The organism is Herbidospora galbida, from assembly GCF_005233835.1.
In the GTDB taxonomy this organism is placed as follows: domain Bacteria; phylum Actinomycetota; class Actinomycetes; order Streptosporangiales; family Streptosporangiaceae; genus Herbidospora; species Herbidospora galbida.
Genome location: NZ_SZQA01000001.1, coordinates 505,208 through 561,678, shown reverse-complemented (window position 1 = coordinate 561,678; position 56,471 = coordinate 505,208). Strand labels below are relative to the sequence as shown.

The following is a 56,471-nucleotide window of genomic DNA, read 5'->3' as shown; positions in this document are numbered from 1 at the left end:
CTGCTGGAGTCGGGCCGCACCCTCCCGGTCCTGCTGGCCACCCCGACCGAGCCCACCGGGCACGTCGCTGCTGCGACGCTGGTCGACCGTGTGGCGCGGCTGGGCGACGCCGAGCCGTTGCCGCTCGACTTCTGCCAGGCGCTGCTCCGGCTCCCCAGAACCGCCGACCCCGAAGTCGTGGCCCGCGCCGAGCGCCTGACCTCGCCGGCCGGCCGGCGGCTGGCCGCCTGGCTGCGCGACGGCGGCCTGGCCGACCCCGAGGTGACCTGCACCGTCGAGACCACGCTCGACCCCGACTCCTTCGAAGACCGGGAGATGTCGGCCGTCCACGCCCTCATCCGGCCGCCCGCGCCCGACCTGCCCGAACCGATCGCCGCGCTCTGCACGCTGGAGCCGGGCGACTGGAGCGCGCACTCCGACGAGATCCAGTGGTGGCCGGCGGTCCTGCCGTCGCACCGCGAGGTGGTCGCCGCCCGCGTGCTCGAATGCTTCGTCGTGGGCGTCCGGGCCAACCGCGCCAGGGTGTCGACGCTGCGCGCGCTCGTCCAGGGAAGCGGCCCCGTGGGACGCGCCACGGCGAGCGCGATCACGATGGCGCTCGGCCACAAGAACGCCGCCGATCGCGACGTCGCCGTCGAGGCGATGAAGATCCTGGCCGTCCGCGGCGAGTTCGCCGCCGCCGACTTCGGCTGGGCCTTCGGCCGGCTGGCCGGGTCGGGCGCGGTGACCCTGAAGCGGGCGACGCCCGCCCTGGAGGAACTCGCGCTGTCGGGAGCCCATCGGGAGACGTGGGCGCTCCTGGCCGAGGCGCTGCCCCTGCTGCTGCGCCGCCCCGGGCGTCCCGTCCACGGGCTGGCCGACCTGCTCGACGTGGCGGTCAAGGCGGCCGGGCTCGCGGGCGCGCGGGGCGAGGTGCCGGGCCTGGCCGAGGCGGCGGCCCGGAAGGGAACCAGCCGGGTCACCGATGTGGCCCGCCTGCTCCTCGACACGATCGGCCGCCCGGAATAGGCGAGGAGATTGAGAGTTTCAGGGGCGACCTGCGCTTCTTCGGCCGGCGGTGCGGTTCGCTGGTCTGTCGCCCAGTGGGGGCGGAGCATCCTGACATGAGACTGCGCATGGCCCTGATCGCCGGAGCTCTCCTCGCGATCATCACCCCGCTCCCGGCCCTCGCGGCCGATACGACGCCGCCGTCCCGTCCCGGCGGTCTGATGTCCTGCCCGCCGCCGAGTTCGCAGGGAGGCATGGTCGGCATCTGCTGGACGCCGTCGACCGACGACAGCGGCTCGGTGGCCGGCTACGACGTGTACCGGCTCACCTCGACGGGGTTCGTGAAGACCTCGTCGCCCACGAGCAGCCCCACCATCGTCGGCGGCCTGGTGCTCGGACGCTCCTACTCCTTCTACCTCGTCGCCCGCGACCTGTCGGGCAACGTGAGCGCGCCCTCGTCGTTCATCACGCTGACGGCCACCACCGGCATGCAACAGCCCTCGCCGTCGCCCGAGCCCGGCGACACCCAGCCGCCGACCCAGCCGCAGAACGTGCGGGACGGCTGCCTGTGGGACTTCCCCGGCACGGCGTTCTGCTGGGACGCCTCCACCGACAACGTGGGCGTGGTCGGCTACGACATCTACCGGGAGACGGTCGGCGGCTGGATCAAGGTCGGGAGCGTCGGCACGCAGTACCGGATGTTCAACGAGGGCGGCCTGGTCACCGGCCAGTACTACACCTACGCCGTGGTGGCCAGAGACGCCGCGGGCAACGTCAGCCCGCCGTCGACCCCGACCCCCGTCCTGGCCCGGCAGGGTCTCCCCACTCCGAGCCCGAGCCCCAGCCCGACGACCGGCTCGTGTGAGGTCGGGTACGACAGCGTGATGTGGTCGACCGGCATGGCCGTGTGGATGACGCTGAAGAACACGGGCACCTCACCCGTCAGCGTCTGGAGCCTGGAGTTCGACTTCCCCGACGCCGGTCAGCGGTGGGTCTCCGGGCACAACGCGTCGTGGTCGCAGTCGGGGCGGCACGTGACCGCGCGCAACGTCGCCTGGAACAGCCAGATCGCGCCCGGCGCGACGGTCAACCTCGGCTTCAACGGCGCCCACACGGGCCTGAACCCGGAGCCGACGGCCTTCACGCTCAACGGCACGAACTGCAGCGTCAGGGCGTGACCGGCCGGGCGCCGGTGTCCGTCGCCACCCACGGACATCGGCGCCCCCGCCCTCACGCGGTGTGACGCCGGCGGAGCCGCCGGACCACGACGACCAGGTCGGCGACCGCGATCAGCGCCAAGACGGCCATGATGACGGCCAGGACCGCGAGGCCGATCAGGAAGGCCACCACCGCCAGGGCGCCGCAGACGACCAGGCCGAAGATCGCCAGCACCATCCGCAGGCCGAGTGCGCTGCGCGGGCGCTCGGACGTCGGCGAGAAGGTCTCCCAGAACCTGTCGCCGACCTTCCTCGGACGTTCCCGGTCGATGCGGCCCCTCCCTCCGGCGCTCCTCGTGACCACGTTAACGAGGCGCGTGGGGGCCGTCGCCAAGGTGGGGTAACACCTTGCCCTCACCTGCGCAAATGCGACTTCGGCGCATAAAGTGGCTGGTGAGAGGCCACGATCACGACGGGGGGCGGTCGCCCATGGCCAGGTTGCTCTTCATGATGCCCGCGGCGTCGTACTGGACGCTCAAGGACGGGACCCGGCACGCCACGGGGTACTGGGCCGAGGAGTTCGCGGCCCCCTACCGGGCGCTCACGGAGGCGGGGCACACGATCGTGGTCGCTACGCCGCGCGGGGTGATCCCGACCGTCGACATGATGAGCCTGCGGCCCGAGATGGCGGGCGGCGCGCAGGCGGCCCTCGACCTGGAGGCGACGATCCGCTTCGCGGAGGAGCTGCGGCGGCCGATCCAGCTGTCGGCCGCGAGGCTGGAGGACTACGACGCCGTCTACGCTCCGGGCGGGCACGGCCCGATGGAGGACCTGTGCGCCGACCCCGACGCGGGGCGGCTGCTGACGGCGGCGCTGGCCTCCGGCAAGCCGCTCGCCATCGTCTGCCACGGGCCCGCCGCGATGCTGGCGACCCGGTTCCGGGGCGAGTCGCCGTTCGCCGGATACCAGGTCACCGCGTTCTCCAACGAGGAGGAGGACGGCGTCGGGCTGGCCTCCCGGGCCCGGTGGCTGCTGGAGGACGAGCTCGTCAAGCTCGGCGTCGACTACAGCAAGGGCGAGCCGTGGAAGCCGTACACGGTCGTCGACCACAACCTGCTGACGGGGCAGAACCCCGCGTCGGCGCAGGTGCTGGGCGAGCAGCTGCTCAAGGTGCTCAACTAGCCGGCGCGTCGTCGTGCGCGATGTGCATGAGCTGCCGCCACAGCACGACCAGGAACACCGCCGAACCGGCGAACGCGAACCAGAACGGGGCCGCGACCCCGAAGTGGGTGGCCAGCACGCCGCCGATCAGTGAGCCGACGACGAGGCCGGCGTACACGCAGACGGTGTTGACGCTGCCCACGCGGCCCTGCAGTTCGGCCGGGACCGCGCGCTGGCGGACGGTGACCGAGGTGGTGCCCCAGATGAACGCGTGCGCGCCGAACACCAGGAAGATGCCGCCGGCGACCCACGGCGAGTAGGTCAGCGCCAGGCCGAGATGCGTGAGGGTCTCGATGACGAGCCCGATCCGCATCAGCGCGCCGAGGCTCACCCTGCGGGTGATGGCCCCGTAGAGGCCGGTGCCGATCAGGCCGCCGATGCCGCCGATGGTGGTCATCAGGCCGAAGCCCAGGGCGCCGAGGCCGAGCTGCTCCTGGGTGTAGAGGACCAGCACCGACCAAGCCGCGCCGAACGTGAAGTTGAAGATCAGGATCGTGAGGGCCAGCGTGCGGACGGCCGCGTGGCGCGCGGTCCAGCCGAAGCCTTCGACCAGCTCGCGCACGGCGTTCGGCTTGGCGCCGTCGGCCTGGCGGGAGTGCGGGGGCAGGCTGATCCGCGAGACCAGCACGATCGCCGCCACGACCAGGAGCAGCTGACCGGCGAACGGCCAGGCCAGGCCGAGGCCGAACAGCGCCGCGCCGACCGGCGGACCGGCGAGCTGGTTGAGCGTGATGAACCCGGTGCCCAGGCGGGCGTTGGCGACGACGAGGTCGTCACGGCCGACCATCATCGGCGTGAGCGTGGCGGTCGCGTTGTCGGCGAAGACCTCCGCGACGGCCCGCAGCGCGAGCAGCGCCAGCGCCGCCTCCACCGTCACCCGGCCGGTCGCCATCAGCACGACGAGCAGGACCAGCACCAGCGCCCGCGCCGCGTTCGCGGCCAGCACGATGCGGCGCCGGTCGTGGCGGTCGGACAGCACGCCCGCGTACAGGCCGAACAGCAGCGGCGGCGCCCAGCTCACCAGGGCCGACAGCGAGATCATCAGCGGGTCGCTCGTCAGCGACGCGACCAGCAGCGGTCCGGCCGCGGCGGCGATCCCGTCACCCAGATTCGTCAGCCAGCTCGACGCCAGCAACCACCGGAATCCCCGCCCCAGGCGCGCGGGCAGCACACGCTCCACAACTGTGACCACGGGCGCAAGACCATACGTTCGTGCACTGACCGGCGGCAACGGGTTTTTCCGGACGACACGAAGATCAAAAATGGCCACTCCGAGCGATTCCATGATCACGAGGAGTAGTGTCCGGGCCGAGTTGATCTATCAGAACGGAGCTTCGTGTTGTTGTCACACGCCCTTTCGGCCGCTCTACTCACTTTGATGACCGCGTCGGCGCTGCCCGGGACCGCCGAGGCGGCCCCCGACACGCGGAAGAACGTGACTCCCTGTGTACGACCCGGCCAGGCGAACTATCCCGTGAACTACTACTGGAAGAACGTCATCGGCATGCAGCTCGGCAGCGGCAACGTGGCCGTGGACACCACGCCCTCGTTGTGGGGCGGCCAGATCGCGCCCGGCTCGACCTTCACCCTCCGCCTGGCCCACCGCACCGCCCAGTGGCCGTTCCTGGTCCGCAGCTACACCACCTCGTGGGACATCTCCTCGCTGCTCGCCAACGCCGACGTCGTCGGCCAGTCGGGGACGGGCGCCATCTCCGGCACCACCCTGACGATCCCGTCGCCCGGCACCAAGACCGACCCCGCGCCCAAGGCCATCACCTTCCGCGTCAAGCAGGGCACGGTCGGGCGGAGCATGACCATCCGCCCGAGCGGCATCAGCAGCGTCATCGCCTTCCCGGGCCAGCTCGGCAACAACACCCCGGCGCCGCCGATCCAGATCGTGGACGGCCAGAGCATCTCGCCGACCAGGGCCGTCAACGACACGGTCACCACCCGCCAGGACACGGCGGTCACCATCCCGGTGCTGGCCAACGACGTCGGCTCCGGCTCGACCATCACCTCCGTCGGCCGGCCCGCGAACGGCACGGCGACGATCTCGGGCGGCAACGTCGTCTACACGCCGCCGAAGGGCCTCAGCGGCACCGACACCTTCACCTACACGATCAGCACGCCCTGCGGCACCAGCACCGCGACCGTCACCGTGGTGGTCACCTGCGTCACCAACCCGATCGGCCTGGCGAACAGCAGTTTCGAGGCCCCGTACGTCGCCTCGGCCCGGTGGGACATCCCCGACGCCTCCACCGACCCCTCCGTCGGATGGCGCACCACCGCCTCCGACCGGATGCTGGAGATCTGGCGGTCGGGCTCCGGCGGGGTCCCCTCCGCCGACGGTCAGCAGTTCGCCGAGCTCAACGCCTCCGAGCCCTCGGCGCTCTACCAGGACGTGCCGACCGTGCCCGGCACCGTGATGTCGTGGTCGTTGTGGCATCGCGGCCGTCTCGGCACCGACGTCATGCGGGTGATGATCGGCGCTCCCGGCGCGACCGTGGCGCAGATCCCGGCCGGGGCGACCTCGGCCGACATCGCGACCGGCAACACCGCCTGGCGGCAGTACACGGGCACCTACGTGGTCCCGGCCGGCCAGACCGTGACGAGGTTCTCCTTCGAGTCGGTGTCGGCCGCCGGGGGAGCCGCGTTCGGCAACTTCCTCGACGGGGTGGTGTTCCAGACCCCGCCCTGCCAGCCGATGAAGTAAGGCGTCGCGGCGCGGGCTCAGGCCGGCGGTCGGGGCCGGGTGGGCGGAGCCGTAACGGAGCCGTAGCGGGTGGCGAGCGCGGCGGCGCGATCGCGCAGGGCGGTGCGCAACCACTGCGGCGCGAGGGCCTCCGCGCCCGCGCCCAGCCGCCACAGCGCCCACACGGCGTGGCGGGAATCCTGGAAGGCGACCTCCAGCCGCAGCCGGCCGTCTGATTCGGTCTCCTCGCTGACGACGGCCAGCGCGGTGCCGGCCAGCTCCTCCCGCCGCGCCGCGTCGAGCAGGACCAGTACGGTGACCTGGTCGCCGCCCGCCCGGAAGCGGGTGCTGCGCTCCTGCCAGGCCCGGTCGAGGTCGACGCGATCGGGCCGCTCCGCCGGTTCGGCGAGCTCCTCGACGGCCGCGATCCTCGACAGCCGGTAGGTGCGGTCGGCGCCCGACCGCGTGGCCAGCAGATACCCCCGGTCGCGCACGGTCACCAGGCCGATCGGGTCGACCGTGCGCCATTCCGGCCCCTGGTCGGCGGCGGCGTAGTGGATCCGCAGCTTGCGCCCCGCGAGCACCGCGCGCAGCACCCCCGCCACGACGGCGTCGGGCGCCTCCTCGTAGACCAGCCGCCGCGAGAGCAGGTCGCTTTCTGGGTCGATGAGCAGCCGCTCGGCCGCCCCGGCGGCGGTGTCGCGATAGCTGTCGGGCAGCGCGTCGACCACCTTGAGCATCGCCGACGCGAGCGCCGACCCGAGCCCGAACGCCTGCGCGCCCCGCCGCGATCCCGCGATCAGCAGCGCGAGGGCCTCGTCTGGGGTCAGCCCGGTGAGCTCGGTACGGAACCCCGGCAGCAGCGCGAACCCGCCGTGCCTGCCCCGCTCGGCGTAGACCGGCACCCCCGCCGCCGACAGCGCCTCGATGTCGCGCAGGACGGTACGGGTCGACACCTCCAGCTCCCGCGCCAGCGCCGACGCCGACAGCCGCCCGTGCCGCCGGAGCAGCAGCACCAGGGAGACCAGCCGGTCGGCACGCATACGGAAACCTTAGGAGGAATACACGACAGAGGATGTCGTGATTCGGCGGGAGGCTCGGTTCGGTACAGGCGAAGCGAACGGAGCTCTCTCATGACGATGCGGCGAACGGCCGTCAACCCGGTGACGTGGTCGGTGGAACTGGGCTTCAACCAGGGCGAACTGGTTTCGGGGGAGACCCGGACCCTCTACCTCTCGGGGCAGACCGCGATGAGCGCCGACGGCAGGCCGGAGCATGCCGACGACATGGCCGGGCAGCTGGCGCTGAGCCTCGACAACGTGGAGGCGGTGCTGGCGGAGGCGGGCATGTCACTGGGGAACCTGGTGCGGCTCAACGTGTACACGACCGACGTCGACCTGCTGTTCCGGCACTACGGCGTGCTGGCGTCACGGCTGGGCGCCGCCGGGGTCGCGCCGGCCACGACGATGCTGGGGGTGACGCGGCTGGCGATCCCCGGGCAGCTGGTCGAACTCGAGGGAACCGCCGTGGCGTGAGGCAGAGCGATACGACGTCACGATCGAGCACCTCCTGCCACGACCTGAAGGAGGCGGCGCACAACCGGCATGACCGCGTTGTGAGATCGGGGAATCATCCCGATGAGGTGGCCGTTGACCCCGATGCGGCCCGCCAAGGGGATCCGCCCGGACGAGACGCGCCGTACCCGGACTGCCAAGACGACGCTCCGAAAGGAGCCGTCATGGCCTGGATCCTTCTCATCGCCGCCGGTCTGTTCGAGATCGCGATGGCCTACTCGCTCAAGCTGAGCGACGGGTTCTCCGTCCCGGTCCCCGCCGCCGCCTTCGTCGGCTTCGCGGTTCTCAGTTTCGGTCTGCTGGCCGTGGCGCTGAAGAGTCTCGACGTCGGCACCGCCTACGCCGTCTGGACCGGCATCGGCGCGGTCGGCACCGCCACCCTCGGCATGGTCCTGCTGGGCGACGACGTGAGCCCCCTCAAGATCGCCTCGATCGTCCTCATCCTCGTGGGGGTGGTGGGCCTCAACCTGGCGGGCGCCGCTCACTGAGCGCGCGAACGGTCTCCGCGAAGCGCCGCGCCTCGTGCGCGTCCACGGCGTGGTCGAGGCGTCTGCCCCTGCGCCACGTCGTGAGCGGCTCGGCCGGTGGGCGGTCGACGAGGGCGGCGATCGGCGGGATCGCCCTGGCCACCGGCTGGGCGAACAGCGCCGACGCCGCCCGCACGAGGCCGCGCAGCGGCTGCCTGAACGGTTCGTGCAGGCCCGTCGCCACGAACACCGGGTTGTACAGGACGTATCTCACGTGCTCGGAGGCGTAGGCCGCCCCGAGCAGTTCGGCGGCCCTGGCTCCCTGCAGGGTCGCCGTCAACGGCCGGTACCCGTTCTTCAGCTGCAGGTCGTCCCAGTGGATCCGGCCGCCCCGGCCGGCGCCGCACAGGTTGACGATCACCGGGGCCGCCGCCCGTTGCAGCGGGCCGCGCAGCCCTTCGGCCATGAGATGGCGGTTGAGCACGTAGAGGGCGAAGGTGTGCTCGAAGCCCTCCTCGGTCTCCACCCGGACCGGGTTGAACCGGAACGCCCCGAGGATCAGGGCGTCGATCACGGGGTGCTCGGCGGCGAGCCGGGCCACCAGGTCGTGGGTCTGGCGCAGGGAGCTGAGATCGGACCTGACGAACCGGATGTTCGGCGCGTCCTCGTGCGGGCGGCTGCCGCTGCCCACGGCCACGACCTGGTCGCCGCGTTCGGCGTGGTGGCGGGCCAGCGCCCGGCCGATGCCGTGCGTGCCGCCGGTGATCACGATCGTCCGGGTCATAACTTGAGATCTCCCTCAACTTGAGACAGCCCTCAAGTTAGCTAGGGTGGCGGCCATGCGCAAGGACGCCGTACAGAACCGCGAGCGCCTGCTCCGCGCGGCGCGGCGGCTGTTCGCCGACCGGGGGCTCGACGTGCCGCTCGACGAGATCGCGCGGGTGGCGGGGGTGAGCATCGGGACGCTCTACAACCGGTTCCCCACCCGCGACGCTCTGGTGGAGGCGGTCTTCGCCGACCGGAGAGCGACCGTGGCCGACCTGGCCGAGCAGGCCCTGGCCACGGACGACGCCTGGGAGGGGTTCGCCGCCTTCCTGACCGCTGTGTGCGAGCTCCAGGCGGCCGACCTCGGCTACAACGACCTGGCCGCGCGGACCGCGCCGGTGGACGGCGACCGTGGATACGGGCTGATGCTCGAGATCGTCGAACGCGCCCAGAGCGCCGGGGACCTGCGGGCCGACGTCACGCTCGCCGACCTGGCCTTCGTGATCTGGGGAGTGTCGGCGACCGTCGCCGCCACCCGCCAGACGTCCCCGGCAGCCTGGCGTCGCCACCTCGCGCTGATGCTCGACGGCCTGCGCGCCGCCGGGGCCCGGCCGCTGCCGGGGCCGCCTCTGCCGGCCGCGCGCGACTGCTGAGAGCGGCGGGGGCGGATCGCCCCCGCCGCCGCTTTCTTACTGCGTGGAGGTGTACGACACGAACGACGCGCGGTCGACGCGCGTCACCCCCGTCCAGCACTGCACGTTGCGCACCGTGGCGACCGCGCCGCTGGTGTTCCACAACGTCTGCAGGTTGCAGTGGTCAGGGTTGTTCCCGTACGCCGTCACCTGCACGTGGTCGATCGCGTAGCCCACTCTGGGGAACGTGACCATGCGCAGGCCCGTGCCGGACGTCCGTACGGTGTTGGTGCTGCTCTGCGAGTTGTAGTTGATCCCGGCGGGGGCCGGCGCGTAGGGCCCCGGGTTGGCGGGCGTGTGATCGAAGGTGTACGCGAACGCCTTCGGCGGCACCCAGCGCCCGTTGATGTTGCGCTCCCGCTGGTAGGTCAGGCTCCAGCCGGAGTGCATCGGGGTGTTCACCGCGTTGAAGCACCGTACTTCGATCTGTTGGACCGCCGCGCCCGGGATCCAGTTGACGACCTTGCATCTGGCCTGGGTCAGGTCGTTCTGCGCCGTCACCTGGATGTTGCCGGCCGGGGCCGCGGAGCCGAGACCGTTCAGGTCGACCTTGTACCAGCCCACGCCCAGCACACTGACGAGGTTGGCGCCGAACGCGGAGTTGTAGGAGGCGATGGTCCCGCCGTTGTAGTGCACGTACCCGAAGCCCTGCCCGGCAGGGCCGACCATGGGGGGCGTGCTCTCCGACCAGGTGACCGTGAACGGCGTGGTGACGGGCGCGCCGCCGAACTGGTGACACCTGACCACGACGATCTGGTCGGTGCCGACCGGCACCCACTTGGCGACCTGGCAGATGTAGGGCGCGTTGGCCACCGCCGTGGCGTGGGCGACGCCGCCGGGGCCCGCGATCTGCGGGAACCGGACGATCGTCTCGCCGGGCACGCCCGGGGTCACGCTGACGTTGAAGCCGCCCGGCCAGCTTCCAGCCTGGTGGGCAAGGCTGGGGATTCCGGCGGGGACGTCGACGTAGGCGTAGCCCCAGCGGTTGGGGACGGTGGCCTGCGCGGGGCTCGTGGCGACCTGCACGAGCCCGAGGGCGATCGCAACCGCCATCAAGAGCCTTGATAATCGCGTCACGGGTTTCCTTCCGGTGTGAGAAGTTGTCACGCCGTTCATAATCCGGAAACGCGTTTGTGAGAAGCGGGGGACCGCTAAGTGAGACGGTTCACCTATTCGTGGTTTCGGCCGACAAGAATGGCATTTGGGCCGATGACGGAAAGCAGCCGGAGTTTCTCGTGGCTTTCGCTGCCCGGGACGGCCGTGTAAACCAGGAGCGAGTGCCCTTGTTCGGGGTCGAGAAGCGCCTGACAGGCCAGTTCGAGGACGCCGAGCTCGGGGTGGACGAGCCGTTTGACGTCGGCGTACCGGACGCCGACCTCGTGTTCCCGCCACACGGCGCGGAATTCCTCGCTGCGGTCGAGCAGGAGACGCTGGAGATGCGCGGCCCTCGACTCGGGGCCGCGAAGAGTCACCACCCGGCGAAGACCGGCGGCGAAGACGCGGGAATGCAGCGCGTGCTCGTCGGGATGGTAAAGCGCGCGGGTCGCCGGGTCGGTGAACCACCGATAACCGATGCTGCGGGCCGGGCCCGTGTAATTGGTCAGGTCGCCGGTGAGCGCGACCGCGAGAGGCGTCTGCCGCAGCGTTTCGCCGAGTTCGGTGACGATTTCGGCGGGGGTGTCGGTGAGCCGGTCGAAGATGCGCAGCATGCCGGGCCCGATGTGCGCGCTCGTGGCGCCCCGCGCGGGCGGGTTGTGCCCGGCGAGGCGGAACAGGTGGTCGCGTTCGTCGAGGGACAGGTGCAGCCCCTGCGCGATCGAGGCGACCATCTGCTCCGACGGGTGCGGCCCGCGTTCGCGCTCCAACCGGCTGTAGTAGTCGGCGGAGATGTGGCAGAGCGCCGCGACCTCCTCGCGGCGGAGACCGGCGGTCCGGCGCCGGTGCCCGCGAGGGAGGCCGACGTCCTCCGGCTGGAGCGACTCGCGCCGCCGGCGCAGGAACTCGGCGAGCCCGGTTCGATCGATCACACCGTTCGTTCTACCACCGGCCGGGAGCGCTCAGCCTGGGATCGGCAGGCCGTGGATAGGGCCGCCGATCAGGTGAAACCTGGGATCGGCCCGATTTCCCCGTACCGAGGAGCAGCACCATGGCACGCACGCAGCCGGACATCACGGTCCCCAGGCTCGCCGGGAGGCTCGCCGTCGTGACGGGCGCCAGCGACGGCGTCGGACTGGTCGTGGCGGCCCGGCTCGCCGCCGCCGGGGCAGAGGTCGTCATGCCCGTCCGCGACCGGCGGAAGGGCGAGGCGGCGGTCGCGAAGATCAGGGGGCGGCACCCGGACGCCGCCGTGTCCCTGCGGGACCTCGACCTGTCGTCGCTGGACTCGGTCGCCGCGCTGGGCGCCACGCTGCGCGGCGAGAACCGGCCGATCCACCTCCTCGTCAACAACGCCGGCGTCATGACCCCGCCTGACCGGCGCACCACCGCCGACGGGTTCGAGCTGCAGTTCGGCTGTAACCACCTGGGCCACTTCGCCCTCGTCGCCGAGCTGCTGCCGCTGCTGGGCGCCGGCCGCGCCCGCGTGACCTCGCAGATCAGCGTCGCCGCGAACGAGAACACCATCAACTGGGACGACCTGAACTGGGAGCGGCGCTACCACGCCCGCCGCGCGTACAGCCAGTCGAAGATCGCGTTCGGCCTGTTCGGGCTCGAACTCGACCGGCGCAGCCGGGCGGGCGGCTGGGGGATCACCAGCAACCTCGCCCACCCGGGCGTCGCGCCCACCAGCCTGCTGGCCGCGCGGCCCGAGATGGGCCGGGCCAAGGACACCATGGGCGTGCGCGTCATCCGCGCCCTCTCCCGGCACGGCATCCTGCTCGGCACGGTCGAGTCGGCGGCGCTGCCCGCCCTGATGGCCGCCACCTCCCCGGACGCGCGTGGCGGCCGCCTCTACGGCCCCGGCGGCCTGGGGACCCTGTCCGGCGCACCCGCCGAGCAGGCGCTCTACTCCCGGCTCCGCGGCGAGGACGAGGCGAAGCGCGTCTGGCAGGTCTCGGAGGAGCTCACCGGCCGACAAATGCACATGATTGGCAAATTTGCGCAAGATGTGTAAATGGACGACATCGCCGACCGGCCGGGACCGGCATGATCCACCTCGCCGCCTTCCTGCCCCGCCTTCACGAGCGGTTCCGCGACACGCCCTGAGGCGTCAGAGCCACAGGCGGCGGGTCAGCCCGGTCAGGATCCGGGTCGCGGGCTCGGCGGCGGCGTTGTGGTAGCCGGTGCCCGCCCAGAGGTTGATCCGTTCGGGGTCGCCCGCGGCGGCGGCCGCCTTGCGGATCGGGCTGGTCAGGTGGTGGAGGGCGGGGTAGCCCGCCGGGGCCTCGGCGGTGTAGCGGTCGGTGAACTCGTTGCGCAGGCCGCGGGCCGGTCGGCCGGTGAACGCGCGGGTGATCACCGTGCAGCGGCGGCGGGTGTCGGCGAGGGCGTCCCGGTGCGGGGCCGACGCGCCGCTCTCGTCGGAGCGCAGCAGCACCGTTCCCACGCTCACCGCGTCGGCGCCGGCGGCCAGGGCCGCACCCACGGCGGTCGGGGTCGCGATGCCGCCCGCCGCGATCAGCGGCAGCCGTACGGCCGCCCCGACCTCGCCGAGCAGCTGGGGGAGGGGGATCTCCGGCGGGATCCGGTCGGGGGTGAGCGTCCCCGAGTGGCCGCCGGCGGCGGACGCCTGGACCGCGAGGAGGTCCACGCCCCGATCGGCGGCGGCCCGCGCCTCCTCGGCCGAGGTGACGGTCTGCACGACGAGGGTGCCGGCCGCCCGCAGCGCCGCGACGGTGGCCTCCTCCGGCAGGCCGAAGGTGAAGCTCACCACCGGGACCGGCTCGGCCAGCAGCAGGTCGATCTTGTCCTGCCAGTGGTCGTCGTCCTCGGTCGCCTCGACGTCGCTGACGTCGACGCCATAGCGGTCGGCCTCGGCGCGCAGCAGGTCGGCGTACTCGCGGTAGGCCTGCCGGTCGACCGGCACGGGGTTGGGGGCGAAGAGGTTCACCCCGAAGAGCACGCCCGCCGCCCGGACCTGGCCGATCTGCTCGGCGAGCGCGGCCGGGGTCTTGTAGCCCGCCGCGACGAAGCCGAAGCCGCCCGCCTTCGCCGCCGCGATCACCAGCGCGGGCGTGCTGCCCCCTCCGGCCATCGGAGCCGCCAGAACGGGCGAGGTCAGTCCCAGGCCGCTGAGCGCACTGTGCACAATCGGTCCTTTCGGTACGTCGTCACTCCGACGCTAAGTCGCCTTGAGGGCGTCCGGAAATGCCTATTGTCGTGCATCTATGCTTGACGGTTATGGATGTGGAGCTCCGGCACCTGAGGGCGTTCGTCACGGTGGCCCGGCTGGGGTCCTTCACCCGCGCCGCTGAGGAGATGGCGATCACCCAGCCCGCGCTGAGCCGGACCGTCAGCCAGCTGGAGAACGCCCTCCGGGTGCGGCTGCTCGACCGCACCTCCCGGCACGTCGAGCTCACGGGTGAGGGCCGGGTGTTCCTGGGCGACGCCGAACGCGTCCTGGCCGACGTCGACCGCGCCGTCGCGGCGGCCCGGCGGCAGAGCCGTCTCCGGCTGGGTTTCAGCTGGCTGCTGCCCGATCCGTGGGCTCAGGACATGGTCACCAGGTTCGAGGCGGCGACCGGCAGCACGGTCGTCATGGTCCGCGCCGACGACGCGGTCGCGGCCGTGGAGCGCGGCACCGTCGACGTCGCGCTCCTGCGGGGCGACCCGAGGTGGGGAGCGGGGGAGCTGCGGATCGTCCACCTCTTCGACGAGGCGCGGGTGGCGGTCTGCGCCGTGAAACACCTCCTGGCCACGCGCGACCACGTCGACTGGGAGGAGATCCCCGACTGGCCCCTGGTCGTCAACATCCTCAGCGGGACGACCGGGCCGTGGTCGTGGCCAGACCGGCAGCCCCGCACCGTCGTCGAGACCGAGAACTTCGACGAGTGGATCGAGTCGGTCGCGGCCGGGCGCGGCATCGGGGTCGTGCCGGAGGTCGCCCGGCGGCGCTCCGTCCATCCGGCCGTCACGTTCGTGCCGCTGCGGAACGCCCCGCCGATCCCCGTGTCGCTCGCCTTCGTGCCCGGCAGGCAGGAGCGGCTGGTGCGCAAGTTCGTCGAGGCCGCCCTCCGGGCGTGAGGTTCACGGCGTCGCGCCCGTGAGCTGGGCGTGCAGCCGCCTGCACTCGCGGACGAAGCGGAGCGTGCGCGGGCTCCGCGCGTTCTCGGCGACGATCGGGATCTCCCCGCGCGCGCCGGCCCGGCAGGCCACGTCGGCGGCGAAGGCGACGAGTTCGGTGAGCGTCACGGTCATGAGGTGACGCTCACTCGGCAGCAGGGCAGGCAGCACGGCGCTGACGATCCGCCACGCCTCGTGGTGGCCGCCGGCCTCGGCGAGCTCGCTCAGCACCGCGACGGCGGGCCGGGTCTCCCGGCCGGAGCGGCGCAGCACCAGCACGAGCTGCCGGGAGATCTGCTCGACGGGCAGGTCGCCCTTGGCCGCCATGCTCCGGACCAGCGGGACCACGCCGGGCGCCCCGCAGGCCACGAGGAACGCGATGATCACCGCCGTCGGCTCGCCGATCGGACCCTCCGCGAGCTCCAGGCCGGCGAGCTCCTCAGACGTCACCTGCTCGCGCAGCAGGTAGGGCAGGAAGTTGACCGCCACGACCTCGCGGTGGGAGGGGAGCATGGCGGGCCAGTCGCGCAGGAGGCCGGCGGACTCGTCGACCGTCCACCCGTCAGGCCGGCGCAGCAGCACCTCGTCGATCAGCCGGAGGCCGGTCGGGGCCGTGACCTGCAGCACCGGCCGCAGCCTGAGCTCGAGGAACTCGTTGAGCTCGTCGTCGCCGAAGTCGACCACGGAGGCGCCCACCAGGTGCTGCCAGGTGAACCCGCACTCCGGATCGGCCATGCCGCCACCGGCGAGCCGGCGGGCGGCCTCGGCCGCCGCGGCCGAGTCGATCTTCGCGGCCCGCTCGGCCGCCGCGTGATGGCCGCCCCGGGGGAGGCGCAGCAGCGCCTGCGCCAGGTCGGCCGGGAGCGGCTCCACCCCGGCCGCCGCGCAGGTCTCCAGCCGGTCGACCAGCACGTCGGGGTCGAGGTGGCCGCTCGCCCGGGTCGGCGTGGCCAGCAGCACCGGTGGCAGCGCGTCGTCGCGGAGGGCCTCGGCGACCTCCGCGTAGCGGTGCAGCTGGAAGTCGTGGAGCGGGGCGACGGCGCCCGGACGCGGCAGCCGGTTGCGCCGCCGCCACTCGTCGGGCCCGGACAGCTCGTCGGGCAGGACCGAACGCAGCCGGGGCGGGATGAAGGCGACGCTCACCTCCACGAGGGGCTCGTCGGGACCGGGCGGGGGCACGTCGCCGTCGGCCCGCATCGCCTCGATCCGGACGGGGTCGACACCGAGCTCGGCCATGCGCTCGAAGACGTCGTCGAGGAGGTATTCGGGCATGACCTCCGCGGAGTCGTCGTAGACGACGCCCGTCGCGGCCGGACCGATCTGCCCCGGCTCGTCGTCGTCGAAGTCGTGCCAGGCGGTGACGGGGCGCGGCGGGCGTTCGACGTCGGTGGGGGAGCCGTTCAGGTGGATCCGGCCGCGCGCGTAGGGGATCTCCCGCTCGCCCTCGCGGGCCACGGCCCAGCTCGGCCCCCCGTCGCTGGTCCAGGTGACGAGGAAGACCCTCATCGGGGGGTCGTCGGCGGCGGGGCGGCCGGGCCGCCCGCCGACGAAGACGAACCGCCGGGACGAGGGCTCGGGCTCGGGCTCCTCGCCCCGGGTCACGACCCGGACCTTCGTGGAGTGGCTCGCCGACTCCCAGTATCTCTGCGGCTGGATCTGCGGCCGGGTCAGCGCGCTGCCCGGGGTGACGAGCTCGGCGGCCAGGGCCGCCTGCCAGTGGAGGGGCGTGACGTATGACTCCCTGGACCGCCAGTGGCCGTCGTCCGCGTCGACCTGGGGCCGCAGTTCGTCGCGCAGCGCCGCCCGATCGGCGGCGGCCCCCGCGACGAAGGCCGCCAGCCAGCGTTCGCCGTCGGGAATCTCGGTCCTGTGAGTCATGGCCGGGACACTAGAGGCCGCCACCGACAAACTCGATCAGCCGATGGGCTCGCCGAACCAGCGGGACAGGCAGGCGTCGAGATCCCGCTGGTCGTCGCCGATCCAGGCGACGTGGCCGTCGGGGCGGAGCAGGACGGCCGGGGCGTCCAGCGCCGCCGTGGGATCGGCCAGACGGTCGACCCGGTCCGACCAGCCGCCGGCGGTCAGGCGTTCGGTGCGGTCGAGCAGCAGGCCCCGGCCGTGCCGCAGCAGACCGTAGAGGGTGCCCTGTTTCACCTCGATGTCGGGCAGGCGGCGGCCGAGCAGGTCGGGGCCCGCGCCGAAGTCGTACCGGACGTCGATCGCGGTGATCTTCTCGATCAGCCGCCGGTTCACCTCGTTGATGTCCATCAGTTCCGTGAGCAGCCTGCGCACGGCCCGGGGGCCCGGTTCGGGGGACGACAGCTCCATCTGGGCGCGGGTGTTGTCGAGCACGGCGGCGGCGACCGGATGACGTTCGGCGTGGTAGGTGTCGAGCAGGGCGTCCGGGACCCGGCCGAGGATCCGCGCGGCCAGTTTCCAGCCGAGGTTGACCGCGTCCTGGACGCCGAGGTTGAGGCCCTGTCCGCCGGTGGGCGGATGGATGTGGGCCGCGTCGCCGGCCAGCAGCACCCGCCCGACCCGGTAACGGTCGGCCAGCCGGGTGGCGTCGCCGAAGCGGGACAGCCAGCGCGGGGAGTGGACGCCGAAGTCAGTCCCGGCGAGGGCGCGCAGCCGCTCCTTGAAGTCGTCCAGCGTGGGCGGTTCGGCGCGGTCGCTGACCCCGACGGCAGGCACCACGACGCTGTAGACCCCGCCGCCGAAGGGCCGGAGCCAGAACGGCTGGTGGAGGTCGCGGAGCCCGGCCGTCGTGGCGGCGATCTCCTCCGGCGGGGCGCTTGCCTCCATCTCGCCCATGAGCGTGTCGTTCCGCGAGGGCTCGCCGGGGAAGCCGACGCCGAGGAGTTTGCGCACCGTGCTGCGCGCGCCGTCACAGCCGACGAGGTAGCGCGAGCGCAGCCGTTCCCCGTCGGCCAGTTCGACGGTGACGCCCTCGTCGTCCTGCCGGAGGCCGGTGACCGCGCGCCCGCGCCGGACCTGGGCGCCCCGTTCGATCGCGTGTTCGGCGAGCAGGCGCTCGACGACCGGCTGCGGGATGCCCACTATGTAGGCGTACGCGGAGTCCAGGCCCTCGGGCACCGGTTTGGCGATGGCGGCGAAGAAGCCGGCGGCCGGACGCCGTCTGCCGTGCTCCAGGACGCGGTCGAGGAGCCCGCGCATCGCCATCAGTTCGAGACTGCGGATGTGCAGACCGACGATGCGGACGGACGAGGCGGGCTCGGTCTCCTTCTCCAGGACGAGGACCCGCACACCGTGCAGCCGCAGCTCGGCGGCCAGCATCGCGCCGGTCGGCCCGCATCCGGCGATGATCACATCGGCGTCGACTTGCGGAGAGTTCATCAGGTGTTGCCTTTCGGGAGTGCCTTGATGACGGCGCTCCCGGCGACACCTACCGCAGTCGCCCGGCCGTGACGGATCGGGGGAGCACCCACGTCGATACAGCGTTCATGGGTCTCACCTCCCCGGGCGGAGTCACGGTCGACCGCAAGCTACAAGCCCCCACCTGACCACGTCCACTCCTTTTCACGACATGTGCGGATCGCCGAGGTACGGGAACCGGTCGAGCGTGTCGGTGTGCGGCGTCAGACCGGTGGGCGGCGCCTCGTTCTTGGTGAGGAACGCGACCCGGATGTCGATGACGTCCTCGGCGAACGTCCGGCCGTTGGGGTAGAACGCCGGCTTGGCCGGGTCGAAGTGCAGCACGTCGGGCAGGATGCCGTGGTCGTCGAGCGCGGCGGCCGCCTCCTCGGGCGTGTAGCCGCCGGTGTGGCCGAGCAGGTGGACGAACTGGTCGGTCCACCGCTCCCGGTCGTTGACCGGCTCACTGGCGTTGTACTCCTCCTTCGTGTCGTCGGTGTTGAAGAAGCTGCTCATCGACGGGTGTCCCGCGCGGTCGGCGTGGACGAGTTCACCGTCGCGCCGGACGCTGCAGCGGCCCCAGACGCGCAGCGTGGGATCGGGGCGCAACGCCGCGGTCGGCAGCTCGATCGCCATGGAGAAGACGTTGGCGGTGGTGTTGGAGTCGACGCCGGTCCACGGGGACTTCCCGCCCAGGTGCGGGGCGGTGAAGTTCCGGTTGCCGCTGGTGTCGAACAGATTCTTGATCCCGTCGAAGTCGAAGAAGAACGCGTCGCTGCGGCTGCCGGCGGCCACCGTGTACGCGCCGCTCTCGACCACGTTGGCCTGCGGACCGAACGAGACGGCGGCGCCGGTGACGATCTCGGTGCCGACCGCCTCCGGGCTGCGGGCCTCCTCGCCGGTCGCCATGTAGACGCTGTAGGTCTGCGAGCCGTCGGCCGCCGGCGGGCTGAAGACCCAGCTGAAGGCGACGTCGGTCAGCAGGTCGCCGTCGTTGTCGACGTTCAGCCGGTAGATCGCGTCCGGGTGCAGGGCGTCGGCGTTGGGGTTGGCGTTGAGTATGAGCACGGTCCGGCTCGGGTCGCCGGGCGCGGTGAAGGCGTAGAGGTCGCACAGATCGAGACGCTGGTCGCCGAGAGGCGGCCCGAGGCTGAGCCCGGTGAAGTGGTTGGACATATTTCCGCAGGTTAAGCGGCAAGCAGCCGCGCGAGGAGTTGCCTCGCGGCGTGTCGGCTAAGGCAGGGCCACGGCGTCGGCGAACTCCGGGGTCCGCATGAGGGCCAGGCTGTCCTCCTCGTCGAGGACGACGTTCCGCGCGTTCGGGGCCACGGGCGACCAGTCGGCGGCCTCGCCGGTCGCGGTCCGCGCCGTCTGGAAGACCAGGGCCGGTCCCCGGTACGGCCGGGGGTCGTAGTTCTCCTGCGCGAACGCGCCCACGGCGGCCACCACGGCGTGCCAGAAGAAGTCCTCCGGCTTGACGCCGTCGAGCCGGAAGGTCTCCTCGAAGACGTCGAGCACCTCCGCGCGGTTCGCGGCCAGGTCGTGGTCGCCGAACATGAGCTGCACGTAGGCGAGCCGTTCGAGGTAGAGGTCTCCCGGCCCGACCCCGGCCGGCCGCTGCCGTACGCCCGGCCTGATCGAGTTCACCCCGCCCGCGTCCAGCGAGAACGCCGAAGGCATCAGGGCCAGGACGGGCACCTCCTCGCCCGCCGCCGTGAGCCGGTGGGCCATCTCGAACGCCACGTGGCTGCCCAGGCAGAACCCGCCGATCGAGTAGGGGCCGTGGGGCTGGACGCGGCGGATCTGGGCGACGTACTGGTCGGCGATCTCCACCATCGACGACGGGGGCCGCGTCCGGCCGCGCAGCCCGATCGCCTCGATCCCGTAGACCGGCCGGCCGCGCCGGAAGTCGTCCACGACCCCCTGGACGAACCGCACCTGCCCGAGGCCGGTGTGGACGAAGAACAGCGGGAGGCCGGCGCCGTCGGCGAGTGGCACCAGCGTGTCGACCTCGGTCGACCACACCGACCTGCTCCCCTCCCACAGGTCGGCGAACGCCGGATACTCGCCGGGCGCACCGGCCTCCCGGTCCCGCAGGGCCTCCGCCAGCAGCGGCACGGTCGGCGACCGGAGCAGGTCGCGCATGCTGACCGGGAGACCCGACTGCTGCAGGCCCACCACGAAGGCGACCATCGCCGCCACGCCGCCGGGGCCGGTCAGGAAGCCGTCGCCCGACCCGGGCGCGACCCGCCGCCACCGCGACCGCAGGTAGTCCTCCATGGTCGATTCCTCTCTTCACGACGACGCCCGCCGCACGGCCAGGATCGGCCGGGCCAGCGGGAGCGACAGGTGGATGACGGCGTGCACGACGGTGACCGCGACGACCGTCGCCGACGTGCCGGCGGTCGCGGCCACCGCCCCGACCGCCAGGTAACCGAGCGGGGCGAAGAACACCGACCCCATCCAGTCGTAGGAGCTGATCCGCGAGATGTAGGCGGGGTCGACGTTCTCCTGCAGCGCCGACTCCCACAGCGTGTCCGCCGCGACCAGCCCCACGCTCGCCACGAGCGAGGCGAGCACCAGCGCCACCACGCCGAGCCCGGCGGTCAGGCCCAGCAGGAACGGCAGGTCGAGCAGCAGCAGCGCGCAGGCCAGGGCGACCGGCCGGCGCGGACGCCAGCGCAGGAGCAGCAGGCCTCCGGCGATGGCGCCGACGCTGCGCGCCGTGAGCACCGCCGCCCATCCGCCCGCGTCCCCGGTGATCAGGGGCCCGATGACGAACACCACCGGCAGCACGGTGGCCTGGTAGATCGCGAACGATCCGACCATCAGCCACACCCAGGTCGTGCGGCGGAACACCGTCCACCCGGCGGCCAGTTCCCGCGCGAACGACGCGCGTTCGGCCGGGGCGGACAGTTTCGGCAGCCCGGCCACCGCCACGGCCGACACCAGGAACGTCACCGCGTTCGCCAGCAGCGCCCACTCCGGTCTCAGCACGGCGGCGAATCCGGCGGCGGCCGGGGGGCCGAGCACCGCCGCCGTGTTCATGGCCGTGCGCAGCACGGCGTTGGCCCGCTGCAGGCCGGTCACCGGCACCAGTTGCGGGAGAACGCCGATGAGGGCGGGGACGGCCAGGGCGTTCGCGCAGCCGTACAGGATCTGGACCAGGACCAGCAGGTGCAGCTGGCGAGTGCCGCCGTGCCACAGCAGCAGGGCGGTCGCGACCTGCGTGGACGCCATCAGCAGGTCCCCGGCGACCAGCACGGCCCGGCGGTCGAGGCGGTCGCCGATCACGCCCCCGGCCAGCAGGAACACCGTCTTGGGCAGGATCGCCGCGCCGAGCACCACCCCGAGGACGGCCGCGCTCGCGCCGTGCCAGATCAGCGCCACCGGCAGCGCGACGGCCGCCATCTGATTTCCGAACGCCGACACCGACGAACCGGCGACGTAGCGGCGCACGGGCGAGGTCATCACGTCAGGCATGCGGGCCAGTCCTCATCGGCCACGGGTTCGCCCCGTTCGTCGGCGAAGGCGAACGCCGAGTGGAGGTGCCCGGCCAGGTCGCGGAACCGGTCCCAGAGCTCGTGATGGCCGTCGCCCGCGAGCCAGACCGTGGCGACCGCGTCGTGGGTGCCGCGCCGCCAGTCGCACGGCTCTCCGGCGCCGCGCACCTCGTCGACGGCCAGCACCCCGGGGCGGCGGCTCAGGCTCCGGCGGTCGGGGGCCCGGCTGATCCGCCGCGCGGCCTGCGGCGCGGGGAACAGCAGGACGGCCACGCACCGCCGCCAGGCGATCGAGCGTGTTCCCAGGTCTGGTGAACCGGCCGCGACGTCGAGGGCGAGCCGGGCCACGTCGACGTCGGCGCCGTACCGGGCCGCGCGGGCGACGAAACCGCCCAGCCGCCCGTTGACCTCGATGATCTCGTCCCGGTCCGATCCGGGCTTGATCTCGACGTGGTAGCTCCCCGGACCCGCCCCGAGCGCCGCGAGCGCGTCGCCGGCGGTGGCCACCAGCCGGGTCACCGTGTTCTGCGGCAGCGACGTCGGCCACATCAGGCCGGTCTCGCGGCACGGCGCGGCCGGCGGGGCGCGGTCGGTGACGAACGCCAGCGGCCCGACCATCTCGACCGAGACGTAGTCGGCCGGCAGGGGCGTCGCGCGGGGGAGCCCGGCGATGAACTCCTCGGCGAACAGCCGGGGCGCGCCGACGGCGTCGACGAACGCGTCGACGAACGCGTCGACGAACGCGTCGACGAACGCGTCGACGTCGTGCGGGGTGCGCAGCAGCCAGGTGTGGGCGCTGGCGACGCCGTCGACCGGTTTGACCACCACGCCTGTGCCCCATCGGGCCATGAGCGTCCGGGCCTGTTCCGGATGGTCGAGCACGGCCGACCTGACGCGGGAGACCCCCGCGGCGACCAGGCGGCGGCGCTGCTCCTCCTTGTCGCTCCAGAGCCGGTGGCCGTCGGCGGGCCGCAGCAGGCGGCGGATCCGCGCGGCCAGGGGGCAGAGCCGGTCGGTGAACGTGGTCACGGTGCCGGCCCCGGCGTTCGTGATGACGGCCGCGCAGCCGTCGGCGTCGGTGAAGTCGGCGTACACCGTGGGTGCCAGGGCCTCGGCGACCAGCCGGAGGCGGTCGTCCGCCTTCGCGTCGAGGACGAACAGGACCGGCAGGGTGTCCGCGGCGGCCGTGACGATCTCCACCGGGGTCAGGGACGCCCGGTCGGCGACCAGGATCGCCAGGGGGCCGGTCACCGTAACGCCCGGCGGTCGATCTTGCCCGCGGCGGTCCGGGGGAGCGCCACCACCGGTTCGATGCGCGCGGGACGCATGGCGGCCGGCAGCCGTTCGGCCAGCCAGCGGCGCAGGCCCCGGACGTCCACGCCCGAGTGGGCGACGACGAACGCGGTGAGATGCGTCCGGGCCGGGTCGTCGCGGGCGCTGACCACGACGACCGCCTCCGACACGCTCTCGTGCGTCTCCAGCGTCCGCTCGATCTCGCCGAGCTCGATGCGGTGCCCGCGCAGCTTGACCTGGTCGTCGTCGCGGCCCAGGAACTCGATGCGGCCGTCGCCGCGCCGCCGCCCTCGATCACCCGTGTGGTAGCAGAGCCGGACGCCGTCGCCGGTCTGGCGGAGGCGGAAGCGGTCGGCCGTCAGGTCGGGCCGGTCGAGGTAGCCGAGGGCGAGGCCGTGGCCGTACAGGAGGATCTCGCCCTCCGGAGACACGCACATGCCGCTGCCCGGCAGCGCGGCGCCGAGGGTCACCTCGTCGGGAGTGGAGACCAGATCGGCCGAGGCCCAGATGGTCGCCTCGGTCGGGCCGTAGACGTTCCAGAGACGGCGGCCTCGGGGGAGCAGCCGCCCGGCCAGCGCGGCGGTCAGCTCCTCGCCGCCGCACCACAGGTCGCTCTCCGGCGCGCCGCGCCAGCCGGCGGCCACGGCCAGCCGCCAGAAACTCGGGGTCGCCTGCAGCACGTCGGGGGAGTGCCGGCGCACCGCCGCCGCGAAGATCTCCGGGTCGAGGCGGGCCTCCTCCGGGGCCGCGACCACGGTGCCGCCGACGGTCAGCGGCAGCAGCATCTCCGCGATCGAGATGTCGAACGACAGCGCGGTCATCGCCAGCATGCGCCGCCCCGCCCCCAGCCCCGGCACGGCGGCCAGGCCGGTCAGCCGGTCGGCCAGCGCCCGGTGGGAGACCAGCACGCCCTTCGGCCGGCCGGTCGAGCCGCTCGTGTAGAGCAGGTACGCCACCTCGTCGAGCCCGGCTCTCGGGGCGCCCGGTTCGGGCACGAGGTCGAGCGGCGCGGCCTCGCCCGGCCGCAGGGTCGCCGAGGGCCGGGCGTCCGCCAGCACGGCCGCCCGGTAGCGGGGCGGGGCGTCCTGGTTGAGCGGCATCAGCGCGCACCCCGCGCGGGCGGCGGCGAGGAAGGCCAGGGCGCCCAGGGCCGGGTCTCCCGTGTCGAGCGCGACCAGGCCGCCGCGGACCTCGCGCAGCCGGGAGCCGAGGTCGTCCGCGCGGGCCCGGAGTTCGCCGTAGGTGACGACGCCGGCGTCGGAGCGGATCGCCGGACGGTCCGGACGGCGTTCGGCGTGCGCCCGGAAGGCCGTCCAGACGGTCACGAGAGGCCGTCCACCAGTGCGTGCACCCCGGCCGGGGTGGGGCGGCGGATGACGTCGATCATGCGCAGGGTCACGCCGGTGCGCTCCTGGATGCGGGCGATCAGCGTCAGCACCAGGAATGAGGTGCCGCCGACCTCGAAGAAGCTCTCGTCGGCCGCGAGGTCGTCGGTTTCCAGGATCTCGGCCATCAGGCCGGCCACCTCTGACTGGGTCATCCGGTACTCCTCGGGTCGGGCCCGCGCGCGAGCCGCCTGGTGTTCTCGGCGTCGAGCACGCCGCCGTACAGCGGCTCGAACGCGGCGCCCCGCGACGCCTTGGGGGTCCGGGCGGCGGTGCCCGCGCGGATGGCGGTCAGCCCGTTCGCGCGGGCGTACGCGTGCGGGCGGTGGAAGATCAGGTCGAGGTAGAGCGCCAGCCGGGCCGGGTCGCCGGACGGCGGCAGGCCGATCTCGTGCAGTTCGAGACCGTCGCGCCAGACCAGCGCCGTGAGCACGCCGTGGTGCGACCCGGCGCGCGCGTCGAACACGATCACCTCCACGCCCGCGCAGGCGGCCCACTGGGCGTACCGCAGGCGCACGAACTCGGGGTGGTCGAACTGGCCCAGCCGCAGGTTGTGCCCGGCGACGAGGTCGGCGGTGCGCGGATCGGCGTCGTGCCACGGCACGACCGACGCCGTGGTGGCGGCCCGCTCGATGAGCCGCCGGTCCCGGCGCAGCACCCCGCGCACCCGGGACGGAGGCTCGCCGAGCGCGAACCGGGCCTCGTGCTCCAGGACGCACCACCGGACGGACCCGCCGGTGGCGGCGTCGACGGTCCGGCGGGCGCGGGTGTAGAGGAACGGGAAGACCAGACAGCGGTCCTCCGGTACGGCGATCCGCGCGGCCTCGCGCAGCGCCTCCGGGGCCAGCGCCTCGGGCAGGTGCAGGGCGGTGCGGCGGTCGTACACGCCCCCGACGAACAGGCAGCGGTCGGGGGTGATCCCGGGAGCCGGGACCGGCCAGCCGTCCGGCGCGTAGGCCACGTCGGGCCAGGCGCGACCGGCCGGCCGGTAGACCGGCACGAGTGCTTCGAGGCCGCCGGCCGATTCCGCCGCCACGTAGGAGCATCGCCACCGTCCGTCGGACTCGACGCCGAGCAGCCGGGCCGGTGCGCCGGCCGCGCCCGCGTCGGGGTCGAACGCGGCGGGCTCCAGGCCGGGCAGGTCCGACAGGGTCGTGGCGGTCCGGAACCGGACCTTCCCGTCAGGCCACCGGTCCATGGGGCCGGTTGACGACGTGACCGCCGAACTCCTCCCGCAGCGCCGACAGGACCTGCCCGCCGAACGACGTCTCCTGCCGGGAGCGCAGCCGTGTCAGCAGGGCGGCGGTCATCGCGGGGGCCGGGACGTTCCGGTCGATCGCCTCCAGCACCGCCCACCGGCCGGTGCCCAGGTCTTCGACGTAGTCGGTGTACTTCGACAGCTCCGGGTCGGCGTCGAGCTTCTTGGCGAGCAGGTCGAGCAGCCGCGACTGGACCAGGCTGTTGTGCCGCCACAGTTCGGCGATGGCGGGCAGGTCGAGGTCGTACGTGCTGGCCTTGAGCACCTCGAAGCCTTCGGCATAGGCTTCCAGCAGCCCGTATTCGATGCCGTTGTGGATCATTTTCACGTAGTGGCCGGCGCCGGAGGGGCCGACATACCGACATCCGCCCTCGGGGGCGATGCTCCGCAGGATCGGCATCGTCTCCGCCGCCAGTTCCGGGTCGCCGCCGACCATCAGGCAGTAGCCCTCGGCCCGGCCGAGCAGCCCCGACGAGGTGCCGACGTCGAGGAACCGTAACCCCTTCTCCCGGCAGCGGGCGGCCCGCTCGACCGTCTCGTGGAAGTTGGTGTTTCCGCCGTCGATCAGGAGGTCTCCCGGTTCGAGAGCGTCTTCGAGGTAGGCGGTCACCTCGCGCGTCGGCGGACCGGCCGGCAGCATCGTCCACACCGTTCGCGGCGCGGGCAGGGCGGCGACCAGCGCCGCGAGGTCGGCGGCCCGGTGCAGCCCTTCGTCCAGCAGATCGGCGGTCGCCGCGTCGTCGAGGTCATGGCCCACCACCCGATGACCGTCCCGCAGCCAGTGCCGTGCGATACCGGCCCCCATCCGGCCGAGTCCCACCAGCCCGATATCCATTTCGTCCTCCCGACGCTGCGCCCCGGCCTCGGTGAAATGTCGCGTTCAGCACGCTATCAAACACACGCCCAAATTGGCATATTCACATATCCGGAAATAGGAGGCACAATGGCGGACCGGATTCTCGTTTTCGATTTCGACGGAGTGATCGTCGACACGGAGTCGGCGGTGGTCGCCGGATGGCGGGCCGAGTGCGCCGACCTTGACATCCATTTCGACGAAAAGGCGTTCCTGGCCACCTTGGGGCAGCAGAGCCTGCGGCCCGAGCGGGTCGCGCAGATCCTGGGGGAGGCCGCGGGCGATCCGCCGGCGGCGGTGCTCCGGATCCGGTCCCGGGTGCGGGCCCTGGCCCTCGAACTGCCGGCGCTGCCGGGCGTGCGGGAACTGCTGGCCGAGGCGCGGGACGCCGGGGTCCGCACCGCCGTCGCCTCGGGCGCGGCCCGGGAATGGGTGACGGGGCATCTGGAGCGGCTCGGGCTCCGGCCCGCGTTCGCGGGGGTCTTCTGCCGCGACGACGTCGCGGCCGCCAAACCGGCCCCGGACGTCTACCTGGCGGCGCTGGCGGGCCTGGGCGCGACGGCCGAGGCGGCGGTCGCGATCGAGGACACCGCCACCGGGGTCACCGCCGCCAAGGCGGCCGGCCTGCGCTGCGTGGCGGTCCCCGGCCCGCTCACCGCCGGGCACGACCTGGCCGCCGCCGACCTGGTGCTGCCGTCGCTGACCGGGATCGGGCTCGACGACCTGTTCAGCCTTCAGGCCAGGGCCGGGACGGTGTAGGTCAGCGACCGGCCGCCGGTGTCGAGCACGGCCGGGACGCCGAGCGGGACGGTGAGCTGACGGGGACCGTGCCCCACGTCGAACCCGGCCAAAATGGGGACGCCCAGCGGGGCGAGGCGCTCGTAGAGGATCGCGTCGGGATCGGGGCCGCAGTTCCGCCACCGGCCCGCGACCACCCCGACCGCGCCGTCGAACCAGCCCGCCCGCAGCAACTGGGTGAACAACCGGTCGAGCCGGTGGGCCTCCTTGTTGACGTCCTCCAGCACCACGACGCACCCCGCCGCCGACCCGGCCTCGGGGCTGCCGAGCAGGGCCGCGAGCAGATTGAGGTTGCCTCCGGTCACCGGCCCCTCGGCCCGTCCCGGCACGAGTTCGACCGCGTCCGGGCAGTGCAGCCGCCGCGTCTGCTCCGGCGACATCAGCGTCCGGATCAGCTCCCCGGCCCATCGGTGACCGAGGCGGTCGGTGCCCAGCGCCGTGCCGGCCACCATCGGCCCGTAGAGGCTCACCGCGCCGGTGTGCTCGGCCAGCCAGCGGTGCAGCACGGTCACGTCGCTGGAGCCGACCAGCGGCTTGGGCGCGGCGGCGGCGAACCGTCCGGGGTCGAGGTGGTCGAGCAGCCGCAACGCGCCGTAGCCGCCCCGGGCGCACAGCACCGCGCGGACCCGCTCGTCGCACCAGGCGGCGGTGAGATCGGCGGCCCGCTGCTCGTCGGAGCCGGCGAACAGGCCGTGCCGCGCCAGGACGTGCGCGCCGACGACCACGTCGAGCCCGGCGGCGCGAAGGCGGTCGCAGCCGTACGCCAGCCGCTCGGGCGACACCGGCCCGCTGGGCGCGACCACGGCGACCCGGTCACCCGGCCGCAGCCGCGGGATTGACTCGGCCATGTCATGTGACATTTCGAATCGGCCGTCTCACCTGGCGGAACGCCTCCTTTTCCCACACGTGTTTCCGGTTTGGCGCGGCGTTACAACGCGTCGCACCGAGAGGAAGCCCATGCGCGATTATCGAAGATTCGCCGGTTTGCGCGCGTCTTCCGCGATCCGCACCCGGCGCTGGTGATCTTGTACGTGAACGTACGTCAATCAGCAGCCGCTCAGATCAGCGTCCGGCTAGTTCATCAATCCGCGTCCGGGGCATGCACTCGTTCGGCCGGTGACAATCGGTGACCGGCGGTTGTTCCGTCTACGTCTCTCGCGCGCGGCTTGAGCGGCTCGCCGAGGCCTGGACGGCCACGATGATGGCATTCTTCTCCCTCCCTTCAGCCGTGCACGTGGTGGACATCGTCAGCGCGGTGCTGATCGTGGGCGTTCACCCCGCGAATTTCTTTCAAGATTTTCTCCTTCCGGAGGGGGAGATTCAGGGCTCATCCCGCACCTCTTCTCGAGCGGCGCCAGAAACGGCGCCATGGTCGAGCCGGAGGCCTCGCCATGCGGGTGTTCAAGAGGTTCATGTGGTTAATGGGATTGGGCCTGCTGGGCGCATCCATCATTTCGATCGTCATTCCCGGCTGGCCGGGCGAGGCGAATGACTGCCCGGTCCTGCGGAGAGGCAACATCGACCGGCCCGGCGAGACGCCCTGTGTCGAGATGCTCCAGCAGGCCCTGCGCGCCAACGGCTACCCGGGCCAGCCGGTCACCGGGATGTTCGGCGAGCAGACGGAAAAGAACGTCAATGCCTTCAAGAAGGCACACGGGCTGAAGCCCGACGGGAAGGCCGGCCCGAACACGTTCGCCGCGCTGATCACACCCTCGCTGGCACTGCCGATCGGCGCGCCGAACTGCGAAAACGGCATCTGCCGCTTCGTCGTGAGCAGAGACGTCACCCGTCAGGCGGGCAGCAGGGTCGCGGCGAACCACGAACTCGTCAACAAGGTGGTTATCGACCTGGTCTCCCTCGGAGTGTGCACCCCTCTCAGGGCCACGGCGAAGGTCTCCAAGTTCGCCTGCGAGCAGATGGTGGAGGAGGTCATCAACGATTTCGTCGACACGCTCACCTCAGCTACCGACCAAAACGCCTGTGTACGAATCTCCGCGGGCCTGCCCCTGAAGGAAGGCGGCAAGAAGCTGAGGTTCCTCGACTTCGCCGTGGACTCCTCGGCTCATTGCCGCCGCTGACGGCGGGCCGGTCATCTGATGATCGGCCCGCGTCCCGCGTCGTGTGTCCCGTCTTCACAGCCGGGCGCGGAGACATGGAACACGCCGGTGTCGACCTGCGTGTCAATCATGGCGGCGCCGTTCTGGTCCGCGACCTTCGTGCCGATGGAGGCTCTCCCGCCGTTCTCCTCGCGGGTGAACGTCGCGGTCGCACCCGCAGGGAGTCCGGTGGCGGAGAGGACGTCGATCCGCTTCTCCGTCCCGCCGAACCCGGGCGCAGGGGGAGAGGTCTCGATGCGGTGCGTCATGGTTAGGCCGAGCCGGCACAGCGGGGCACGAACCGAGACCTCGGCCTGGGCGGTGAACCCCTCGGCCTGGATCGTGTACGGGCCGGGGGTGGTGAGCGGGGGCAAGGGCACCGTGAAGGTCCCGGCACAGCAGTCGGTGACGGCCGTCAGAGATACCTCACCGGGGCTGACCCTGAGCGTGATCTCGGTGTTGTACGGAAAGCCCGTGCCCTCGATCGTGGCGCTCTCACCCTGGGCGACCTCGGGGGCCGACACCATCAGCTTCGGCGCAATGACGGTGACGGCCTCCGTCGCGGAGATCTTCGTCTGCCGTCCGGTGGCGATGATCAGGTACTCTTTCGCGTCCGCCGACGGCCCCACGGTCAGCGCGATCGTCGCGGCTCCGTTCGCGTCGGCTCGCGCCCTGGTCTGCGTGGGGGAGGGGTCGCCGGTGATGTCGATGAGCTCGTTGGCGCCGAACCCGGTCAGCGTGGCGAGGTACGCCTCCTCCCGGGCGAGTATCCCGGAGGAGAACGTCATAGCAGGCACGGTCGGCGGCGTCCCGGGCGTGGGACCGGCCGCGTTCCCCAGAGAGCTGGCTCCGGGGGTGGCTCCGGGAGGCGAGGCCGGGCTCCGCGTAGGAGCGGGTCTGTCGGTGGTCCTCTCAGTCGGGGAGGTGAGGACGGCGGGGATCGTCTGCGACGCGCCCGGTGGCGGGTCGGTCGGAGAGCCCGACTCCGCCCACACGTATCCGACACCGGCCAGCAGGGCCAGTACGAGACCTGCGACCAGCCCGTTGCCGACCTTCGGCCCGGCCCGTCGCGGCCGTCGTCCGTTCCGGCGCGGCGCGGGCCGTTGTGCAGGTCGTGCGGGTGAAGGCATCGGCGCCGTGACATCCCGCTCGACGTTCCGCCGGGCTCTTTCCGACCAGCCCTGTTCTGCGCCCTGTTCAGTGTCCTGTTCGGCGGAGACCTTCGCGAACTCCTCCGCCATCCGATCGACCAGCGCCGGGAGGAGCAGCACCGGGATGAGGCCGGGCACGTAAGGCCGGACGCGGCGTTGGTGCTCGCCCAGACAGGCCGGGCACCCGCGCACATGCTGGGAAACCTGGTGCCGCAGGGTGAGCGGGAACGTCTTCGCGGTCCACAGGCCGTGCTGCCGATTCCACTCCCGCATGATCTTCAGAAGCCCCTGGCAGGTCTCGCCGCTCCGTCCGGCCCGCCACAGGAACTGCGTGTAGTCCGCAAGTACGAAGGCGCCGAAGCCGTCGGCGACGACCCTCCTGACCTCGTTGTTCAACCGGCTGGCCTCGTCGCGACCGGTCGCGAGGGCGTCGGCGAGCGCCTGCCCCCGCAACCCCTCCCGCACCGTCAACTGGTAGATCCGCCGCTGCCGCTCGGTCAGCCCAGACGCCACAATGTCCAGCAGTCGCAGGAACTCCCCCAGCCGCCGTGCCTCGTCGACCCGGTCATAGTCCGCATCGGCCCATTCCTCAGGCGGATCAATCGGGGCCGGCCGCTGACGGTAGGCCTCCAGCACCTTGTTGGAGGCCACCCCGCGCAGCCAGGGCCAGAGCTTGTCCGGTTCCGGTCCGCCGTCGTGTCCGACGGCGTTCATCATGACGAGGAACGACTCCTGCGCGGCGTCCTGAGCCCGCTCGAGATCAAGCCCGGAAAGACACACGCGTAACACGCGTTCCTTGTATCGGGCGAAAATGCGCTCGTGCGCCTCCCGCCGCGTTCTCGTGGATTTGGCCAGCTCCACGAGTTCCGTATCCGAATAGTCCCCCAGTAGCCCCATCCAGTCCGCCTCTCTGGACTGTCAACGAGCACTTTCGCGCAACCGTGCCGATTTCCCCCGAAATCGTTAAACCGTCTAGTGAGAGCATGACGAACGAAACCGTCCGCGTCGACGACGCTTGCCAGGCGAAGATCGCGTCCGCGATCAGGGCGGCGGGCAGACGGCGTTGCGGGCCGGTGGTGAGCAGCCGCCCGGTCACCGACAGCACGCCCGGCAGACCGGCTGAGGCTCACCCTTGGGCGGTCGGACGGATGATGACTTCGTTCACATCGACGTTCGCGGGCTGGCTGATCGCGTAGCTGATCGCATCCGCCACAGCGGATGCCGGGATCGCCAGCGCCTGAGCCGCAGCCCGTGCCGCGCTCTGCGCGTCTGGGTTACCGCCTTGGTCGGTCAGTTCGCTGTGTGTGAATCCGGGGCTGATGACGGTGACCCGGATGTCCCGGCTCTCTTGGCGGAGGCCCTCGGACAGGGCTACCACCCCGAACTTGGTCGCGCTGTAGACGGCGGCCGTCGGGTCGGCCCGATGGCCCGAGACGGACGAGACGTTCACGATGTGCCCGTCACCCTGGGCCTGCATCTGCGGGAGCACGGCGGCCAGCCCGTAGAGCACCCCGCGGAGGTTGACGTCGATCATCTGCTCCCATTCCTCGATGCGGAGGTCGGCGACCGGGGACAGCGGCATGACGCCGGCGTTGTTGATCAGCACGTCGATGCGGCCATGCCGCTCAATGGCGCCGGCCGCGAACGCCCGCACGCTGTCGAGGCTGGTGACATCCAGCGCAGTGACGTCGATGCTGCCGCCGGCGCCGCGGATCTCAACGGCGAGAGCGTCGAGCCGGTCGAGCCGGCGCGCGCCCGCGACCACGATGTGGCCGTCCTCTGCGAGCTTACGAGCGGTGGCCTCACCGATGCCGCTACTGGCTCCGGTGACGAGAACGACCTTCTTGGCGAGGGACATGGCTGTGCGGGCTCCTTGATCGACATTGCTGCGGCGTGTGCCGCGAAGACAAGGCAATGGGGTCCGCGGTCGTTTGAGGAGGCAGCAGAAGCCTGGGTGCAGCACTCCCAGGCTGAGGCGGCCTGGCATTTCGCCGGGATCCGCCGGATCCTCGGAAGGCCATGAGGAAGGGGTGCGCAGGCATGCGCCGCCTGCTCATCGGCATTGACTCATTAGCATTGAGCCATGGCCCTCGCCCGCGACAGTGACCTCGGCGCGTTCCTGCGCGCCAGTCGCTCGCGGCTGGAACCTGCCGAAGCCGGCCTTGCCGGGTCGGCATCCGGACGCCGCGTGCCGGGGTTGCGGCGCGAAGAGGTCGCTGTTCTGGCGGGGGTCAGCGCGGACTACTACACCCGCTTGGAGCAGGGCCGAGAGCGGAACCCCTCCGCGCAGGTGCTCGACGCCATCGGCCGGGCGCTCCGATTGAGCTCGGACGGTCGCGGTCACCTGTTCCGGCTCGGCGGTCTCCATCCCCGTCTTGCTCCCGATGCCGCCCGCGACCGGGTGCACCCGAAGCTTCTGGAGCTGCTCGATGCCTTTCCCCGCGCCGCCGCCTATGTCCTCGGCCCCGCATTCGACGTCCTGGCGACCAATCCGGTAGCGGATACGCTGTTGGCACCCTTCGGGGACGAACGGAACATGCCGCGCATCCTGTTCACCCATCCGCAAGTGAAGACGGTCTTCGCGGAATGGGAGCTGCTGCGCCGGAACACGGTCGACGCGCTTCGCCTCAACCAGGGGCGGCTACCGGATGACGTCGACATCTCGGCGATCGTCGCCGAACTGGAGACCGCATCGCCCGAGTTCGCTGAACTGTGGGCCCTGCAGGGAGTCAGCCGACTCTCCCGCGCCTACAAGGTCTTCGTCCATCCCGAGCTGGGCCGGATCGAGTTGACGTACCAGACCTTCGACGTGCACGACGCTCCGGGTCAGCAACTCCTCGTCGGCACGCCCGAACCCGGCAGCCGGAGTGAGGAGGCCATCGCCCACCTCGCCGCGACCGGCCTCGGGAAAAACGGTGCAGCGGTTTGCGCTGAGAACGATCACGGTCAAGGTGCATTCTCGTGACGGACGCCGTCCAGATCGGGACGGCACACGGGCGCTGATCCGGGACGCGGCCGCTTCCGGGCGGGGCGGGATGGTGCTGCTTCACCGGCAAGACCCGCTGCGCCTACGAGGCCATCCTGGCTGAGCTGCCGGACTGGTGGCTGCCGCACCCTGATGGCGGCGGCCACCTCGCCCGCGCCGCCGCGGCCGGTGGTGTGGCTGGATGAACTCCAGCGCTACCTGCCCGCCCTGACCGCTGCCACCGTCCGCCGCCTGCCGGCGGCCGGGACCGTACTGGTGGGCACTTTGTGCCGGAGCGTTTCACCACCTACATCAGGACGACCCTTATGCCGGGGAGCGGGAGTTGCCGGCGCCGGCCGAGGCGGTCCGCGTCGCCGCTGGGTTCGGCCCGGCAGAAGGCCAGCCACGTCCACCACGGGAACCGGGGTGGCGACGGAAGGAAGCCAGGCCCGAGTGCCGGGGCGTTTTGGCCAGATCTATAGCGCTTCGTCCGCCGCACGCTGCGAGAAACCCTCGCAAACGCTTCACCATTTTTCCGAACCACGCTGTGAATGTGGGAGACGAGGCTAGAGTGACCGAGTTCTCCAGGAAAGGATCATCATGCACAGCATTGTCCGGCGTTCTGCCCTTGCAGGCGCGGTCGCGATGAGCCTCGCCGTGGCCACCGTCGGCTTCGCACCTCCCTCGGCCGCGGCGACACCGCCGTACGGACTCCTCAAGCTGGTCTTCAGGTGTGCCCACGTGGGGGGTGTGTCGGTCACGGTCGTAGGTCCGGGCGTCGCGGGCAACGTGCGCGACAACAACGGCACGCACTACTTCCGGGGCCGGCCCGGCGCCTACCGGGTGAAGCGCCTCGCGAACGGACGGATCGCACCGAGATCCAGGCTCATCCAGATCCCGAAGTTCTCGACCCGCACGGTCAATGTCTGCTCCCTCAAGTGGCCCGGGCGCCCGTGACCCTGGGCCGCTTTCCTTGCGTCTGGTCGGACTGGGTGTAGGCGGCGTCCCAGGTGAAGGTGGTCTGAGGTCACCTATCCGCGATCCCCGCATCACGGCCAGGCAGTACGGCGGATGCCGACGACGGTAAGCCGGCCGGATGGCCGGTAGATGGTGTTGAACTCTTCGGGCCCTGGCGCGACACGCGCCGGGGCCTCTGTGCGCGTCAGGGAAGGGAATGTATGGGTCAACGTCGCACGGCGGCCGGTGGAGACACGATCGCTCACGGCGGGATCCACGCCCGGATTCAGGGCCGAAGACCGGTTCCACGACCAGGCTCAACCGTGCCTCGTTCGTGTCGTACACGTCGACGTTGTGACCTGGCGCGCCTCACCGGCGGCCCAGCACGCAGAACTCGTTGCCCTCCGGGTCGGCCATGACCGTCCACGGGACGTCGCCCTGGCCGACGTCGGCGGGCTTCGCGCCGAGCGCCTCCAGCCGGGCCAGCTCCGCCGCCTTGGCGTCGACGGGGTTCGGCAGCAGGTCGATGTGGACGCGGTGCGCCAGGCCCGGCACGTGAGGAGTGCGGAGGAACTCCAGGTAGGGCCCGATTCCCTCGGGGGCGCGCAGCAGCGCGTGCTCGCCGTCCGCCTCGTGGACGACCCAGCCGGTCGCCTCTCCCCAGAAGCCGGCCATGGCCCGGGGGTCGGCGCAGTCGACCACCACCGCGGCGATCGGCCCGGTGTCACGGTCGAGCTCCCGGGGCTCCCGGACGCAGAAGACGTTGCCCTCCGGATCGGCCAGCACCGTCCACGGCGCGTCCACGCCGGCGGGCCTCGCGCCGAGATCCTTCAGGCGGGCGACCAACTCGGCGTGGTGGGCTTCGGAGGCGGTGCCGAGGTCGAGGTGCGTGCGGTACCTCACCGTGCCCGGGTCGGGGACGGCGACGAAGTCGATGCAGACGGCGGAGGGGTCGGGCCAGTCGAAGCCGACGGGTTCGACGTTGGTCACCCCGGGTTCCTCGCTGTCCACTTCCCAGCCGAGCGCGTCGGCCCAGAACCGGCCGAGCGCCGCGTCGTCACCGGCCTTGATGTTCACCTGTACGAGTCGCAGTCCCATGGGGAGGAACCCTAACCCGACGGGCCCGGTCCGCCGCCGCGCGGACGGTCGGGTCCGGATCGGCGAGCAGGGTGAGCAAGACGGGGCGGGCCCGCGTCCATGCCAAGGGCCAGTCGGGGGCGACCCAGTGAGGAGCGACCTCCGCGGCCGTGTCCGCCAGGAGCGCGACGATCTCCAGCACCTCCGGACGGCACCGCACGCGCGGCGACGCGGCGGCCTCCATGAGGAACGGCAGGATCGCCGGAGCGGCCGTGCAGCCTTGCCCCGCAACGGCGACCGCCGCCTGCGGGCCGTCTCGTTCACGCACGGCACCGAACTGTTCAAGGGCGACGCCCCCTCGACCGCCACGGGCGTGTGGGGCAAGGCTCCGGCGCTCACCTACGCCTCCGCCGGGATGGCCGCCGTCGCCCCCGACTACCTCGGCCTGGGCGAGGGACCCGGCCCGCATCCCTGGATGGACGTCCCGTCGGAGACCACCGCCTCCCTCGACATGCTGCGCGCGGTCCGCGCGTTCACCGCCGGTTCGGGCCGGCGGCTGGAGCGCGAGGTGCTGGTCACCGGGTTCTCGCAGGGGGCCTCGGCGGCGCTCGGGCTGGCCCGCGCGTTGCAGGGGCGGGCCGACGTCTGGTTCCGGCTCGGCGCGGTCGCGCGTGGTCCGCTGGTTCGCCTCCCTCTAGGGGAAGACCGCCAAGCGGCGGTCTTCCCCCGGCGTTCGTCAGTACGGGTAGTGCACCGGCAGGTCCGTCGTGGTCAGCCAGCGGCGCGTGGTGAACTCCTCCAGGTTGTCGTCGCCGCCCGACCGGCCGCCGAGCCCCGACTGGCCGATCCCGCCGAACGGGACGCCCGCCTCGTCCTGCGGGGTCGCGTCGTTGACGTGGACCATGCCGCCGCGCAGCCGCCGCGCCACCGACAGGCCGCGGCGCAGGTCGGCCGTCGCGACCGAGTTGACCAGGCCGTATTCGGTGTCGTTGACGACCCGGATCGCCTCCTCCTCGTCGGCCACGACCAGCACCGGCGCGACCGGGGCGAAGATCTCCTCCCGCCAGAGCCGCATGCCCTCGTCGACCGAGGTCACCACGGCGGGCCGGAAGAACGGGAGCTCGCCCGGCCCTCCGGTGAGCACGGTCGCGCCGGCCGCCACGGCCTCCGACAGCATGTCGGCCGCCCGGGTGAACTGGCGCTCGTTGATCATCGGGCCGAGGCCGACGGCCTCGGTGAACGGGTCGCCGACCTTGACGGCGGCCGCCCGCCGGGTCAGTTCGGCGATGTAGGCCTCCGCGATGCCGGCCTGGACGATGTGGCGTCCGGCCGTGATGCAGGTCTGGCCCTGGTAGTGGAAGCTCGACCAGGCGCCGATCATCGCCGCCTGCTCCAGGTCGGCGTCGTCGAGCACGACCAGGGCGTTGTTGCCGCCCAGTTCCAGCGAGACCTTCTTCAGCAGACCGCCCGCCTGGGCGGCGATGGCACGGCCGACCGTGGTCGAGCCGGTGAAGTGCACCATCGCGGTCTCCGGGTGGGTGACCAGGCGTTCGCCCACCTCCGGACCGCCCTGCACGATCTGGAGCACGTCGCCGTCGAACAGGTCGGCGAAGAGCGAACCGCCGCTCAGCGGGGTCTCCGGGGACGGCTTGAGCACGACCGTGTTGCCCAGGGCGAGCGCGGGCGCGACCACCCGCATGCCCAGCACCAGCGGGAAGTTCCATGGCGTGATCGCGGCGACCACGCCGAGGGGGAGGCGCTCGGCCAGGCTGAACCGCCCCGCGTGGTTGGAGGGCAGCACCTCGCCGACGGGCCGGGCGGCCAGCGCGGCGGCCGCGTGCAGCTCGCCGATCGCGGCGCCGATCTCGTAGTCGGCCTTGCCGGGGATGCACCCCGTCTCGCGCACGATCAGGTCACGCACCTCCGCCGCCTTCGCCTCCAGCCGCGCGGCGGCCGTGCGCAGCGCGGCGGCGCGTTCGGTGTACGGCGGCTCGGCCCAGGCGGGCTGGGCGGCGGCGGCCCGGCCGACCGCGGCGTCGACGTCGGCGACCGTCGACTCGGACACCGAGCCGAGGGTTTCGCCGGTTGATTTGTCCCTTGAGTTCATGTCCGCTCCTCAGGTTGGAGACGCCGGGCGAGGGCGATCGCGCCGGTGACGGGGGGTTCGCTCAGCAGGTGGACGGTCAGCCCCGGATGGTCGCGGGCGACCGCCTCGCGGAAGGCCGAGTAGAGGTCGGGCTGGCCCGTCATGACGCCGCCCGCCGCGACCACGTCGGTGACGCCCGCGCCCCGGGCGGCCAGCACGCCGACCAGGTACGCCAGGCTCTCCGCGCCCGCCCGGATGGTCGCGCGGGCGTCGGCCGACCCCTGCGCGGCGGCGGCGAACACGGCCGGGGCCTTGGGCGCCCAGTGCTCGGCCGTCGGGAGGTCGTTGACGCTGCGGGCCAGCCCGACCGCGTCGGGCACCCCGAACGCCTCGACCAGCAGCGACAGCAGCACGTCGCCGCCGTCGCCGGTGTCGTTCCTGGTCAGCGCGGCCCGGACGGCCTCCCTGACCAGGGCGGGCGCGCTGCCCTCGTCGCCGATGACCCAGCCCCAGCCGCCGGCGAACATCAGCCCGCCGTCGGGTCGCACCGCCACGGCGATCGAGCCGGTGCCGGAGATCACGCCGATGCCCGACGTCAGCCCGGCCGCCGGGACCAGCAGCGCGGCGTCGTTGGTGACCGCGCTCGGCACTCCGGTCGCCGACGACAACGCGTGCGACAGTTCGGCGCAGTGGTGCTCGTCGTCGCAGCCCTGCGCGCCCACGGCGACAGCGCCGAGCGCGGCCCCGGCGGGGCGATGCCGCTCGACCAGGCCGGCGATCCACCGGGCGGCCTGGCCGACGGGCGCGGCCGACCACGTGTCGGTCGGGTCGACCACGTCGGCCAGGACGCGGCCGTCGGGCGTCTCGAACCGCAGGTGCGTCTTGGTTCCCCCGATGTCCAGCCCGGCCAGGACCGTCGCTGCCGCAGTCACAGGGCGGCTCCGACCTTGGTGTCGGCGTTGTCGAACACGAACTCCTCGATGTCGATGCCGGCGTCCTCCGCCGTCCGGGCGACGAGCGCCTGGAGGACGAACACCTCCAGCACCGCCCGCTGGTTCGGCGAGACCTCCGGCAGGCGGACCACCTGCAGCGCCGGGCCGGGCTCGACATCGGCCGAGGTCACCAGGATGACGGGGTGGTCGGCGGAGGCCAGCGTGTGCGCCAGGGTGATCTCGCGGTCGTCGCCGAACAGCACGTGGACGGTGTCGCCCGCCGACTCCATCGCGCCGTGCAGGTACTGGCGGGTGCTCATCGCCGCCGCGGGCAGCCGGACCGTCTCGCGGAACAGCAGCGCCCCGGCCTCGGCAGACCCGGCGGACGGCCCGCCGCCCACGAAGTCGCCGGCCCGCGACACGGCGAACGGCGCCGCCAGCGCGCCGGCCCGCTCGGTCAGGTCGGCGTCCAGGGCGTCGAGGTGGTCGGGCAGCCCGCTCCACGACGGGTCGACGGCGCCGCCGTCCCACGCTTCGGCGATCATCCCGAGGGCGACGACGGTCGCGGTGTAGCCGATCGTCGAGGCGTAGCTGTCGGGGATGCCGCCCAGCGACAGCCCGCGCCCGGCCAGGTCGCCGATCGGCGAGGGGGCGGCGTTGGTGACCGCGTACCGCAGATCGGGGTCGACCGTGCCGAGCACGGCCAGCGTCTCGCTGCTGCGCCCGCTCTGCGACACCGCGACCAGCGGGTGCGCGCTGCGCGGGAACGGCAGCGGGTGGTCGCCCGCGCTCAGCCGCCAGGAGTGCACGCCCCGGCTGCGCAGCGTCCACACCGGCGCGCAGGCGGCGGCGTGGCTGGCTCCGATGGCGACGAAGATCGGGCCATCTCCCCGGAACCAGCCCTCGGCCTGCCGGACCGTGACGTCCCTGCTCAGCCGCTCGATCGCGGTCCGCAGCGCGGCGACCTGACCGGCCCGCGCGGACGCGAAGGAGATGTGACCTTCTTTCGGCGTTGACATGCTTTCCCCAGATATCGATGAGTCACGAATGGCAGTGCGTGGCGCCGCCGGACGCCGGAATGTCCAGCGTCGGGTTGCGGCCGAAGAAGCCGGATGGCTTGAGCTTGAAACCGGTGGTGTCCACCGGCATGACCGGCCAGTCCTCCGGGCGCGGGAAGTGCGTCATGCCGAAGGTGTGCCAGAGCACGATCGGCGCGCCGTCGATGTCGCGGTCGGCGGCGACCCAGGCGGGCATGCCCGCCCCGCCGGGATGCTGGTTGACCAGGTCACCGGCCGGATAGAGCTCCGAGGGGTCGTACGCGGTGACCCACAGGTGGCCGGAGGCGAAGACGGCCCGCCCGTACAGGTCGGACTCGGTGTCGGCGAGCAGCACCGGCATGCCCTCCGGGTGCAGCACGTAGGCGACGTCCTTGCCGAGGCGGTTCCGCACCTCGGGGTTGCCGACACGCCAGACCCGGCCGCGCCGGCCGTCGGCCAGGCGGGGGGCGTCGCTCTCCTTGCGCAGGCGGGTGACCTGCTGGGTGATGCCGGTGCCGGTCGGGTTCTGCGGGCCGCGCGGGACGGCGACCGCGTCGATCTCCTCGACGTAGTTGGCGGGGCCGTCGACGGCCATCTCCAGGCGGGCGCTGAACAGGTGCTGGTGGTGCGGGGCGCCGAGGCCAGGGGCGACCTCGGTGGCGTAGGCGTAGTCGCCGCCGGGGTTCGGGTGGCCCGAGGTGAAGACCACGCCGGTGGCCTTGACCTCCAGCTCGATCGTGCCGTCGAGGTAGAGGTACCAGTAGAAGCCGTAGTCGTAGTTGCCGACGGTGACGAAGAAGGAGATCACCAGGCGGCGGTTGCGGCGCACCTCGCTCGAATTGGTGAAGTGGCTGGTGTGCTTCCACAGCACCCCGGCGTCCTCCTCGTGGATGCAGATCGCCTGGGGGATCACGCGCGGGTTGCCGGCGTTGTCGGCGACCACGGCGTCCAGGTAGGTGATCTCGCCGAGGCAGTCGCACCCGAGCTTGAGGGAGTTGGCGAAGTTGCCGAGCAGGTACTCGCCGCCGTCGAAGAAGGTCTGGAACCAGCGCTGGGGGCTGGGGTCGGCGTACGGGACGACCATCTCGGCGATCGAGGCGCGGTCGACGACCTGCCGGTCGTTGATCGAGATGTCGCGCAGCACCAGGCCCTCGCGCGAGTCGAAGCAGACCTGGACCTTCCAGCCGAGCCAGTCGAGCACGTGGTCGTCGTCGATGGTGAAGCTGGGGCCGTGCGGCTGGGTGATCTCGATGGGCTTCAGGCCTTCCCTGAGCGGCCCGTTGAAGTCGGCGAGATGGAAGTTGCCGTCCTCCTGCGGGACGTCCAGGACGGCGTTGTCGAGCACCTCGACGACCGTCTTCTCGATGACGTCCACGTAGGCGACGACGCCGTCGACCGGGTGGGCCCAGGGCAGGTCGTGCTCGTCCTTCTGCAGGAAGGTCAGGGTGCGCTGGAGGCGGCGGCCCTTCTCGTCCTCGGTCATCGCCCGGCCCGCCGACAGCGGCTGCACGCGCAGCTTCGACAGGTCGGTCAGGCCTCGGCGGCGCATGGCCGCGAGCCAGCGTTCGTCGGCGTGCACGATCGCCTCGACCATCGCGAACTCGAGCATGATGACCGGCACTTGGCCGTCGACGGCCGGGTCGAGCTCGGTCACCGACACCAGGGCGTCGTCCGACGGGCGGACCACCACGTCGTGGGAGCGGCCGTCGGCCATGTCGACGAGCATCGCGCGCAGCTCGCGCGCCCCGGCCGGCTTGCGCTTGTCCTGCTCCTTCAGGCCCAGGTACGACACGTGGGTCGTCTCGTTCAGCAGGCCTTCGCGGACGAGGATCTCGCGCGCCGCCGATATCTCCTCGGCGCGGAGTGTGCTGTGTTCCCTCACGATGACTCCTCTCATGACCAGATTAGTACCAAAATGTGTACCACACCATACCAATAGAGGCGTGGAGATACCGAATGGCTGGATTCGGGTGACCGTAACGGCAGGAGGGCCTGCCTGTTCATGCCGGTAGCTACGTGTTTGTCGGGATATCAGACCAGGCTAAACCAGGACTCATCTGGTCTTCTGTGGTTTGCGTACCGGAGGGTGGTTCCGCGATAATGCGAGCGTGAACGCCCCGACGTCGTCGTCGATCCACGCCGATCACCCCGAGCCGCTGTGGATCCAGGCGGTGAACCTCATCAAAGAGCAGCTGGGCACCGGCGTCCTGAAGCCGGGCGGCCGGCTGCCCCCCGAGCGCGAACTGTGCGAGCGGCTCGGCATCAGCCGGGTCACCCTGCGCAAGGCGCTGCGCACCCTGGTCGAAGAGGGCATCCTCAGCCCCTCCCACGGCCGGGGCTGGTATGTCGCGCCGAGCGCGGGAGCGCCCGCCCGCGAGTGGCCCAACAGCCTCGAGTCGTTCACCGAGACCGCCCGTCAGATGGGCCTGACGCCCAGCTCGACGGTGCTGCGCCACGAGGTGGTGCCGGCCAACCTCGACGAGGCCGAGCAGCTGTCCATCGCGCCCGGCACCCCGCTGTTCGTGCTGGAGCGGGTGCGCCTGCTCAACGGCGTGCCGACCGCGCTCGACCTGACCCAGGTCCCGGCCGAGCTGGTGCCCGGCTTCGCCGAGCTCGACTTCACCGGCGGCTCGCTCTACGAGCAGATCGCCTCCGTCGGCCTCCACCCGGCCCGCGCCAACGCCACCATCGAGGCCCGCGAGTCCGACGATTACCTCGCCGGCCACCTCCAGCTGGAGGTCGGCAAGCCGGTGCTGGTGATGCGCCAGCTCGTCTACAGCGCGAGCGACACCCCGCTGTTCGCCTCGATGGTCTGCTACCGGGGCGACCGCTACCGGCTGCGCACGAGCTTCCAGCGCTGAAGTCTTCACTTGCCGATGCCCGCGCTCAGGCCCTGGATGAACTGCCGCGAGAACACCACGAACAGCACGATCAGCGGCACCGCGCCCAGCGTGAGCGCGCCCAGCAGCGCCGGATAGTCGTTCAGGAACTGCCCCACGAACTGCTGCACGCCGAGCGTCACCGTCTGGTTCTCCTTGCTCGGCGCGAGGATGAGCGGGAACCACAGGTCGTTCCAGATCGGCAGCATCGTCACCGACGCCACCGCCGCCAGGCCCGGCCGCACCATCGGCAGCACGATCGACAGGGTGCGCAGCTCGCCCGCGCCGTCGATGCGCGCGGCCTCCTTGATCGCGCCGGGCACCGCCTTGAAATACGTCATCAGCAGCGCGATCGCCAGCGGCAGGCTCATCGCCGTGTAGACCAGGACCAGCGCGACCAGCGTGTCCATGAGCTGCCACGAGATCATCGTCTTGATGATCGGCACGGTGCCCAGGCGGATCGGCAGCATGATGCCCAGCACGAAGAACCCGCCCACGAGCGGCGCGAACCGCACCTTGTACTCGGTCAGCGCGAAGGCCGCCAGCGTCGCCAGCACCAGCGTGGCCACCGTGGCCCCCACCGTGACGATGAGGCTGTTGCCGTAGTTGGTGACGAACTGCCCGCGCGTGAACACCCGCTCGTAGCCGCCGAGGCTGAAGGTGTCGGCGTTCGGCAGCGCGAACGGCTGGCCGAAGATGCCCTGCGTGGTCTTGAACGAGTTGACCACGATCACCAGGATGGGCGCGACCGCGAGCAGCGCGAAGAAGATCAGCAGCGCGTGCGTCACGAGCGCCCCGGCGCGGTCTCGGTTGTTTCTCACAGTTCGTAACTCCTGAGACGGCGGTGCAGCAGCCCGAAGTAGGCGGCGGTGACGATCAGGATGATCAGGAAGATCACGCTGGCCACGGTCGCGCCAAGGTCCAGGTCGGAGAGTTGCCCGCTCGATCCGAAGAAGGTGCGGTAGAACAGCGTGCCGAGGATGTCGGTGCTGTAGTTGGGGCCGGGGGCCGAGCCGTTCAGGGCGAAGACCAGGTCGAATCCGTTGAAGGTCCAGATGTACGTCAAAATCGCGATCAGCCCGAACTGCGGCGCGATCAGCGGGAACTTCACCCGCCAGAACGTCGACCAGGCTCCCGATCCCTCGACCCGGGCGGCCTCCAGCACGTCGTTCGGCACGGCCAGCAGGGCGGCGTACAGGAAGATCATGGGGATGCCGACGTACTGCCAGACCGACATCAGCGAGATGGTCGGCAGCGCGGTGCGCTCGTCGCCGAGCAGGGGGAAGTCGACCAGGCCCCACAGCGGGTTGATGATGAGCCGCCACACGAAGCCGACGATCACCACCGACAGGGTGGTGGGGATGAACAACAACGTCCGGTAGAGGCCCGTCGACCGGCGCAGCCTGCCGGAGGTGAGCAGCGCGGCCAGCAGCAGGCCGAGCGGCACCTCGACGAGCAGGTGGATGGCGAAGAACTCCAGGTTGTTGGTCAGCGCGTTCCAGAAGCGCTCGCTGGTCGTCGGGTTGGTGAACAGGTAGACGTAGTTCTCCAGGCCGACGAACCTGGCGACGCCCGAATCGGTGTCGTACAGGCTGTACCAGATGGAGTTCACCAGCGGGAGCGCCGCGAACACCACGTAGACCACGAGCGCGGGCAGGGTGAACGCGAGGAAGTAGCGGTAGTGGGCCCGGTTCAAGACGTGCCTTTCGAATCGCAGAAGGGTGCCGGGCCCCGAGGGAGGGGGGCCCGGCACGGTTCTCACTGCTGCGGCGTGTACCAGCTGGCCAGGCCCTTCTGGAGTTCCTCGGTCGCCTTCTGCGTGCTGAGGTCCTCGTTGAGCATGAGCTGGAGCACCCGCCACACCTCGTCGTCGAACGGCGGGGTGCCGGCGCTGAGCCGGTCGAGGCCGAGACGCGGGGTCAGCTTGGCGCCGTTCTTCAGGTCGGCGAAGCTCTGGGCCAGGGCGTTGGTGTACGTCACGGGCTGCTTGGCCATCGAGAAGAAGCCGGGCAGCTTGTTGACGTACAGCTCCAGGAACTCGGGGGTGGCGGTCCAGGCGAGGAATTCCTCGGCGGCGGCCTTGTTCTTGCTGGCCGCGCTGATGCCGATCGCCATGTCGGGCATCTCCTGCAGGTAGCGGTCACCGCCGGGGACGTCGGTCGGCGGGCCGAAGACGCCGACGTTGAGCCCGTCGACGGCGACCTGATTGATGTTCCACGAGCCGTCGGGCAGGATCGCGGCCTTGCCGAGCGTGAACAGCTGCGTCATGTCCGGGTACTTCAGGCTCTCGAAGCCCTTGGGCAGGTAGGGCTTCCAGGCGGCGAACGCGTCGAAGGCCTTCTGGAAGTCGGGGTCGGTGACCTTCTTGGTGCCCTTGATCAGGCCCTGGCGGCCCTCCTCGCCCTTCCAGTAGACCGGGCCGATGCTGTAGAGGCCGTTGTACGCCAGCTGCCACGACTCCGACGAGCCGACCGCGAGCGGCGTGTACTTGCCGTTGTCCTTGATCTTCTTGAGCACCGCGAGGAACTCGTCCTGCGTGGTGGGCACCTGGAGGCCGAGCTCGGCGAAGATGTCCTTGTTGTAGTAGAAACCGGCCAGCACGGCCGCCGTCGGCAGGCAGTAGCGGCTGCCCGCGTCGTCCGACCAGGGGTCGAGCGCGAGCGGCTCGAACGAGTCGAGCATCGGCTTGCCGTCGAGCTTCTCGAAGTAGCCCTTCTTGATCCACGAGCGGTTCACGTCGTAGGGCCGGCAGGTGATGAGGTCGGGGCCGGTGCCGCCGTCCACCTGCGACTGGATCGCCGCGTTGTACTCGTTGGTGTTGGTCGCCGCGAACTTCACGCTGATGTTCGGGTGGGACTTCTCGAAGGCGGGGAGGATCTCGTCCTCCCACATCGCCAGGTCCTCGGTACGCCAGCTTCCCAGCGTCAGCACGGTCTTCTCCCCGGCGGCGGCCGGGGCGGCGCTGCCGCCGGTGGTGACAGGCGTCGCCGACGGCGCGCAGGCCGCGGTCAGGACGGCAGCCGCTGCCGCGACCAACGCAACGGATGCACGTATTGCATGCATGGGGTTGCCTCTCGCTTCTTTGTCATCGCTTGCTCCCCCAGAGCGAGACGCGGACGGCCGAAGGCCGGCCGTGGCTCGCGTCAGGACATCTTTCTCATGAAGGCCAGCGCCTGATGCGGCAGCGTACACAGGCGACCTGGGTGGTAACAAGAGGTATTGCTTTGGTTTACGGTGATGCTACCTTTCGAACCACGGCGTGCCCTTTGCCGCCTGGAACCGCGTCCGGAGGACCAGATGATCGGTGTCGGCCTGCTCGGTGCAGGGTTTATCGGCGAGTGCTATGCCGACGCACTCGACGACGTGAAGGGTGCGGAGCTCGTCGCGCACTACTCCCGATCCCCCGAGAGGGCCGCCGCTTTCGCCGCCCGACCGGGACGCAACACGAGACCACACGAGACCATGCAGGCGCTCTGCGAGGACCCGGCCGTGGACCTCGTCGTCGTCGCGCTGCCGAACGAGGTGCACCTGGAGGCGGTCCGCCACGTGGCCGCCGCCGGCAAGGGCGTCGTGTGCACCAAGCCGCTCGCGCGCACCGGCCCCGAGGCCGAGGAGATCCTCAAGGTGGTGACCGAGGCCGGCATCTGGCACGGCTACGCCGAGAGCTCGGTCTTCTCGCCGAACATCGCCAAGGCCCACGAGATCGTCGAGGCCGGCGGCATCGGCGACGTGCTCTGGATGCGCGCCCGCGAGGGCCACTCGGGCCCGCACGCCCCCCATTTCTGGGACGCCGAGACGGCCGGCGGCGGCGCGCTGCTGGACATGGGCTGCCACACCGTCGAGTCGGCCCGGCACTTCTTCGGCAAGGACAACCCCGTCGTCGAGGTCTTCGCGTGGGGCGCGACGCTGGCCCACAAGGACAAGACCACCGGCGAGGACACCGCCATCGCGCTGCTGAAGTTCGCCGGCGGCCAGGTCGCCTCGATCGAGTCGTCATGGGTCGAGAAGGGCGGCATGCAACTGCGGCACGAGTTCGTCGGCAGCGCCGGCCGCCTGGTCACCGACACCGCCTCGACGCCGGTGTGGGGCTTCATCACCCAGCCCGTCGGCTACCTGGTGGAGAAGGCCGACGCGGACACCGGCTGGGTCTACCCGGTGCCGGAGGAGACCAGGGCGTACGGTTTCTCCCAGCAGATGCGGCACTTCGTCGACCGCTTCGCCGCCGGCGAGAGGCCGCTGGAGACCTTCGACGACGGCGTGGTCGTCAACCAGATCATCGACGCCTGCTACCTGTCGATGAAGACGGGCCGCTGGGAGCCGGTCCAGTACAGGCCCTAGGGTTCGGTGCATGTCCGACATGCCGTCACGGGTGGAGCTGTCCCCGTTCACCGTCGCCGACCAGGACGAGTTCTGCTCCCTCGTCGCGCTCAGCCTCGAACTCCACCACCCGTGGATGCAGCTGCCCGCGAACCCGGAGGCCTTCCAGATCTGGATGGGCCGCTTCGCCGAAGGTGCCAACCTGGGCTTCCTGATCCGTCTCAGGGAGACCGGCGAGGCCGTCGGCATGGTCAACATCAACTCGGTCATCCGCGGGCGGTACCAGGGCGCGTCCATCGGCTACGCGGCGTTCGCGCCGGCGGCGGGACGCGGGTACATGACCGAAGGCCTCACCCTCACCCTGCGGCACGCCTTCGAGGAGCTGCGGTTGCACCGGCTGGAGGCCAACATCCAGCCGGGCAACACGGCGTCGCTGGCGTTGGTCCGGCGCCTGGGCTTCCGGTACGAGGGCCTGTCGGCCGACTACCTCTACATCGACGGCGCCTGGCGTGACCACGAACGCTGGGCCATCACCGCCCCCACTCCGTGGACCCCCGACCCCTCACTGCCCGAGATCTGAAATCCGGCGCGCCGGTGAAATGTTATATCGCGGGTGCGCCGGGCCGTAATTCGTACAAAAAAATAGCGGCGGCGGTAAATTGAAGGCGCGTGGATCGCGGCTCACACTCAGGGTCAAAGAGGCCTGACCCCTCATTTTTGGAGCCGGAATGCACAAACGCCGGAAAACGATGCTGCGCCGCATCACGTCCGTCACCGTCGCCATGCTCTCCGTAGTGGTCTTCTGCGTGCCGCAGGCGACCGCGGCCACGCTGCCGACCCCGAAGGAGCTGACGGCGTTCCTCGACCTGGAATGCTTCAAGACCAGCCAGTACCAGCCGCCGGCCACCGTGCTCACGCTGCGGCACATCAACCCGGTGCTGGCCAACCTGCCGATCGAGACCGTCACGCTCGGCCCGCGCGAGCAGCTGTGCGTCCCGGTCGCCAAGAACAACCAGGTGCCGCCGTCGCCCGCGCTCGACTTCATCCGCTACATCGACCTGTCGTGCTACCGGATCTCCGGCACCACCGTGAACACCGGGTTGGTCCTCAGCCACCTCAACCCGTTGTTCCAGGGCTTCCCGCGCACGCAGATCACCATGAACTCGCCGCAGCAGCTCTGCGTGCCGGTCATCAAGAACAATGCGATCCCGCCGGCGGACGTGCTCCGGCTCGTCCGGCACATCGACCTGAAGTGCTACGGCATCAGCCCGATCACCTCGCTGAACACGCAGCTGGGCCTGCGCCAGCTCAACCCCGTCCTGGCTCCGGTGATCCCGAACCACGCCGCCCAGGTCACCTACGCCCGCCAGCTGTGCGTGCCGGTGCAGAAGGCCGGTGACCAGATCCCCGCCGACGTCTTCAACATCGTGCGGTGGATCGACCTGGAGAAGTTCGACCTGAACGTCGCCGCCATCCCCCAGGTCGGCCTGACCCTGCGGCACATCAACCCCGTCCTCGCCAATCTTCCGCCGGAGCAGGCGGTTCTGACCGGCGCCAACCAGTTGGCGCTGCCGGTCGCCAAGAACGGCAACTTCCCGCCGGGCTGACCATATGGATAAACGCGGAGCCCTTTTCCCGTGAAAGGGCTCCGCTGTTTCCCGCGATAATTGCGGACCGATGAATTCGGTCAGTCCTGCAGCGCCGGGGCGAGCAGCAGGAGAAAGAAACCGGCGGTGGCCATCGCCGTGCGGGCAAAATGGAGGTTCCACCATTCCGCCCGCGCCCGCGCCCAGTCGGCCGGGAGCAGGTCGGGGTTCCACGAGTCGGCGAGCCGGTTGAGCGCGTCGAGTCTCGTCACCGTGAGCACGATCACCGCGACGACGAGCACCACCGCGCCGGCGCTCAGCCAGAACCCCGGCCCGCCGCGCGAATAGGCCATGACGCACGTCGCCACCAGCAGCGCCAGGCACGACAGCAACAGCACCGGCATGGCCCGCCCGTAGTCGGCGTTCAACCCCTGCCAGTAACGGACGTAGTCGGGGCCCGGCAGCGAGCGCAGCGACGGGGCGAGCGCGGTGAACACCAGCCCCCCGGCGAACACCCCGAGCAGGGCCGTCGCCCCGGTCCGGACGGCTTCGAACATCGGCACCCCCATAATCGACTGGAAGCGCACCATTTCATTTGAATCGATTACAGTCAATACGTGGGTGACCGTCATGAACCAGAAGCGCCGGTACGTCAGCGGCGTCCGCCAGGAGAACGCGCGCGCCACCCGTGAGCGCATCGCCGCGGCGGCCCGGACCCTCATGCTCGAACGCGGCTACGCCGCCACGACCATGGCCGACGTCGCGCGGGCGGCGGGCGTGGTGGTGCAGACGCTCTACACGTCGAGCCCCGGCGGCAAGCCCGGCCTGGCCAGACTGGTCTGGGACGTCACCCTCGCCGGTGACGCCGAGCCCGTCCCCCAGAGCGAGCGCCCCCAGGTGCGGGCGATCATCGCCGAACCCGACCCGGTCAAGAAACTCGCCGCCTACGCCGCGATGGCCGTCGAGATCTACGAGCGGGTCGGCCCCGTCCACCGCGTCCTGCGCGCGGCGGCGGCCGGCGACGCCGGCGTGGCCGACCTGCTGGCCACCACCGAACGCCGGCGCCTGACCGGCAGCCACGGCCCGGCGGCCCACCTGAGGGAGGTCGGCGCGCTGCGCGACGGCCTGACCGTCGAGAAGGCGGCCGCCCACATCTACGCCCTGACCTCCTTGGAGGTGTTCGAGCACCTGAGGGAGATCGCCGGCTGGACTCCGGAGGAGTGCCGCGACTGGCTGGCCCGCGTGCTCCGCGACACCCTCCTGGCCTGACGCCTAGACTGCGGCCGTGATCACGACTCCCACCGTGCGGCTCGCACACGGCGCCGACATGCCGCGGCTCGGCCTGGGCACCTGGCCCATGAACGACGCGCAGGCCGAACGCGCCGTCGCCACCGCGATCGAGGCCGGTTACCGCCTCGTCGACACGGCCGAGGCCTACGGCAACGAGCTCGGCGTCGGCCGGGGCATCAAGGCCTCGGGCATCGCCCGCGAAGACCTGTTCGTCACCACCAAGTTCGACCGCCACTGGCACGGCCGCGACCTGGTCCCGCAGGGCTACCAGGCCAGTCTCGACCGCCTCGGGCTCGACTACGCCGACCTGCTGCTCATCCACTGGCCCAACCCGGGGCTCGACCGCTATGTCGCGGCCTACGAGGGCCTCGTCGACCTGCTGCAGGACGGCCGCCTCAAGGCGATCGGCACCTCGAACTTCAAGCCGGCCCACCTCGACCGCGTCATCGCCGAGACCGGCGTGGTGCCCGACGTCAACCAGATCCAGCTCAGCCCTGCGGTCACCCGGGACGAGGCCCGCGCCTACCATCAGGCCCACGGCATCGTGACGGAGTCGTGGTCGCCCCTGGGCGGGCAGGGCGCCGACGTCCTCGGTCAGCCCGTGATCGCCGCGATCGCCGAGGAGATCGGCCGGTCGCCGGCGCAGGTGATCCTCCGCTGGAACGTCGAACTCGGCCTGGTGGCCATTCCGAAGTCGTCGAACCCCGACCGCATGCGCGAGAACCTCGCCGTCTTCGACTTCGCCCTCACCCCGGAGCAGGTCGCCGCGATCAGCGCGCTCGACCAGGGGGAGTCGGCGGCCGTCGACTCCGACGCGTTCGGCCACTGACCGCGCGCGGCTATCCCGCCGCCGGGAGGGCCGCGGCGACGCAGTCGAGGACGCGCCGGAGCCCGTGCCGGAACTGCTCGTCGCGGCTGAGGTGGGGCTGGCGCGCCTCCATCACGATCTTGGTGAAGATCGGGTAGTCCCCGCTCTTCACCACGCGGTCGATGTGCGCGCGGCTGCGCGTCATCCACTCGGCCTCGCTCAGGCCGCTGCGGCGGAGTTCCTCGGCCGAGCCGATCTCCTCGCGGACGGCGCCCTCGACGTAGCCGTTCAGCAGGGCCACGAGGCTCAGGTTCTCGTCGATCGAGACGTAGGGGTCGAGCACGCCCATCAAGCGTTCGATCAGGAGCAACTGGTTGGGGCCGAAGCCCGGAAGTGACCGCTGCACGGCGGCGATCCACGGGTGCCGCCGCCACATGGCGCGCAGTTCGCCGGCGTAGCGGGTCAGGTCGGCGCGCCAGTCGCCCGAGGGCACGCCCGTGAGGTCGAGCTCGCCCATCAGCCGGTCGGCCATGAGCTCGACCAGGTTGTCGCGGCTCGGGACGTACCGGTAGAGGGACATCGCGCCGGCGCCGATCTCGGCGGCGATCCGCCGCATGGTGGCGGCCTCCAGCCCTTCGGCGTCGGCGATCCGGATCGCCGCCTCGGTGATCTGGGCGCGGCTGTAGACCGGCTTCGGCCCCCGCGCGGGGCGCTCGGGCAGCGTCCAGATGCTCACGCGTCCTCCTCGCTGATTGCGTACATCGTACTCGGTGACCTAGCCTGACCCGAAACCGCGTACAACGTACTCAGTGGAGGGGTCATGCCTGATCCGATCGTGGTCGCCGAAGGGCTGCGCAAGTCCTTCGGCGACGTCCAAGCGCTGCGGGGGCTCGATCTGAGCGTCCGGAAGGGGACGGTCTGCGGCGTGCTCGGGCCCAACGGAGCCGGGAAGACGACCGCGGTGCGCATCCTGGCGACCCTGTCGGTCCCCGACGCGGGGCACGCGCGCGTCGCCGGATACGACGTCGTCCGGCAGGCCGGAGAGGTGCGCGCCCGGATCGGGCTGGCGGGCCAGTACGCCGCCGTCGACGAGAAGCTCACCGGCCGGGGCAACCTGCGGATGTTCGGGCGGCTGTCCCATCTGCCGCGCCGCGAGGCGCACCGGCGGGCCGACGAGCTGCTCGACCGCTTCGGCCTCACGGACGCCGCCGACCGGCGGGTCGCCGGCTACTCCGGCGGCATGCGCCGCCGCCTCGACCTGATCGCCAGCCTCATCCTGCGTCCCGAGGTGCTGTTCCTGGACGAACCCACCACCGGCCTCGACCCGCGCAGCCGGGGCGAGATCTGGGACAGCGTCCGCGAACTGGTGGCCGACGGCGCGACGGTGCTGCTCACCACGCAGTACCTCGACGAGGCCGACCGGCTGGCCGACGACGTCGCGATCGTCGACCACGGACGGGTGATCGCCACCGGCACCCCCGACGAGCTGAAGGCGGCCATCGGCGACCGCCTCGACGTCGTCGTCGAGGACCCCGCCGACCTGGGCCCGGCGGCGGCCGTACTGACCGGCCTGGCCGGGGCCGAACCCACGGCGACCGCCGCCGACGCGCTCAGCGTCGCCCTTCCGGGCGGCTTCCGGCTGGCCGGCGTCGTGCGCGAACTCGACCGGGCCGGGGTCGCCGTGGCCGACGTGCGGCTGCGCCGGCCCACTCTCGACGAGGTGTTCCTGCGCCTCACCGAGGAGCCGGTCCGATGATCCGGAACCTGCGGTGGACGTTCGCCGACGGGCTGACCCTGGTCGGCCGCGAGCTGGGACGGCTGCGGCACGATCCCGGCGAGCTCGTCGCGGCGCTGATCTTCCCGGCCGTCATGGTGCTGCTGTTCGGGTACGTCTTCGGCAGCGCGATCCAGGTGCCGGGCGGCGGCGACTACCGCGAGTACCTCATGCCCGGCCTGTTCGCGATGGTGACCTTCTCGTCGGTGATGGGGGTCATGACGCGGACGGCCGCCGACGCCTCCCGAGGGGTGATGGACCGGTTCCGCTCCCTGCCGATGGCGCGCTCGGCGGTGCCGTTCGGGCAGACCGGCGCCGACCTGCTCGTCGGCCTGCTGATGCTGGTCGTCATGGTGGGCGCGGGCCTGCTGGTGGGCTGGCGGCCGCACCTCGGCCCGGTCGCGACGGCGCAGGCGTTCCTGCTGATGGTCGTGCTGCGGTACGCGCTGGCCTGGGTCGGCGTCTACATGGGCCTCGCGGTCGGGAACGAGCGGACCGTCGACGCGATGGTGCCGCTGTTCCTGCCGTTCACCATGCTGTCGAACGCGTTCGTCCCGACCGGCGGCATGCCGGGCTGGCTGCGCCTGCCGGCCGACTGGAACCCGGTGAGCGCGCTGACCGCCGCCGCGCGGGCGCTGTTCGGCAACCCGGGCGCCCCCTCCGGCGACGTGGCGTGGCCGCTCGCGCACCCGGTGGCCGCCGTCCTGCTCTGGTCGGCCGCGCTGCTGACGGTCTTCGCGCCGCTGTCGCTGCGCACCCACCGGCGCTGAGAGCGCTCTCGCCCTGACCTGCATCGGAGAGATTAACGTCTCGGTAATCGGTCAGAAACATTGACGAGCGGCGTTTCGGGCACTAGTTTCCGCGCAGAGAGCGCTCTCTGCGAGGAGCGGTCCGCCTAGACCTCACCCCCCAACGCACAACGCCAGGTCGTCCCCCACGGAGGAAGAATGGACCAGCCCATCGGGGCTCAGTCACCCGGCACCTCGCCGCCCGGCCGCCGCCCCGCGTCGCGGTCGCTCGTGGTCAGCGTCGTGCTGGCGATGATCGCGGCGACGCTCGCGTTCGTGGCCAGCACACCCGCCGCCCAGGCGGGCACGGTCGGCGCCGGATCGTACGCCGACACGCTGCCCGCCGGTCGCGCGCTCCCGTCCGGCTGCGGCTCACTGTCGACCAACCCGCGTCTCTACGTCACCGCCAACGCCCCGTCGGGCGCGGTCCCCACCAACGACTGGTGGTCGTCGCTGCTGTGGAAGCGGTTCGACTGCTCCTACAGCGAGCCGCTGCACGCGCACCCGATTTCCTACGACACCTTCTCCGGCGGCCTCGGCTTCTCCTACAACACCGTCGCCACCATCAGCGGCTCCGCCACCGGCGTGGGGGAGTTCCACTACCCGTACGTGCAGGACATCCTCGTCGGCGTCACCGGCCTCAACTCCCCGGACGCCAAGGTCGACGGCTGGACCGACTGGACGGTCTCCCCGTACTGGAGCGACGGCACGCGGACCCTTCGGGCCACCATCGGTCACGGCCTGCCGTTCGCCTACTTCACCAAGACCGGCGGCAACGCGCAGATCACCACCAGCGGCACCCCGACCGTGTGGTCGAACAGCGGCGGGACCATCGGGTTCACCGTCAACGGCAAGGACTACCTCGGCTTCGCCCCCAGCGGCTCGACCTGGACGGTCAGCGGCACCAGCATCTCCTCCACGCTGAACGGGCAGAACTACTTCTCGGTCGCGGTCCTGCCGACCACGCCCTCGACCCCGGCCGCCACCCGCACCAGCCTGGCGGGCACGTACGCGCAGTACGCCCACGCGCACGTCACCGGCACCCGGGTGTCCTACTCGTACAACCCCGGCAACTCCAACGTCAGCACCACGTACACCTTCACCACCACGGCCCGTGAGGGCAGCGCGAGCGGCACCGTCATCGCGCTCTACCCGCACCAGTGGAACTACCTGACCGGTTCCACTCCGCTGTCGCAGACCTACGTCTCGGCGCGTGGCCAGATGAAGGTCGTCACCGGTGGCTCCTTCAGCACCACGATGAAGTTCCAGGGCGTGCTGCCCGAGATCCCGGCGGTCGCCGACAACTCCGGCGGCGACCTGACCACCATCACCAACTACCTGAACGCGGAGCTGGGCGACCCCACGGCGGGCCTCGGCGACGACACCTACTGGACCGGCAAGGGCCTGGGCCGGGCGGCGCGCATCGCCGAGATCGCCGACCAGCTCAATCTGACCGCCGTCCGCGACTCGGCGCTCAACCGGATCAGGACCCGGCTCAACGACTGGTTCACCGCCACCCCGGGCAAGACCAGCCGGGTCTTCTACTACAACCAGCCCTGGGGCACCCTGCTCGGCTACCCGGCCTCCTACGGCTCGGACCAGGAGCTCAACGACCACCACTTCCACTACGGCTACTACATCGCCGCCGCGGCGACGCTGGCCAAGTTCGACCCGACCTGGGCGACCAACGCGCAGTACGGCGGCATGGTCGACCTGCTGATCCGGGACGCCAACAACTACGACCGCAACGACACCCGCTTCCCCTACCTGCGTGACTTCGACATCTACGCGGGTCACGACTGGGCGGCCGGGCACGGCGCGTTCGGCTCCGGCAACAACCAGGAGTCGTCGTCGGAGGGCATGAACTTCGCCAACGCCCTGATCCAGTGGGGCCAGGCGACCGGCAACACCGCCGTCCGCGACGCCGGCGTGTTCATCTACGCCACCCAGAGCGCGGCGATCCAGGAGTACTGGTTCGACGTGCGCAACCAGAACTTCCCGTCCAACTTCGGCCACAACACGGTCGGCATGGTCTGGGGCTCCGGCGGCGCCTACGCCACCTGGTTCAGCGCCGAGCCCGAGATGATCCAGGGCATCAACATGCTGCCGATCACCGGCGGCCACTTCTACCTCGGCGAGTGGCCGGCCAACGTGCTGGTCAACTACAACGAGCTGGTCACCAACAACGGCGGCCCGCCGACGGTCTGGCAGGACATCATCCAGGAGTTCCGGGCCCTGGCCGACGGACCGGCCGCGCTGGCGGCCTTCCAGGCCAACCCGAACTTCACCTCCGAGGAGGGCGAGAGCAAGGCGCACACCTTCCACTGGCTGCGCAACCTGGCCTCGCTGGGCACGGTCGACACCACGGTGACCGCCAACCACCCGCTGGCGAAGGTCTTCGTCAAGAACGGCGTCCGGACCTACGTCGCGTCCAACATCACCAACAGCTCGCTCACGGTGACCTTCTCCAACGGCACGACGCTGACCGCGCCGGCCGGCAAGACCGTCACCTCGGGCCTGTTCACCTGGAGCGGCGGCAACGCGTCCGGCGGCGGCACGTCGTCGCCCAGCCCGTCCCCCTCGCCGTCGCCGTCGCCGAGTCCGTGCGCGACCACGCTGCTGTCGCAGGGCCGCCCGGCCACCTCGTCGAGCGTCGAGGCCGCCTACACCGCCGGCCTGGCGGTCGACGGCAACGCGGCCACCCGCTGGGCCAGCGCGTTCAGCGACCCGCAGTGGATCCAGGTCGACCTCGGCTCGGTGCAGAACATCTCGTCGGTGCAGCTGACCTGGGAGGCCGCGTACGGGCGGTCGTACCAGATCCAGACCTCCACCAACGGGACGACCTGGGCCGACGTCTACAGCACCACCACAGGCGACGGCGGCACCGACAACCTGACGGTGTCGGGGTCGGGCCGCTACGTGCGGGTCTACGGCACGGCGCGCGGCACCGCGTGGGGCTACTCGCTGTGGGAGTTCAAGGTGTACGGCGGCAGCGGGGCGGCCTGCCCCAGCCCGTCGCCCAGCCCCTCGCCCAGCCCCTCGCCCGGCGGTCCTTTCTCCGCCAACCGCTACCCGCAGTCGAACGGCACCCTGCCGGGGACGACGGGTTCGGCCGGCACGGTCACGCTGGCCGCGGCCAACGGCAACCGTGACGGCACCCCGACCAACGCCGCCGTCTACAACGCGACCGGCCTGACCGCCACCTACGGCGGCGCGGCCACCACGTTCGACCTGTTCGTGGACGCCGGGACCAACGTCGGCAACGCCACCCAGGTGCGGGTCTCCTACGACCTGACCGGCAACGGCAGCTGGGACCGGGTGGAGACCTACACCTACTTCGCCACCGACCCGGTGGCCGGGTGGGAGCACTACACCCAGGCGGCCGGGGTGAAGACGGCCACCGGGTCGCTCGGCAACCTGGCGAACGGCTCGGTGCGGGTCGAGGTCTGGAGCGCGATCGGCTCCACCACGACCAACGTCGGGATCGG

General features: G+C 71.5%; 52 protein-coding genes and 1 riboswitch (2 of these 53 running past the window's edge). Of the genes, 22 read left to right on the top strand and 30 right to left on the bottom strand.

Annotated features, from left to right (window positions below):
* Positions 1–1,008, top strand: the 3' portion of a protein-coding gene (locus FDA94_RS02690) for a DUF7824 domain-containing protein (RefSeq protein WP_137245392.1). The gene continues 1,611 nt to the left of window position 1, outside the view; the window shows 1,008 of its 2,619 coding nt (coding positions 1,612–2,619); its start codon lies off the left edge, out of view; it ends in the stop codon at positions 1,006–1,008.
* 95 nt (positions 1,009–1,103) lie between these two features.
* Positions 1,104–2,165, top strand: a complete 1,062-nt coding sequence (locus FDA94_RS02685) for a cellulose binding domain-containing protein (protein WP_137245391.1) — start codon at positions 1,104–1,106, stop codon at positions 2,163–2,165.
* A 52-nt stretch (positions 2,166–2,217) separates the two neighbouring features.
* Here FDA94_RS02685 and FDA94_RS02680 read toward each other — a convergent pair whose 3' ends face one another.
* Positions 2,218–2,508 carry a DUF6343 family protein gene (locus FDA94_RS02680; RefSeq protein WP_137245390.1) on the bottom strand — a complete coding sequence of 97 codons (291 nt, stop codon included), beginning with the start codon at positions 2,506–2,508 and terminating at the stop codon, positions 2,218–2,220.
* Positions 2,509–2,633: 125 nt separating this feature from the next.
* Between FDA94_RS02680 and FDA94_RS02675 the strand changes: the two genes are divergently transcribed.
* On the top strand, positions 2,634–3,326 hold the full coding sequence (locus FDA94_RS02675) for a type 1 glutamine amidotransferase domain-containing protein (RefSeq protein WP_137245389.1): 693 nt from the start codon (positions 2,634–2,636) through the stop codon (positions 3,324–3,326).
* Here the strand turns inward: FDA94_RS02675 and FDA94_RS02670 are convergent.
* Positions 3,319–4,545 (bottom strand): MFS transporter, encoded by a 1,227-nt coding sequence (locus FDA94_RS02670; protein WP_212735137.1) that lies wholly within the window; start codon positions 4,543–4,545, stop codon positions 3,319–3,321. The two genes, FDA94_RS02675 and FDA94_RS02670, sit on opposite strands and share 8 nt — an antisense overlap.
* 198 nt (positions 4,546–4,743) lie before the next feature.
* On the opposite strand from FDA94_RS02670, the gene FDA94_RS39800 reads away from it, so the two are divergent.
* Positions 4,744–6,078 (top strand): Ig-like domain-containing protein, encoded by a 1,335-nt coding sequence (locus FDA94_RS39800; RefSeq protein WP_137245387.1) that lies wholly within the window; start codon positions 4,744–4,746, stop codon positions 6,076–6,078.
* A 17-nt stretch (positions 6,079–6,095) separates the two neighbouring features.
* Here FDA94_RS39800 and FDA94_RS02660 read toward each other — a convergent pair whose 3' ends face one another.
* Positions 6,096–7,100, bottom strand: a complete 1,005-nt coding sequence (locus FDA94_RS02660) for a helix-turn-helix transcriptional regulator (RefSeq protein WP_137245386.1) — start codon at positions 7,098–7,100, stop codon at positions 6,096–6,098.
* Positions 7,101–7,196: 96 nt separating this feature from the next.
* Here FDA94_RS02660 and FDA94_RS02655 point away from each other — a divergent pair, with 96 nt between their 5' ends.
* Together FDA94_RS02655 and FDA94_RS02650 are read left to right on the top strand one after the other, a co-directional pair.
* Positions 7,197–7,592, top strand: a complete 396-nt coding sequence (locus FDA94_RS02655) for a RidA family protein (protein WP_137245456.1) — start codon at positions 7,197–7,199, stop codon at positions 7,590–7,592.
* 122 nt (positions 7,593–7,714) lie between these two features.
* A riboswitch (guanidine-III (ykkC-III) riboswitch) is annotated at positions 7,715–7,782 on the top strand.
* 13 nt (positions 7,783–7,795) lie between these two features.
* Complete coding sequence (locus FDA94_RS02650) at positions 7,796–8,119, top strand: DMT family transporter (RefSeq protein ID WP_137245385.1); 324 nt, start codon at positions 7,796–7,798, stop codon at positions 8,117–8,119.
* Here FDA94_RS02650 and FDA94_RS02645 read toward each other — a convergent pair.
* Entirely contained in the window at positions 8,094–8,882 is a 789-nt protein-coding gene (locus tag FDA94_RS02645) for an SDR family NAD(P)-dependent oxidoreductase (protein WP_137245384.1), read from the bottom strand. The two genes, FDA94_RS02650 and FDA94_RS02645, sit on opposite strands and share 26 nt — an antisense overlap.
* Positions 8,883–8,937: 55 nt before the next feature.
* On the opposite strand from FDA94_RS02645, the gene FDA94_RS02640 reads away from it, so the two are divergent.
* Entirely contained in the window at positions 8,938–9,516 is a 579-nt protein-coding gene (locus FDA94_RS02640; RefSeq protein WP_137245383.1) for a TetR/AcrR family transcriptional regulator, read from the top strand.
* A 36-nt stretch (positions 9,517–9,552) separates the two neighbouring features.
* On the opposite strand, the gene FDA94_RS02635 is transcribed toward FDA94_RS02640, so the two are convergent.
* On the bottom strand, positions 9,553–10,608 hold the full coding sequence (locus tag FDA94_RS02635) for a hypothetical protein (RefSeq protein WP_137245382.1): 1,056 nt from the start codon (positions 10,606–10,608) through the stop codon (positions 9,553–9,555).
* A 116-nt stretch (positions 10,609–10,724) separates the two neighbouring features.
* The gene (locus tag FDA94_RS02630) at positions 10,725–11,582 is read right to left on the bottom strand and encodes a helix-turn-helix transcriptional regulator (protein WP_137245381.1); all 858 of its coding nucleotides are present in this window, start codon (positions 11,580–11,582) and stop codon (positions 10,725–10,727) included.
* A gap of 119 nt (positions 11,583–11,701) precedes the next feature.
* Here FDA94_RS02630 and FDA94_RS02625 point away from each other — a divergent pair, with 119 nt between their 5' ends.
* Positions 11,702–12,667: an SDR family oxidoreductase gene (locus FDA94_RS02625; protein WP_137245380.1), complete on the top strand. Its 966-nt coding sequence runs from the start codon at positions 11,702–11,704 to the stop codon at positions 12,665–12,667.
* 96 nt (positions 12,668–12,763) lie between these two features.
* On the opposite strand, the gene FDA94_RS02620 is transcribed toward FDA94_RS02625, so the two are convergent.
* Positions 12,764–13,801: a nitronate monooxygenase gene (locus FDA94_RS02620; RefSeq protein ID WP_137245379.1), complete on the bottom strand. Its 1,038-nt coding sequence runs from the start codon at positions 13,799–13,801 to the stop codon at positions 12,764–12,766.
* Positions 13,802–13,893: 92 nt separating this feature from the next.
* Between FDA94_RS02620 and FDA94_RS02615 the strand changes: the two genes are divergently transcribed.
* Complete coding sequence (locus FDA94_RS02615; RefSeq protein WP_137245378.1) at positions 13,894–14,736, top strand: LysR family transcriptional regulator; 843 nt, start codon at positions 13,894–13,896, stop codon at positions 14,734–14,736.
* 3 nt (positions 14,737–14,739) lie between these two features.
* Here the strand turns inward: FDA94_RS02615 and FDA94_RS02610 are convergent, their stop codons facing one another.
* From FDA94_RS02610 to gnd, 10 genes are all read right to left on the bottom strand, one after another.
* Positions 14,740–16,653 (bottom strand): DUF7824 domain-containing protein, encoded by a 1,914-nt coding sequence (locus FDA94_RS02610; protein WP_137245377.1) that lies wholly within the window; start codon positions 16,651–16,653, stop codon positions 14,740–14,742.
* A gap of 36 nt (positions 16,654–16,689) precedes the next feature.
* A complete protein-coding gene (locus tag FDA94_RS02605; RefSeq protein ID WP_137245376.1) occupies positions 16,690–18,132 on the bottom strand; it encodes an FAD-dependent monooxygenase in 1,443 nt (480 codons plus the stop codon).
* Positions 18,133–18,315: 183 nt separating this feature from the next.
* Entirely contained in the window at positions 18,316–19,326 is a 1,011-nt protein-coding gene (locus tag FDA94_RS02600) for a DUF4331 family protein (RefSeq protein ID WP_137245375.1), read from the bottom strand.
* 57 nt (positions 19,327–19,383) lie between these two features.
* Positions 19,384–20,430 (bottom strand): thioesterase domain-containing protein, encoded by a 1,047-nt coding sequence (locus tag FDA94_RS02595; RefSeq protein ID WP_137245374.1) that lies wholly within the window; start codon positions 20,428–20,430, stop codon positions 19,384–19,386.
* Positions 20,431–20,445: 15 nt separating this feature from the next.
* Positions 20,446–21,633, bottom strand: coding sequence for an MFS transporter (locus FDA94_RS02590; protein ID WP_137245372.1), 1,188 nt, complete (start codon positions 21,631–21,633; stop codon positions 20,446–20,448).
* On the bottom strand, positions 21,621–22,904 hold the full coding sequence (locus tag FDA94_RS02585; RefSeq protein ID WP_137245370.1) for an ATP-grasp domain-containing protein: 1,284 nt from the start codon (positions 22,902–22,904) through the stop codon (positions 21,621–21,623). The genes FDA94_RS02590 and FDA94_RS02585 overlap by 13 nt, the downstream gene beginning before the upstream one ends.
* On the bottom strand, positions 22,901–24,271 hold the full coding sequence (locus FDA94_RS02580; RefSeq protein WP_137245368.1) for an AMP-binding protein: 1,371 nt from the start codon (positions 24,269–24,271) through the stop codon (positions 22,901–22,903). Before FDA94_RS02580 ends, FDA94_RS02585 begins: the two co-directional genes overlap by 4 nt.
* Entirely contained in the window at positions 24,268–24,486 is a 219-nt protein-coding gene (locus tag FDA94_RS02575; RefSeq protein WP_137245366.1) for a phosphopantetheine-binding protein, read from the bottom strand. The genes FDA94_RS02580 and FDA94_RS02575 overlap by 4 nt, the downstream gene beginning before the upstream one ends.
* Positions 24,483–25,529, bottom strand: coding sequence for a hypothetical protein (locus FDA94_RS02570; protein WP_137245364.1), 1,047 nt, complete (start codon positions 25,527–25,529; stop codon positions 24,483–24,485). The genes FDA94_RS02575 and FDA94_RS02570 overlap by 4 nt, the downstream gene beginning before the upstream one ends.
* Positions 25,513–26,424 (bottom strand): phosphogluconate dehydrogenase (NAD(+)-dependent, decarboxylating), encoded by a 912-nt coding sequence (gene gnd, locus FDA94_RS02565; protein ID WP_137245363.1) that lies wholly within the window; start codon positions 26,422–26,424, stop codon positions 25,513–25,515. Before gnd ends, FDA94_RS02570 begins: the two co-directional genes overlap by 17 nt.
* 108 nt (positions 26,425–26,532) lie before the next feature.
* Between gnd and FDA94_RS02560 the strand changes: the two genes are divergently transcribed.
* The gene (locus FDA94_RS02560) at positions 26,533–27,201 is read left to right on the top strand and encodes an HAD family hydrolase (RefSeq protein ID WP_170990748.1); all 669 of its coding nucleotides are present in this window, start codon (positions 26,533–26,535) and stop codon (positions 27,199–27,201) included.
* Here FDA94_RS02560 and FDA94_RS02555 read toward each other — a convergent pair.
* Positions 27,177–28,088 carry a S66 peptidase family protein gene (locus FDA94_RS02555; protein WP_212735136.1) on the bottom strand — a complete coding sequence of 304 codons (912 nt, stop codon included), beginning with the start codon at positions 28,086–28,088 and terminating at the stop codon, positions 27,177–27,179. The two genes, FDA94_RS02560 and FDA94_RS02555, sit on opposite strands and share 25 nt — an antisense overlap.
* Before the next feature lie 543 nt (positions 28,089–28,631).
* Here FDA94_RS02555 and FDA94_RS02550 point away from each other — a divergent pair.
* Positions 28,632–29,318 carry a peptidoglycan-binding domain-containing protein gene (locus tag FDA94_RS02550; protein WP_137245359.1) on the top strand — a complete coding sequence of 229 codons (687 nt, stop codon included), beginning with the start codon at positions 28,632–28,634 and terminating at the stop codon, positions 29,316–29,318.
* 11 nt (positions 29,319–29,329) lie between these two features.
* On the opposite strand, the gene FDA94_RS02545 is transcribed toward FDA94_RS02550, so the two are convergent.
* Together FDA94_RS02545 and FDA94_RS02540 are read right to left on the bottom strand one after the other, a co-directional pair.
* On the bottom strand, positions 29,330–31,276 hold the full coding sequence (locus FDA94_RS02545; RefSeq protein ID WP_212735135.1) for an RNA polymerase sigma factor: 1,947 nt from the start codon (positions 31,274–31,276) through the stop codon (positions 29,330–29,332).
* Between the two features lie 337 nt (positions 31,277–31,613).
* Positions 31,614–32,345: an SDR family oxidoreductase gene (locus tag FDA94_RS02540; protein ID WP_137245357.1), complete on the bottom strand. Its 732-nt coding sequence runs from the start codon at positions 32,343–32,345 to the stop codon at positions 31,614–31,616.
* Positions 32,346–32,570: 225 nt separating this feature from the next.
* Between FDA94_RS02540 and FDA94_RS02535 the strand changes: the two genes are divergently transcribed.
* Together FDA94_RS02535 and FDA94_RS02530 are read left to right on the top strand one after the other, a co-directional pair.
* On the top strand, positions 32,571–33,452 hold the full coding sequence (locus tag FDA94_RS02535) for a helix-turn-helix domain-containing protein (protein WP_137245356.1): 882 nt from the start codon (positions 32,571–32,573) through the stop codon (positions 33,450–33,452).
* 600 nt (positions 33,453–34,052) lie between these two features.
* Positions 34,053–34,409 carry a hypothetical protein gene (locus FDA94_RS02530; protein ID WP_137245355.1) on the top strand — a complete coding sequence of 119 codons (357 nt, stop codon included), beginning with the start codon at positions 34,053–34,055 and terminating at the stop codon, positions 34,407–34,409.
* Between the two features lie 369 nt (positions 34,410–34,778).
* Here the strand turns inward: FDA94_RS02530 and FDA94_RS02525 are convergent, their stop codons facing one another.
* The 5 genes from FDA94_RS02525 to FDA94_RS02500 all read right to left on the bottom strand — a co-directional run bounded on the left by FDA94_RS02525 (position 34,779) and on the right by FDA94_RS02500 (position 41,423).
* Positions 34,779–35,507, bottom strand: a complete 729-nt coding sequence (locus tag FDA94_RS02525; RefSeq protein WP_137245354.1) for a VOC family protein — start codon at positions 35,505–35,507, stop codon at positions 34,779–34,781.
* A 715-nt stretch (positions 35,508–36,222) separates the two neighbouring features.
* A complete protein-coding gene (locus tag FDA94_RS02515; RefSeq protein ID WP_137245353.1) occupies positions 36,223–37,593 on the bottom strand; it encodes an aldehyde dehydrogenase family protein in 1,371 nt (456 codons plus the stop codon).
* Positions 37,590–38,504 (bottom strand): BadF/BadG/BcrA/BcrD ATPase family protein, encoded by a 915-nt coding sequence (locus FDA94_RS02510; RefSeq protein WP_212735134.1) that lies wholly within the window; start codon positions 38,502–38,504, stop codon positions 37,590–37,592. Before FDA94_RS02510 ends, FDA94_RS02515 begins: the two co-directional genes overlap by 4 nt.
* On the bottom strand, positions 38,501–39,523 hold the full coding sequence (locus tag FDA94_RS02505) for an SIS domain-containing protein (RefSeq protein ID WP_137245351.1): 1,023 nt from the start codon (positions 39,521–39,523) through the stop codon (positions 38,501–38,503). Before FDA94_RS02505 ends, FDA94_RS02510 begins: the two co-directional genes overlap by 4 nt.
* A 22-nt stretch (positions 39,524–39,545) precedes the next feature.
* Complete coding sequence (locus FDA94_RS02500; RefSeq protein ID WP_246059472.1) at positions 39,546–41,423, bottom strand: primary-amine oxidase; 1,878 nt, start codon at positions 41,421–41,423, stop codon at positions 39,546–39,548.
* A 226-nt stretch (positions 41,424–41,649) separates the two neighbouring features.
* On the opposite strand from FDA94_RS02500, the gene FDA94_RS02495 reads away from it, so the two are divergent.
* Positions 41,650–42,402, top strand: coding sequence for a GntR family transcriptional regulator (locus FDA94_RS02495; RefSeq protein WP_137245348.1), 753 nt, complete (start codon positions 41,650–41,652; stop codon positions 42,400–42,402).
* A 5-nt stretch (positions 42,403–42,407) separates the two neighbouring features.
* Here FDA94_RS02495 and FDA94_RS02490 read toward each other — a convergent pair whose 3' ends face one another.
* From FDA94_RS02490 to FDA94_RS02480, 3 genes are all read right to left on the bottom strand, one after another.
* Entirely contained in the window at positions 42,408–43,241 is an 834-nt protein-coding gene (locus tag FDA94_RS02490) for a carbohydrate ABC transporter permease (protein ID WP_137245347.1), read from the bottom strand.
* Positions 43,238–44,116: a carbohydrate ABC transporter permease gene (locus tag FDA94_RS02485; protein WP_137245346.1), complete on the bottom strand. Its 879-nt coding sequence runs from the start codon at positions 44,114–44,116 to the stop codon at positions 43,238–43,240. The genes FDA94_RS02490 and FDA94_RS02485 overlap by 4 nt, the downstream gene beginning before the upstream one ends.
* Positions 44,117–44,178: 62 nt before the next feature.
* Positions 44,179–45,456, bottom strand: coding sequence for an ABC transporter substrate-binding protein (locus FDA94_RS02480; protein WP_170990747.1), 1,278 nt, complete (start codon positions 45,454–45,456; stop codon positions 44,179–44,181).
* Between the two features lie 261 nt (positions 45,457–45,717).
* On the opposite strand from FDA94_RS02480, the gene FDA94_RS02475 reads away from it, so the two are divergent.
* The 3 genes from FDA94_RS02475 (at position 45,718) to FDA94_RS02465 (ending at position 48,344) form a co-directional block, all read left to right on the top strand.
* On the top strand, positions 45,718–46,758 hold the full coding sequence (locus FDA94_RS02475; RefSeq protein ID WP_137245344.1) for a Gfo/Idh/MocA family protein: 1,041 nt from the start codon (positions 45,718–45,720) through the stop codon (positions 46,756–46,758).
* A 10-nt stretch (positions 46,759–46,768) separates the two neighbouring features.
* Positions 46,769–47,317 (top strand): GNAT family N-acetyltransferase, encoded by a 549-nt coding sequence (locus FDA94_RS02470; protein ID WP_137245343.1) that lies wholly within the window; start codon positions 46,769–46,771, stop codon positions 47,315–47,317.
* A gap of 148 nt (positions 47,318–47,465) precedes the next feature.
* On the top strand, positions 47,466–48,344 hold the full coding sequence (locus tag FDA94_RS02465; RefSeq protein WP_246059471.1) for a hypothetical protein: 879 nt from the start codon (positions 47,466–47,468) through the stop codon (positions 48,342–48,344).
* 80 nt (positions 48,345–48,424) lie between these two features.
* Here the strand turns inward: FDA94_RS02465 and FDA94_RS02460 are convergent, their stop codons facing one another.
* Entirely contained in the window at positions 48,425–48,880 is a 456-nt protein-coding gene (locus FDA94_RS02460; protein ID WP_246059470.1) for an anthrone oxygenase family protein, read from the bottom strand.
* A gap of 73 nt (positions 48,881–48,953) precedes the next feature.
* Between FDA94_RS02460 and FDA94_RS02455 the strand changes: the two genes are divergently transcribed.
* Both FDA94_RS02455 and FDA94_RS02450 read left to right on the top strand, forming a co-directional pair.
* Positions 48,954–49,592 carry a TetR/AcrR family transcriptional regulator gene (locus tag FDA94_RS02455; RefSeq protein WP_137245342.1) on the top strand — a complete coding sequence of 213 codons (639 nt, stop codon included), beginning with the start codon at positions 48,954–48,956 and terminating at the stop codon, positions 49,590–49,592.
* A 16-nt stretch (positions 49,593–49,608) separates the two neighbouring features.
* Positions 49,609–50,442: an aldo/keto reductase gene (locus FDA94_RS02450; protein WP_246059468.1), complete on the top strand. Its 834-nt coding sequence runs from the start codon at positions 49,609–49,611 to the stop codon at positions 50,440–50,442.
* A 10-nt stretch (positions 50,443–50,452) separates the two neighbouring features.
* On the opposite strand, the gene FDA94_RS02445 is transcribed toward FDA94_RS02450, so the two are convergent.
* Positions 50,453–51,157 (bottom strand): TetR/AcrR family transcriptional regulator, encoded by a 705-nt coding sequence (locus tag FDA94_RS02445; RefSeq protein ID WP_137245341.1) that lies wholly within the window; start codon positions 51,155–51,157, stop codon positions 50,453–50,455.
* An 84-nt stretch (positions 51,158–51,241) separates the two neighbouring features.
* On the opposite strand from FDA94_RS02445, the gene FDA94_RS02440 reads away from it, so the two are divergent.
* From FDA94_RS02440 to FDA94_RS40285, 3 genes are all read left to right on the top strand, one after another.
* Positions 51,242–52,177 (top strand): ATP-binding cassette domain-containing protein, encoded by a 936-nt coding sequence (locus FDA94_RS02440; RefSeq protein ID WP_137245340.1) that lies wholly within the window; start codon positions 51,242–51,244, stop codon positions 52,175–52,177.
* Positions 52,174–52,965, top strand: coding sequence for an ABC transporter permease (locus FDA94_RS02435; RefSeq protein ID WP_137245339.1), 792 nt, complete (start codon positions 52,174–52,176; stop codon positions 52,963–52,965). The genes FDA94_RS02440 and FDA94_RS02435 overlap by 4 nt, the downstream gene beginning before the upstream one ends.
* A gap of 177 nt (positions 52,966–53,142) precedes the next feature.
* Positions 53,143–56,471, top strand: partial view of a glycosyl hydrolase gene (locus tag FDA94_RS40285; RefSeq protein WP_137245338.1) — the 5' portion only. It continues 34 nt past the right edge of the window; the window shows 3,329 of its 3,363 coding nt (coding positions 1–3,329); it begins with the start codon at positions 53,143–53,145; the stop codon falls past the right edge of the window.

Coding starts and splice junctions, on each gene's coding strand:
- FDA94_RS02685 (WP_137245391.1), top strand. CDS start 1,104: ATGAGACTGCGCATGGCCCTGATCGCCGGAGCTCTCCTCGCGATCATC.
- FDA94_RS02675 (WP_137245389.1), top strand. CDS start 2,634: ATGGCCAGGTTGCTCTTCATGATGCCCGCGGCGTCGTACTGGACGCTC.
- FDA94_RS39800 (WP_137245387.1), top strand. CDS start 4,744: ATGACCGCGTCGGCGCTGCCCGGGACCGCCGAGGCGGCCCCCGACACG.
- FDA94_RS02660 (WP_137245386.1), bottom strand. CDS start 7,100: ATGCGTGCCGACCGGCTGGTCTCCCTGGTGCTGCTGCTCCGGCGGCAC.
- FDA94_RS02655 (WP_137245456.1), top strand. CDS start 7,197: ATGCGGCGAACGGCCGTCAACCCGGTGACGTGGTCGGTGGAACTGGGC.
- FDA94_RS02650 (WP_137245385.1), top strand. CDS start 7,796: ATGGCCTGGATCCTTCTCATCGCCGCCGGTCTGTTCGAGATCGCGATG.
- FDA94_RS02645 (WP_137245384.1), bottom strand. CDS start 8,882: ATGACCCGGACGATCGTGATCACCGGCGGCACGCACGGCATCGGCCGG.
- FDA94_RS02640 (WP_137245383.1), top strand. CDS start 8,938: ATGCGCAAGGACGCCGTACAGAACCGCGAGCGCCTGCTCCGCGCGGCG.
- FDA94_RS02635 (WP_137245382.1), bottom strand. CDS start 10,608: ATGGCGGTTGCGATCGCCCTCGGGCTCGTGCAGGTCGCCACGAGCCCC.
- FDA94_RS02625 (WP_137245380.1), top strand. CDS start 11,702: ATGGCACGCACGCAGCCGGACATCACGGTCCCCAGGCTCGCCGGGAGG.
- FDA94_RS02615 (WP_137245378.1), top strand. CDS start 13,894: ATGGATGTGGAGCTCCGGCACCTGAGGGCGTTCGTCACGGTGGCCCGG.
- FDA94_RS02610 (WP_137245377.1), bottom strand. CDS start 16,653: ATGACTCACAGGACCGAGATTCCCGACGGCGAACGCTGGCTGGCGGCC.
- FDA94_RS02605 (WP_137245376.1), bottom strand. CDS start 18,132: ATGAACTCTCCGCAAGTCGACGCCGATGTGATCATCGCCGGATGCGGG.
- FDA94_RS02600 (WP_137245375.1), bottom strand. CDS start 19,326: ATGTCCAACCACTTCACCGGGCTCAGCCTCGGGCCGCCTCTCGGCGAC.
- FDA94_RS02595 (WP_137245374.1), bottom strand. CDS start 20,430: ATGGAGGACTACCTGCGGTCGCGGTGGCGGCGGGTCGCGCCCGGGTCG.
- FDA94_RS02590 (WP_137245372.1), bottom strand. CDS start 21,633: ATGCCTGACGTGATGACCTCGCCCGTGCGCCGCTACGTCGCCGGTTCG.
- FDA94_RS02575 (WP_137245366.1), bottom strand. CDS start 24,486: ATGACCCAGTCAGAGGTGGCCGGCCTGATGGCCGAGATCCTGGAAACC.
- FDA94_RS02570 (WP_137245364.1), bottom strand. CDS start 25,529: ATGGACCGGTGGCCTGACGGGAAGGTCCGGTTCCGGACCGCCACGACC.
- gnd (WP_137245363.1), bottom strand. CDS start 26,424: ATGGATATCGGGCTGGTGGGACTCGGCCGGATGGGGGCCGGTATCGCA.
- FDA94_RS02560 (WP_170990748.1), top strand. CDS start 26,533: ATGGCGGACCGGATTCTCGTTTTCGATTTCGACGGAGTGATCGTCGAC.
- FDA94_RS02555 (WP_212735136.1), bottom strand. CDS start 28,088: ATGGCCGAGTCAATCCCGCGGCTGCGGCCGGGTGACCGGGTCGCCGTG.
- FDA94_RS02550 (WP_137245359.1), top strand. CDS start 28,632: ATGCGGGTGTTCAAGAGGTTCATGTGGTTAATGGGATTGGGCCTGCTG.
- FDA94_RS02540 (WP_137245357.1), bottom strand. CDS start 32,345: ATGTCCCTCGCCAAGAAGGTCGTTCTCGTCACCGGAGCCAGTAGCGGC.
- FDA94_RS02535 (WP_137245356.1), top strand. CDS start 32,571: ATGGCCCTCGCCCGCGACAGTGACCTCGGCGCGTTCCTGCGCGCCAGT.
- FDA94_RS02530 (WP_137245355.1), top strand. CDS start 34,053: ATGCACAGCATTGTCCGGCGTTCTGCCCTTGCAGGCGCGGTCGCGATG.
- FDA94_RS02525 (WP_137245354.1), bottom strand. CDS start 35,507: ATGGGACTGCGACTCGTACAGGTGAACATCAAGGCCGGTGACGACGCG.
- FDA94_RS02515 (WP_137245353.1), bottom strand. CDS start 37,593: ATGAACTCAAGGGACAAATCAACCGGCGAAACCCTCGGCTCGGTGTCC.
- FDA94_RS02505 (WP_137245351.1), bottom strand. CDS start 39,523: ATGTCAACGCCGAAAGAAGGTCACATCTCCTTCGCGTCCGCGCGGGCC.
- FDA94_RS02475 (WP_137245344.1), top strand. CDS start 45,718: ATGATCGGTGTCGGCCTGCTCGGTGCAGGGTTTATCGGCGAGTGCTAT.
- FDA94_RS02470 (WP_137245343.1), top strand. CDS start 46,769: ATGTCCGACATGCCGTCACGGGTGGAGCTGTCCCCGTTCACCGTCGCC.
- FDA94_RS02465 (WP_246059471.1), top strand. CDS start 47,466: ATGCACAAACGCCGGAAAACGATGCTGCGCCGCATCACGTCCGTCACC.
- FDA94_RS02460 (WP_246059470.1), bottom strand. CDS start 48,880: ATGTTCGAAGCCGTCCGGACCGGGGCGACGGCCCTGCTCGGGGTGTTC.
- FDA94_RS02455 (WP_137245342.1), top strand. CDS start 48,954: ATGAACCAGAAGCGCCGGTACGTCAGCGGCGTCCGCCAGGAGAACGCG.
- FDA94_RS02440 (WP_137245340.1), top strand. CDS start 51,242: ATGCCTGATCCGATCGTGGTCGCCGAAGGGCTGCGCAAGTCCTTCGGC.
- FDA94_RS02435 (WP_137245339.1), top strand. CDS start 52,174: ATGATCCGGAACCTGCGGTGGACGTTCGCCGACGGGCTGACCCTGGTC.